The organism is Aestuariibaculum sp. YM273, assembly GCF_030908365.1.
Taxonomy (GTDB): Bacteria; Bacteroidota; Bacteroidia; order Flavobacteriales; family Flavobacteriaceae; genus Aestuariibaculum; species Aestuariibaculum marinum.
The window spans coordinates 2,086,029-2,143,699 of sequence record NZ_CP133090.1 but is presented as its reverse complement, the minus strand read 5'-3'; the positions used below and the strand labels follow the sequence as shown (position 1 = coordinate 2,143,699).

Annotated in this window: 48 protein-coding genes and 1 pseudogene (2 of these 49 cut by a window edge); 18 read left to right on the top strand and 31 right to left on the bottom strand. The window is 35.1% G+C overall.

Features of this window, described 5'->3' with window-relative positions:
• Positions 1–691, bottom strand: the beginning of a protein-coding gene (locus tag RBH94_RS09065) for a putative porin (protein ID WP_307880622.1). 1,328 nt of this gene lie to the left of the window's left edge; only the first 691 of its 2,019 coding nucleotides appear in the window; it begins with the start codon at positions 689–691; its stop codon lies off the left edge, out of view.
• 419 nt (positions 692–1,110) lie between these two features.
• Here RBH94_RS09065 and RBH94_RS09060 point away from each other — a divergent pair, with 419 nt between their 5' ends.
• The 4 genes from RBH94_RS09060 (at position 1,111) to ppk2 (ending at position 6,208) form a co-directional block, all read left to right on the top strand.
• A complete protein-coding gene (locus RBH94_RS09060) occupies positions 1,111–1,710 on the top strand; it encodes a ribonuclease HII (RefSeq protein ID WP_307880621.1) in 600 nt (199 codons plus the stop codon).
• 71 nt (positions 1,711–1,781) lie between these two features.
• Positions 1,782–4,217: a ribonuclease HII gene (locus RBH94_RS09055; protein WP_307880620.1), complete on the top strand. Its 2,436-nt coding sequence runs from the start codon at positions 1,782–1,784 to the stop codon at positions 4,215–4,217.
• An 85-nt stretch (positions 4,218–4,302) separates the two neighbouring features.
• Positions 4,303–5,352 (top strand): nucleoid-associated protein, encoded by a 1,050-nt coding sequence (locus RBH94_RS09050; RefSeq protein ID WP_307880619.1) that lies wholly within the window; start codon positions 4,303–4,305, stop codon positions 5,350–5,352.
• A 55-nt stretch (positions 5,353–5,407) separates the two neighbouring features.
• Positions 5,408–6,208 carry a polyphosphate kinase 2 gene (ppk2, locus tag RBH94_RS09045; protein ID WP_188224156.1) on the top strand — a complete coding sequence of 267 codons (801 nt, stop codon included), beginning with the start codon at positions 5,408–5,410 and terminating at the stop codon, positions 6,206–6,208.
• A 75-nt stretch (positions 6,209–6,283) separates the two neighbouring features.
• Here ppk2 and RBH94_RS09040 read toward each other — a convergent pair whose 3' ends face one another.
• A complete protein-coding gene (locus RBH94_RS09040; RefSeq protein ID WP_307880618.1) occupies positions 6,284–6,691 on the bottom strand; it encodes a hypothetical protein in 408 nt (135 codons plus the stop codon).
• A gap of 28 nt (positions 6,692–6,719) precedes the next feature.
• On the bottom strand, positions 6,720–7,487 hold the full coding sequence (locus RBH94_RS09035; RefSeq protein ID WP_307880617.1) for an OmpA family protein: 768 nt from the start codon (positions 7,485–7,487) through the stop codon (positions 6,720–6,722).
• 187 nt (positions 7,488–7,674) lie between these two features.
• Between RBH94_RS09035 and RBH94_RS09030 the strand changes: the two genes are divergently transcribed.
• Positions 7,675–8,646: a bile acid:sodium symporter family protein gene (locus RBH94_RS09030; RefSeq protein WP_307880616.1), complete on the top strand. Its 972-nt coding sequence runs from the start codon at positions 7,675–7,677 to the stop codon at positions 8,644–8,646.
• Here RBH94_RS09030 and lipB read toward each other — a convergent pair.
• Positions 8,643–9,341 (bottom strand): lipoyl(octanoyl) transferase LipB, encoded by a 699-nt coding sequence (lipB, locus tag RBH94_RS09025; protein WP_307880615.1) that lies wholly within the window; start codon positions 9,339–9,341, stop codon positions 8,643–8,645. The genes RBH94_RS09030 and lipB overlap by 4 nt on opposite strands.
• Before the next feature lie 55 nt (positions 9,342–9,396).
• Entirely contained in the window at positions 9,397–9,555 is a 159-nt protein-coding gene (locus RBH94_RS09020) for a YqaE/Pmp3 family membrane protein (protein ID WP_188224161.1), read from the bottom strand.
• A 214-nt stretch (positions 9,556–9,769) separates the two neighbouring features.
• Between RBH94_RS09020 and lysS the strand changes: the two genes are divergently transcribed.
• From lysS to RBH94_RS09000, 4 genes are all read left to right on the top strand, one after another.
• Positions 9,770–11,464 (top strand): lysine--tRNA ligase, encoded by a 1,695-nt coding sequence (gene lysS / locus RBH94_RS09015; protein ID WP_307880614.1) that lies wholly within the window; start codon positions 9,770–9,772, stop codon positions 11,462–11,464.
• 56 nt (positions 11,465–11,520) lie between these two features.
• Entirely contained in the window at positions 11,521–13,581 is a 2,061-nt protein-coding gene (locus tag RBH94_RS09010) for an ATP-binding protein (protein WP_307880613.1), read from the top strand.
• Positions 13,582–14,011: 430 nt separating this feature from the next.
• Positions 14,012–15,175 (top strand): hypothetical protein, encoded by a 1,164-nt coding sequence (locus tag RBH94_RS09005; RefSeq protein ID WP_307880612.1) that lies wholly within the window; start codon positions 14,012–14,014, stop codon positions 15,173–15,175.
• A gap of 94 nt (positions 15,176–15,269) precedes the next feature.
• On the top strand, positions 15,270–15,749 hold the full coding sequence (locus RBH94_RS09000; protein WP_307880611.1) for a hypothetical protein: 480 nt from the start codon (positions 15,270–15,272) through the stop codon (positions 15,747–15,749).
• 75 nt (positions 15,750–15,824) lie between these two features.
• On the opposite strand, the gene hemL is transcribed toward RBH94_RS09000, so the two are convergent.
• From hemL to RBH94_RS08980, 4 genes and pseudogenes are all read right to left on the bottom strand, one after another.
• A complete protein-coding gene (hemL, locus tag RBH94_RS08995; RefSeq protein WP_307880610.1) occupies positions 15,825–17,111 on the bottom strand; it encodes a glutamate-1-semialdehyde 2,1-aminomutase in 1,287 nt (428 codons plus the stop codon).
• A 16-nt stretch (positions 17,112–17,127) separates the two neighbouring features.
• Positions 17,128–17,937, bottom strand: a complete 810-nt coding sequence (locus RBH94_RS08990; protein WP_307880609.1) for a glucosaminidase domain-containing protein — start codon at positions 17,935–17,937, stop codon at positions 17,128–17,130.
• A 3-nt stretch (positions 17,938–17,940) separates the two neighbouring features.
• Positions 17,941–18,852 (bottom strand): 1-aminocyclopropane-1-carboxylate deaminase/D-cysteine desulfhydrase, encoded by a 912-nt coding sequence (locus RBH94_RS08985; protein ID WP_374047740.1) that lies wholly within the window; start codon positions 18,850–18,852, stop codon positions 17,941–17,943.
• Positions 18,803–19,182: pseudogene (locus tag RBH94_RS08980) on the bottom strand (hypothetical protein). Before RBH94_RS08980 ends, RBH94_RS08985 begins: the two are co-directional and overlap by 50 nt.
• Before the next feature lie 68 nt (positions 19,183–19,250).
• On the opposite strand from RBH94_RS08980, the gene RBH94_RS08975 reads away from it, so the two are divergent.
• From RBH94_RS08975 to RBH94_RS08965, 3 genes are all read left to right on the top strand, one after another.
• Positions 19,251–19,415, top strand: a complete 165-nt coding sequence (locus RBH94_RS08975) for a DUF5522 domain-containing protein (protein WP_307880607.1) — start codon at positions 19,251–19,253, stop codon at positions 19,413–19,415.
• Between the two features lie 141 nt (positions 19,416–19,556).
• Positions 19,557–20,126 carry a DUF4136 domain-containing protein gene (locus RBH94_RS08970; RefSeq protein ID WP_307880606.1) on the top strand — a complete coding sequence of 190 codons (570 nt, stop codon included), beginning with the start codon at positions 19,557–19,559 and terminating at the stop codon, positions 20,124–20,126.
• Positions 20,127–20,239: 113 nt separating this feature from the next.
• On the top strand, positions 20,240–22,000 hold the full coding sequence (locus RBH94_RS08965; RefSeq protein ID WP_307880605.1) for an aromatic amino acid hydroxylase: 1,761 nt from the start codon (positions 20,240–20,242) through the stop codon (positions 21,998–22,000).
• On the opposite strand, the gene RBH94_RS08960 is transcribed toward RBH94_RS08965, so the two are convergent.
• The 4 genes from RBH94_RS08960 to alaS all read right to left on the bottom strand — a co-directional run bounded on the left by RBH94_RS08960 (position 22,001) and on the right by alaS (position 27,601).
• Entirely contained in the window at positions 22,001–22,753 is a 753-nt protein-coding gene (locus tag RBH94_RS08960; protein WP_307880604.1) for an enoyl-CoA hydratase/isomerase family protein, read from the bottom strand. It lies immediately after the preceding gene.
• A gap of 35 nt (positions 22,754–22,788) precedes the next feature.
• The gene (locus RBH94_RS08955; RefSeq protein ID WP_307880603.1) at positions 22,789–23,403 is read right to left on the bottom strand and encodes a DUF4230 domain-containing protein; all 615 of its coding nucleotides are present in this window, start codon (positions 23,401–23,403) and stop codon (positions 22,789–22,791) included.
• Positions 23,404–24,001: 598 nt separating this feature from the next.
• Positions 24,002–24,949, bottom strand: coding sequence for a GSCFA domain-containing protein (locus RBH94_RS08950; RefSeq protein WP_307880602.1), 948 nt, complete (start codon positions 24,947–24,949; stop codon positions 24,002–24,004).
• 39 nt (positions 24,950–24,988) lie between these two features.
• Positions 24,989–27,601 (bottom strand): alanine--tRNA ligase, encoded by a 2,613-nt coding sequence (gene alaS, locus RBH94_RS08945; protein WP_307880601.1) that lies wholly within the window; start codon positions 27,599–27,601, stop codon positions 24,989–24,991.
• Between the two features lie 219 nt (positions 27,602–27,820).
• Between alaS and RBH94_RS08940 the strand changes: the two genes are divergently transcribed.
• From RBH94_RS08940 to RBH94_RS08920, 5 genes are all read left to right on the top strand, one after another.
• A complete protein-coding gene (locus RBH94_RS08940) occupies positions 27,821–28,792 on the top strand; it encodes a M23 family metallopeptidase (protein WP_307880600.1) in 972 nt (323 codons plus the stop codon).
• On the top strand, positions 28,792–29,121 hold the full coding sequence (locus RBH94_RS08935; RefSeq protein WP_307880599.1) for a MerR family transcriptional regulator: 330 nt from the start codon (positions 28,792–28,794) through the stop codon (positions 29,119–29,121). Before RBH94_RS08940 ends, RBH94_RS08935 begins: the two co-directional genes overlap by 1 nt.
• 86 nt (positions 29,122–29,207) lie before the next feature.
• Entirely contained in the window at positions 29,208–29,831 is a 624-nt protein-coding gene (locus RBH94_RS08930; RefSeq protein ID WP_374047657.1) for a LemA family protein, read from the top strand.
• A 7-nt stretch (positions 29,832–29,838) separates the two neighbouring features.
• Positions 29,839–30,276, top strand: coding sequence for a TPM domain-containing protein (locus RBH94_RS08925; protein WP_307880598.1), 438 nt, complete (start codon positions 29,839–29,841; stop codon positions 30,274–30,276).
• A 5-nt stretch (positions 30,277–30,281) separates the two neighbouring features.
• Positions 30,282–31,097: a YgcG family protein gene (locus tag RBH94_RS08920; RefSeq protein WP_307880597.1), complete on the top strand. Its 816-nt coding sequence runs from the start codon at positions 30,282–30,284 to the stop codon at positions 31,095–31,097.
• A 58-nt stretch (positions 31,098–31,155) separates the two neighbouring features.
• Here the strand turns inward: RBH94_RS08920 and der are convergent, their stop codons facing one another.
• Positions 31,156–32,460, bottom strand: coding sequence for a ribosome biogenesis GTPase Der (der, locus tag RBH94_RS08915; RefSeq protein ID WP_188224182.1), 1,305 nt, complete (start codon positions 32,458–32,460; stop codon positions 31,156–31,158).
• Positions 32,461–32,623: 163 nt separating this feature from the next.
• Here der and RBH94_RS08910 point away from each other — a divergent pair, with 163 nt between their 5' ends.
• The gene (locus RBH94_RS08910) at positions 32,624–33,127 is read left to right on the top strand and encodes a GTP-binding protein (RefSeq protein WP_307880596.1); all 504 of its coding nucleotides are present in this window, start codon (positions 32,624–32,626) and stop codon (positions 33,125–33,127) included.
• On the opposite strand, the gene era is transcribed toward RBH94_RS08910, so the two are convergent.
• The 17 genes from era to RBH94_RS08825 form a co-directional block, all read right to left on the bottom strand.
• On the bottom strand, positions 33,118–34,002 hold the full coding sequence (era, locus tag RBH94_RS08905; RefSeq protein WP_240575306.1) for a GTPase Era: 885 nt from the start codon (positions 34,000–34,002) through the stop codon (positions 33,118–33,120). The two genes, RBH94_RS08910 and era, sit on opposite strands and share 10 nt — an antisense overlap.
• Positions 34,003–34,143: 141 nt before the next feature.
• Positions 34,144–34,872 (bottom strand): FKBP-type peptidyl-prolyl cis-trans isomerase, encoded by a 729-nt coding sequence (locus RBH94_RS08900; protein ID WP_307880595.1) that lies wholly within the window; start codon positions 34,870–34,872, stop codon positions 34,144–34,146.
• 112 nt (positions 34,873–34,984) lie between these two features.
• Positions 34,985–36,211 (bottom strand): Nramp family divalent metal transporter, encoded by a 1,227-nt coding sequence (locus tag RBH94_RS08895; RefSeq protein ID WP_307880594.1) that lies wholly within the window; start codon positions 36,209–36,211, stop codon positions 34,985–34,987.
• A gap of 6 nt (positions 36,212–36,217) precedes the next feature.
• The gene (locus tag RBH94_RS08890; RefSeq protein ID WP_307880593.1) at positions 36,218–38,779 is read right to left on the bottom strand and encodes a M1 family aminopeptidase; all 2,562 of its coding nucleotides are present in this window, start codon (positions 38,777–38,779) and stop codon (positions 36,218–36,220) included.
• A gap of 151 nt (positions 38,780–38,930) precedes the next feature.
• Entirely contained in the window at positions 38,931–39,881 is a 951-nt protein-coding gene (gene trxB / locus RBH94_RS08885; protein WP_307880592.1) for a thioredoxin-disulfide reductase, read from the bottom strand.
• Between the two features lie 27 nt (positions 39,882–39,908).
• Positions 39,909–41,414, bottom strand: a complete 1,506-nt coding sequence (locus tag RBH94_RS08880) for an aminotransferase class V-fold PLP-dependent enzyme (protein WP_307880591.1) — start codon at positions 41,412–41,414, stop codon at positions 39,909–39,911.
• Positions 41,415–41,459: 45 nt separating this feature from the next.
• Positions 41,460–42,458 carry a redoxin family protein gene (locus RBH94_RS08875; RefSeq protein ID WP_307880590.1) on the bottom strand — a complete coding sequence of 333 codons (999 nt, stop codon included), beginning with the start codon at positions 42,456–42,458 and terminating at the stop codon, positions 41,460–41,462.
• A gap of 19 nt (positions 42,459–42,477) precedes the next feature.
• Positions 42,478–44,457 (bottom strand): cytochrome c biogenesis protein CcdA, encoded by a 1,980-nt coding sequence (locus tag RBH94_RS08870; RefSeq protein ID WP_307880589.1) that lies wholly within the window; start codon positions 44,455–44,457, stop codon positions 42,478–42,480.
• A 17-nt stretch (positions 44,458–44,474) separates the two neighbouring features.
• Positions 44,475–44,921, bottom strand: coding sequence for a protein-disulfide reductase DsbD domain-containing protein (locus tag RBH94_RS08865; RefSeq protein ID WP_307880588.1), 447 nt, complete (start codon positions 44,919–44,921; stop codon positions 44,475–44,477).
• Between the two features lie 25 nt (positions 44,922–44,946).
• Complete coding sequence (locus RBH94_RS08860) at positions 44,947–47,745, bottom strand: pitrilysin family protein (protein ID WP_307880587.1); 2,799 nt, start codon at positions 47,743–47,745, stop codon at positions 44,947–44,949.
• A 653-nt stretch (positions 47,746–48,398) separates the two neighbouring features.
• A complete protein-coding gene (locus tag RBH94_RS08855; RefSeq protein ID WP_307880586.1) occupies positions 48,399–49,904 on the bottom strand; it encodes a PKD-like family lipoprotein in 1,506 nt (501 codons plus the stop codon).
• A 16-nt stretch (positions 49,905–49,920) separates the two neighbouring features.
• Positions 49,921–50,709: a DUF4843 domain-containing protein gene (locus RBH94_RS08850; protein ID WP_307880585.1), complete on the bottom strand. Its 789-nt coding sequence runs from the start codon at positions 50,707–50,709 to the stop codon at positions 49,921–49,923.
• An 18-nt stretch (positions 50,710–50,727) separates the two neighbouring features.
• Entirely contained in the window at positions 50,728–52,170 is a 1,443-nt protein-coding gene (locus RBH94_RS08845; RefSeq protein WP_307880584.1) for a RagB/SusD family nutrient uptake outer membrane protein, read from the bottom strand.
• Positions 52,171–52,188: 18 nt separating this feature from the next.
• On the bottom strand, positions 52,189–55,452 hold the full coding sequence (locus RBH94_RS08840; RefSeq protein WP_307880583.1) for a SusC/RagA family TonB-linked outer membrane protein: 3,264 nt from the start codon (positions 55,450–55,452) through the stop codon (positions 52,189–52,191).
• 166 nt (positions 55,453–55,618) lie between these two features.
• Positions 55,619–56,752 carry a FecR family protein gene (locus RBH94_RS08835; RefSeq protein WP_307880582.1) on the bottom strand — a complete coding sequence of 378 codons (1,134 nt, stop codon included), beginning with the start codon at positions 56,750–56,752 and terminating at the stop codon, positions 55,619–55,621.
• Between the two features lie 101 nt (positions 56,753–56,853).
• A complete protein-coding gene (locus tag RBH94_RS08830) occupies positions 56,854–57,411 on the bottom strand; it encodes an RNA polymerase sigma-70 factor (RefSeq protein ID WP_307880581.1) in 558 nt (185 codons plus the stop codon).
• A gap of 103 nt (positions 57,412–57,514) precedes the next feature.
• A protein-coding gene (locus tag RBH94_RS08825; RefSeq protein WP_307880580.1) for an AhpC/TSA family protein crosses the window boundary here: on the bottom strand, positions 57,515–57,671 show its final stretch. It continues 890 nt past the right edge of the window; only the last 157 of its 1,047 coding nucleotides appear in the window; its start codon lies beyond the right edge, outside the window — the gene reads right to left on this strand; the stop codon is at positions 57,515–57,517.

The following is a 57,671-nucleotide window of genomic DNA, read 5'->3' as shown; positions in this document are numbered from 1 at the left end:
CGTAACGTCCGTTCTTTGTTTGATAATTGGTCGAAAATCTAAAATTTCCTGTACTCGCCAAAATATGCTGATATTTCCCTAACGACCGCAATCCTTTGTAAGCAATAGACACATTAAGTTGTGGTGAAGTATTAATCGAGAAAAACGAATCGGCTAACTGCCCCTGCTCGAAAGCCGTTTTAAAAAACAATTCGGTTAACGGAGTTGGTACTCGGTAATAATAAATATCTTCAACCTCCATATAATTGAAGTGCTTACCCAACGCCCCAAAACTTGGCATTAACTTCGTATTCTGAAAATTATAAGTCAAACTATTGTAGGTTTGCCCTAAATTTGAAAACGGCATAACTTCAAAATCATCCTTACGCAAATAGTTAAATTTGTACTCCTTTCTTATACTTAGAGTAGTATCCACATAAGTTGTATCGTTATCATGAGAGATGATTAAATAATCAGTGATTTTAGCTAAATCCTTTGGAGATTGTTTTGTAGAATCTTTAACCTCAGCGATTCCAAGTTCTCGACTTATCCTACTTGGCTTTTTCTGAGCGAAAACCGTCTGAAACTGGAATAACAAAAAGCAAACAGCAGCTACTTTAATTGAATATATATGTTTACGTGTTTCTATACTATAAGATGTTTTTCGCATACGCAACGCTTTTTTAACTAACGCTGTTTTTGTTATACTCATTATTTTCATTCAATTTTTCGGAACAAAAGTAATTATTTGAACGTTAAGAGCAGGTAAATATTTTAAATAAACAAAGCCAACATAAATATGCTGGCTTTTGTTTTAAAATATTAATCACCTTAACTAATATAAGATGAAATAAAAATATTTATTTGAGTTAGTCTACAGCAAACATCATAATATTATCTTAAATAAACAAACAAACCCTTTAAAAATTTTCAATTAAATTGATAAAAATCATAACTTTATTTTGATTCTTTTCAACAAACAAGACTATATCTTGCGATATTCTTAGAGCTAGCACCCATGAAAGACATATTTTTAAATCCAAAAATCTCAGTCATTTCACAAACAAATAGATTGAAAACACTCTAAATCTACCGATTATGTTTTAGCTTTGAACAGATTTTATTACCAGTATGCTATTATTAAACCATTCCGATTTTAATTTAGAATGTGGCACCGACGAGGCCGGTCGTGGCTGCCTTGCCGGGCCGGTTACGGCGGCGGCAGTTATTCTTCCTAAGCATTTTAAAAATACCATTCTTACCGATTCGAAACAGCTAAGTGAAAGTAAAAGAGACAAACTTAGACCTATAGTTGAAACCGAAGCCCTGAGCTTTGGGGTTTCTCATATTTTTCAAGAAGAAATTGACGAGATTAACATTCTTAATGCTTCTATTTTAGCTATGCATAAATCGATTGAACAACTATCTCCTTCCCCGGAATTTATAATTGTTGATGGTAATAAATTCAAACCTTTTAATGAAATTCCTTATGAAACCATTATTAAAGGTGACGGTAAGTATTTAAGCATTGCAGCTGCTTCTATCTTGGCAAAAACCTATCGCGATGAATACATGAATACCATTCATGAAGAGTACCCAATGTATAACTGGAAAAAAAACAAAGGCTATCCTACAAAAGAACATCGTGAAGCCATAAAGAAATACGGTATAACAAAGTACCATCGAAAATCGTTTAAATTGTTACCCGATCAATTAAAATTAGATCTTTAACACATTATAATACACCCTTTTTACGCCCTATAAAATGAAAAATATGTAGGTTTGTATAAATTAATTCATCTATGAGATTTTTTTGTTTTTCCCTTCTACTGTTACTTACTTTTAGCTGTACAAACACCAAAACAAATCGCTTTCAGCCTATTGATTACATCCCCGAAAACACATCGGTTGTTTTAAAAACTTCCAATCTGGAAAGTTTAAAAAGCAGCATCAACAACAGTGATTTGCTTAAAAAATTCTCAAAAACAAAACCTTATACCAAGTTAGAAAGTCAACTAGAACCTATTACGCTTTTAAAACCGAAAGGCGATCTACTGATATGTTTCTCTAAACCAGAAACTGACAGTCTGAAATATACTGTAATCACAAAATATGATAAACAACTGGTAAAAACCGATTCGCTACCAAACTACCATGAAGAACAAGTAGCGAATAGCAAACAAAGCATTACAAAATCGACCTATAATAAAAGTACATTTTATAGTACAGTTATTGACAGTATGTTTATAGCTTCTTCATCTTTAAACATTATTGAAGGGGCTTTCAATAATAACATTACACAAAATGAAGAATTAGAAAAAATATACAACACCACCAGTAACGACCGTACGCTATCTGCATTATTAAAAGCTGAGAACCCAGTTTTAAAGTCCTTTTTTATAGAAGATACTTTAGCTCTGAGTTCTTTTACCAATTATCTAGCGGTTGATATAGATGTAAGCCAGAATGAAATCTATATTAATGGTATCACCAAAGCCAATGATTCTACTGAAAGTTTAATCAATATTTTTAAAAATACCGTTGCACAGGAAAATCAAATTCAGAATATCACGCCTTCCAATACCGACGGTTTTTTAAGTTTTACTTTTAGAAATTTCGAAAACCTAAAAACCAATTTAAAGGCTTATAAGAAACAAGATTCTATCCCCACAAACACAGAGCTATTTAACAATACAGTTGAAGTTGGTGTGATTTATCAAGATAACGACCGTGCCATTGTTTTAAATTCTATCGATGTTATCGCTACTGAAGATGCCTTAATTAGTGAACAAAATATTATAGACACCTTTAGAGAAACTGAAATCTACAGTTTTTCCAAATCAGATATGTTCAGTAATACATTTTCACCGTTAATTACATTTAACAACGCTACAAAATATTGCATTCTGGATAACTTTTTTGTGTTTGCCGATAATATGGATTTCATACAGAGTATTATTACTAATTATCAGAACAAAACCACTTTAAACGAAAAAGATGTTTTTATACAGGCGAAGGAACAACTCGTTGATGCCTCGTCATTAATGTTGGTTGTAAACCCAACTACTTTAAAACAAGTGGTTTCTAAAAATTTCAATGAAGACCTAAATATAAATGTAGACGACTATAACATTTCGGCGCTTCAATTTATTTACGACAATAACTTTTCGCATGTAAATGGTATCATTAAAAAAGGAAAAGCACGCGCAGAAGAAAATGCAGTATCAGAAGAATTAAATATTAAGTTGGATAACGACATTTTAAACAGTCCGCAGTTCGTTAAAAATCATATTACCGGAGAAAAAGAAATTGTTGTTCAAGACATTAAAAATAACTTATACCTAATTTCAAATAAGGGAAAAATCCATTGGAAAAAACAACTTCAAGGTGCCGTTTTAGGGCATATTGAACAAATAGACATTTATAAAAACGGGAGACTTCAATTAACGTTTGCCACACCAAATCGTGTTTACATTATCGACCGAAATGGAAAAGATGTAAGTCCGTTCCCAATGAAATTCAATGATAAAATCACCCAGCCATTAGCTGTTTTCGATTACGACAACAACAAAAACTACAGGCTACTGGTTACGCAAGGGAAACATGTTTTAATGTATAATGATGATGCCAAACTGGTTAAAGGGTTCACATTTAAGTCGGCGGACGATGCCATTATTACGACTCCAAAACATTTTAGAATAGGCACTAAAGATTATATCGTTCTAAAAACAACCGACAAACTATATATTCTGGATCGTACAGGTAAAACCAGAGTAAAACCTAAAACAAGTTATGCCTACTCTACCGAACCGGTGTTTGTTTACAATAACACGTTTACAACTACCGGCGTTAATGGCCATTTAATTTCGGTAGACACCAAAGGCAATGTAGCTTCCAGAAATTTAAACTTATCAGAAAAGCACACGTTAACCACATCGACCAAATCTTTAGTGGCGCAAAGTGAAAATAAGCTAACCATTAAAAGCAAAACCATAGAGTTAGATTACGGTAATTATACTGCTCCAGGGTTCTTTTATTTAAATGATAAAATCTACATTTCTATAACCGATTTACAAACACATAAAATTTACCTTTTCGATAGTCAGGCGAAGTTATTACCTAACTTCCCGGTTTACGGAAATTCACCAATTGAGTTAGACAATATTAATAAAGACAGAAATTTAGAATTTGTAACCAAAGGTGAAAGCAACTCTATACTACTGTATCAATTAAATTAAGTTCTTTGCCAACAAAAAATTCAGCAAAAAACTATTTTCAAGTTAGGGAAGTTTCAATAGTATTGCACCATTAATTCACAGCATCATGATTACAAGAAAAAACGCTTCAATATCTAAATTCATTATTCATAAAGTTGGAAATAAATTCAACAGCACAAAAAATGCTTTTTCAGAAAAATTAGTTGAATTTGATGAAGCCAGCTATGAATTAATGCTCCCGTTTTTGTTAAGACCTTTCGGAAGCGTGGTTCAAAGTTATCGTTTTAATCATCATGCTAATATTAGTCTTAATGAGATTAATTCATATTCAGCACAAATATTCAGTGATGAAGACAACTTTATCGAAGTATCAAAACACATTGTCACCCATTTATTTGAGCAATCAACTTCAGCAAATATTAAAACCGGAGACGTTTTGGTAGCCATGTTCGAGGGTATTGAATATAACGACATGACTACAAATGCGATTGGTATTTTTAAAATAGAAAGCAAAGTAAATTTCTTCCAGACGTATTTAGAAAATAATAGTTATGATGTGTTGGTTCAAAAAGGAATAAGCAGTAAAAAGGTTGATAAAGGTTGTTTGATCTTAAACCAAGGCGATGCCGAAGGCAATATTATATTAACGGTAGACAACAACAACTACGATGCGCAATACTGGATTAATCAGTTTTTAAATATAAAATATGCTGATGATGCCAACAACCACACCCAACAGTATATCGATTTATGTAAAGACTTCTCTGAGGAGATTTTAAAATCGACTTATGGAGCCCAGGAAAAAAACAACTTTTTAGCAAAAACAATCGACTTCTTTAAAGAAAATGAAGTGGTGAACGTTGAGCGTTTTAAAGATGAACTTTTTGAAGAAGACAAACACAAAAGTATGTTCGACGATTATAAAAAGACCTTTGAAACCGAACAAAACCTGGTACTTAGAAACCAGTTTGATATTGCCGAACGCGTAGTTACCAAGGAAAAGAAAAAAATTAAAACCGATATTAAACTCGATACCCACTTTTCTATTAAAGTAGATATTGATGCGCCTGATGCTTCTGAAGATTTTTTAGAACGCGGTTACGACGAAGAGAAAAAAATGCATTTTTACAAAGTGTTTTTTAACGAAGAGAGTTAATACAAAGTACTTTAAGAATTTTAAAATGCTTTCATTTTTTTATTAACTTGGAAGAATGAAAGATTCCGATAAGCAAAACGCCAAAAAAAAGAAATTTAATTACGAGCTAGAGCTCGCTAAACTCCACACCGAGCTGGTACACCTTCAGGAATGGGTAAAAAAACAAGGCTTAAAAGTCGTTATTGTTTTTGAAGGTCGTGATGCTTCGGGAAAAGGTGGTACCATTAAACGCTTTACCGAGCCTTTAAATCCGCGTGTTTGTAAAGTCGTTGCCTTAGGTGTTCCTACCGAAAAAGAAAAAACGCAGTGGTATTTTCAGCGTTATGTACAATATCTCCCTGCTGCAGGTGAAATTGTACTCTTCGATAGAAGTTGGTATAATCGTGCCGGAGTAGAAAAAGTTATGGGATTTTGTACCGAAGACGAATACAACGAATTTTTACGATCCTGTCCTGAATTTGAACGTATGCTGGTGCGCAGCGGAATCATACTTTTAAAATACTGGTTTTCGGTGAGCGATGCCGAACAAGAACGCCGTTTTAAAAACCGAATTTCAAACCCTTTAAAACACTGGAAATTTAGCCCGATGGATTTAGAATCCCGGTCGCGCTGGTTAGAATATTCAAAAGCTAAAGATGTTATGTTTGCCCATACCGATACCAAACAAGTGCCTTGGTTTGTGGTTAATTCAGATAACAAAAAGAAAGCGCGACTTAATTGCATTAGTCATGTGTTAAGCCAGATTCCTTATAAACGTATGGAAATAGATCCTATCGAGTTACCTGAATTACCAGATTATAAAAGTTATGTTCGCCCACCAATGGATTATCAAACCTTTATTCCGGAGAAATACTAATATATGTGATACAAAATTCAATAAAAAAAGCACCCAATAGACACTGAGTGCTTTATATTATGTATCAAAACTGTTTTAAACGCCTCCTTTTAAAACATCTTGCCATTTTTTAAGTTCGTCCCACTCGCCTAGATCGGCTAATTTTGCTTGTGCAGGCCAAGTACCTGTCATTCCTCGATGAGTTGTAAATGCAGGACCTGCCTCTACCAACATATCTTCAAGAAAGCTTTTAGAAGTGCCAGATAATTGTCTGTAACTAATAATTCCTTTTTTATTCAATAAACCTTCAATTTTGGGACCAATACCCTCTACTTTAGTTAAATCCTGTTTTACATCAGATTCTGATGATGTACCTCCAAAAATTTGTTTGAGAAGCCAACCTATAATTAAACCTAAAACAAAGGCCGCTAGTAGCCATAAAAACCAAGACCAAAACACATCTGATCCATCACAAGCTGTAGTATTTATTTGTAATAATTTCATGATTCGTTATAATTGTTATGTTATTTTTCTATTCTGTTATATGTATTGCTACCCTTCTATTCATTTGTTTATTTTCGGGCGTATCATTAGGACGAAGTGGTTCTGTTTCTCCCTTACTTTCAACGGTAATTTTACTTTCGTCTACTCCTAGACTGATTAAATGTGCTTTGTATTCATTAGCTCTTTTAAGTCCTAAATCTTCATTATACAATGAAGGTCCATCGCTATCGGTATGACCAATAATTAATATATTATCTCCCGATTCCTTCAAGAAAGAAGACAACTCATCAAAATACGCTAAAACAGTTTCATTAGTAACCTCTTTATCTGAATCATACTTGTAAAACACAAATGTTTTATCAAAATGCTCAATAATATCGTCGTTACGTATTACCCATTTATATTTTAACTCGTGCAACATATTAACTTTTGTTGCTTCACAATCACCTGCAAACCGCGCGTCGGTAATGACATTTTCATCAGACAATTCGGAAAAAAACAGTTTTACTTTCTCGGCTCTATTAACGCCTTCCTGTTCGGTTTCTGAATTAAAATAAGGGCCAACCAATAACAGTCTCTTGCCTTCGGCTCCCTTAGTTAAAATTTCCTGTTTTTTCTCAGGCCATAAATCATTTGTGATGACCTCACCCGAGTTACAATCAAAGATTAAAGGGCCGTAACTAATTTCAGGTACAGGCTCCGGACAACATACTACAGTATCTTTATACCATCCCCAACTAAACAAAGCCAAAAGAAGGAAAAGAATAAAGAGTATGAACACTAATAGTTTTTTCATACTTATTAAGATTTAAATACCTCAATGTATGAAAAAAAATCATAAAAATCTGATTTTCAAAAAGGTAAATTCTTAATAAAATATAAGATTTAACACTCACATTACATTTCTATAATAACTAAATATCGCTTTTATATTATTACTTTTAACTTTTAAAACTGAATAATAAAAACGAAGATTTATTTAAATGAAAATTGACCGTTTTGTTCTGGCTATTATAGCAACTATAATCTTAGCCTATTTTTTTCCAGAATTAGGAAGTAAAGACAGTAACATTCCCTTAGATTTAATTGGGAGTATTGGAATTGCTTTCATTTTCTTTTTCTACGGATTAAAGCTAAGCCCTGAAAAAATAAAACACGGACTTAAAAACTGGAAACTACATGTTCTTATTCAACTAACCACTTTTTTACTTTTCCCTGTTTTAATTATTTTATTTAAAGGGTTTATTGAAGGCGAAGAAGGACAAATGCTTTGGTTATCGTTTTTGTTTTTGGCAGCTTTACCATCTACCGTATCGTCATCAGTCGTTATGGTTTCTATGGCAAAGGGTAATATTCCCGCAGCTATTTTCAATGCAAGTATTTCAGGTTTAATTGGTATTGTAATTACCCCATTATGGATGGGATTATTCTCAAAATTTGCAACAACAGATTTTAATCTAGGTGAGATTTACATCAAACTTTTACTTGAAATTTTAGCGCCGGTTATCTTAGGAATTGTGCTTCAGAAATATGGTAAACGTTTTGTTCAAAAATACCAACACCAACTCCCGTTGTTTGACAAATCTGTTATCTTACTAATTATTTACAAAAGCTACGCACATTCTTTTGAAGACGGCGTTTTCAATTCACTTAATCTTTTAGATTTGACGATGGTGTTTACCGCAATACTTATTCTGTTTTTTGCAGTTTATTTTATAACCGGGTTTCTATCTGAAAAATTAGGCTTTAATAACGAAGATAAAATTACAGCGCAATTTTGTGGTACTAAAAAATCGTTGGTACACGGTACGGTATTTTCTAAAATATTATTCCCCAGCACTATGCCATTAGGATTAATACTATTACCTCTAATGCTATTTCATGCCTTACAGATATTTATCATTAGCATCATTGCTTCAAAATTAAGCAGACGCGTAACCACTGTTACAACTTAGATAAATTCCGCTTCAAAAAGCGATTTAAAATGTTTCAGAAGTTTTTCTTTTACTTCAGATTCATCAACATGATTAACTCCTAGTTCTACATTTAATGAGGTCACGGCTTTTCCGCGAATCCCACAAGGAATGATGTTATCGAAATACCCTAAATCGGCATTTACATTTAGGGCAAATCCGTGCATGGTTACCCAGCGACTGGCACGCACCCCCATAGCACATATTTTTCGCGCAAATGGTGTTCCTACATCCAACCATACACCGGTTTCTCCTTCGCTTCGTTCGGCTTTTAAACCATACTCCTGCAGCGTTAGAATAATCATTTCTTCAAGAAACCGAAGGTATTTATGAATATCGGTAAAAAAGTTGTCTAAATCCAGAATGGGATACCCAACAATTTGTCCCGGGCCATGATAGGTAATATCGCCACCTCGGTTAATTTTATAAAATGTAGCGCCTCTTTTAGATAATTCATCTTCACCTAACAACAGATTTGAAAAATCACCACTTTTCCCCAAGGTATAAACATGAGGATGCTCTACAAACAGAAAATAGTTATTGGTATCTTCATCGGTCTCCTCTCGTCTGTTCTTGATTTTGGAATCTACAATATCTTTAAATAATTCCTCCTGGTAATCCCAGGTTTCTTTATAATCTTTTAATCCTAAATCCTGAAGTTGTATGCGCTTATTCATAGACTACAAAATTAAGACAAATCGAAGAACAAAAACACTTTATTATATGGTTTAACTAGTTTTTAGGATTATTCAAAATCACCAGGGCAGCAATAACTCCGGGAACCCACCCAAAAAAAGTTAGAATCAGGACAATTAAAATAGATCCGCAGCCTTTATCTAAAACAGCTAAAGGCGGACAAATGATAGACAGTAGTACTCTCCAGAAACTCATAGTTTTGATTTTTTGTTTTTGATTGATGACTCTTATTTGACACAAAAATATACCATTTGTTACAGACCTCATTGACTATTACTATAAACTCGCTTGTAACATGAAAAATACACACCTTTGAGAACACCAAAAATTCACATATTATTACGTATGCTACCTTAATGATTATGTTTATCTTTGTGCCTTTAAAAAATTATACTCAGCATTTTAGAATATGTCGCAATTATCAGAGCAAGAACTTGTACGTAGAGAAAAATTAGTAAAATTACGCGAATTAGGCGTTAATCCGTACCCAGCAGATTTATATCCTGTAACGCATACATCGAAACAGATTAAAGACCATTTTGAAGCTGACAAAAAGGTGGTTATTGCAGGTCGTTTAATGATGATTAAGGTACAAGGAAAAGCCAGTTTTGCAGAATTACAAGATGCCGAAGGTAAAATACAAGTGTATTTTAACCGTGACGAAATTTGCCCGGGAGAAGACAAAGAAAAATACAACGAGCTATTTAAAAAACTTATCGACTTTGGAGACTTTGTAGGTATTGAAGGTGAATTATTCACAACCAAAGTAGGAGAAAAAACGGTTAAAGTAAAAGACTTCACCTTATTAAGTAAGGCCTTAAAACCACTACCATTACCAAAAGAAAAAGACGGTAAAGTATACGATGCCTTTACAGACCCTGAGCAACGTTACAGACAACGTTACGCCGATTTAGTGGTTAACCCACAGGTAAAAGACATCTTTATTAAGCGTACCAAATTATTTAATGCCATGCGTTCGTTCTTTAACGACGCAGGTTACTTTGAAGTAGAAACACCCGTTTTACAGTCTATCCCTGGTGGAGCTGCAGCAAGACCTTTTGTGACGCATCACAACGCTTTAGACATTCCGTTATATATGCGTATCGCCAACGAGCTCTACTTAAAGCGTTTAATTGTTGGTGGTTTTGATGGCGTATATGAGTTCTCGAAAAACTTCCGTAATGAAGGTATGGACAGAACACACAATCCTGAATTTACAGCCATGGAAATCTATGTGTCTTACAAAGATTACAACTGGATGATGGATTTCTGTGAGCGTTTATTAGAGCACTGTGCTATGGCAGTAAACGGTTCTACAAAAGCTACTTTTGGAGAACACGAAATCGACTTTAAAGCACCATATGCCAGAGTCACTATGGCAGATTCTATCAAACATTTTACAGGCTTTGATATTACCGGAAAAACAGAAGCTGAAATTAGAGCAGCTGCTGAAGGTATGGGGATCGAAGTTGATGACACGATGGGTAAAGGAAAACTAATTGATGAAATCTTTGGTGAAAAATGTGAAGGTAACTACATTCAACCAACCTTTATTACAGATTACCCAAAAGAAATGAGTCCGTTATGTAAAGAACACCGCGACAATCCGGATTTAACCGAGCGTTTCGAATTAATGGTTTGTGGAAAAGAAATTGCAAATGCATATTCAGAATTAAACGACCCTATCGATCAGCGTGAGCGTTTTGAGCACCAAATGGAATTAGCAAAGAAAGGTGACGATGAAGCCAACGGTGTTATTGACCACGACTTTTTACGTGCTTTAGAATATGGTATGCCTCCTACATCGGGTATGGGTATTGGTATGGACCGTTTGATCATGTTCTTAACCAACAACCAATCTATTCAGGAAGTGTTATTCTTCCCGCAAATGCGACCAGAGAAAAAGACAGTGGCATTAAGTGATAATGAGAAAGCTATTTTCGAGGTATTAAAAGCTAAAAAGAGCCTCCCTTTAAATGTACTAAAATCTGAAAGCGGTTTAAGTAACAAAGCCTGGGATAAAGGCATTAAAGCCTTAACTAAGCATAAGTTAGCCAATGTCATTAAAACCGACAGCGACTTAATTGTCGAGCTCATTTCTTAAAACTTTTTTATATTAGAGCCTAATTAAAAACGAAATATAAAATCTGGTAACAGCTTATGATTAAAAAAATAAAAGTTGATTTAATTATAGCCGTTACCATTTTTTTTGTTCTTTCTTTAGCCAAGCTCTACATTTACAAAGTATCTAAAGATGAATACGCTTCAGTTATTGATGAAGATATTCAGGATACCGGAGAACTCATCTCAAAAGAGTTTGAAAACATCATTCGCTCGGATATTGCCCGTTTAGAAAATTTAAAAAGTCGCCTGGAATTTACCAATGGTGAATATTTTAAGAACTGGGAACACGATGCCAATTTACTCCTTGAACAAAATGCCTCTTTCAAATTTATTGAGTGGATTGATAGCACGATGGTGATCAGGAAGATTTTTCCTTCGGAAGAAAACAGAAAAGCACTTAATCTTGATATCTCCACACTTGATTACCGCAGAGATGAATGGCTAAAACACACCAAAAGCGGACTTACAAACATTACCCATTGGTTAGACCTTAAACAATCAGGAAAGGCATTTTTAGTAGATATTCCTGTTTATTTCGATAACAAGTTTCAAGGAACGATTACAGCGGGTATGGATTTTAAATCTAATTTCGACCGGTTAGCCAATCACCTGGAAGACCAATATGTCATTGAGTTTTATGATAACAAAGGGTTTCCTTTTTACCTACTAAACAACTCAATAAAACTGAACAGTAAAGCCAATCCTGTTTATTCAAAACAATTAACAATCGATTCGGTAGACAACCAGAACTGGCAACTTAATATATACCCGTCTAAAAACCTTTTACTTGCAGAAGGGAATACGATAATAGATGTTGCGTTTGTAGTTGGTATCTTTTTAGCCTTTATAGTATCGTCTTTAATCTTCTTCTATTTACAAGCTAAAAAAAGTAGTCGATTAGCACTTCAATCCAATGAAACGCTAACAAAGCTTAATCATACTTTAGAACAGGAAAAAAACAGAGCAAAAAAAGCATCGCAAGCAAAAACCGAATTCCTTTCGAATATGAGTCATGAAATTCGAACCCCATTGCATGCCATTATCGGTTTTATAGAATTACTTAAAAGCGACAGCTTAACACCAACTCACAAAGAGTATGTCGATTTAATGGATAAATCATCCAGCAACCTACTAAGCTTAGTTAACGATATTTTAGATTTTGATAAAATTGAATCTGGAAATACCGGACTGGAAGAACACGCATTTACACCCATAAATAAAATTAAAAAGCTTGTCGATGTAAATCAATTTCTATTTGTAAAGAAGAATCTATACTTAAACACCAATTTTAATAATATTGCCGGCGTTACGGTTATTGGCGACATGAACAAATTACTTCAAGTTGTTAACAACCTCCTTAAAAATGCTTTAAAATTCACAAAAACAGGCGGAGTAACGATTAACTATTCTGAAACGGTTATTAAAGAGCAACTAAAGCTCGTTATTAGTATTGAAGATACGGGCATTGGTATTCCAAAAGATAAACTTAACACCATTTTTAATCGATTTACTCAAATTGAAAACAGCATTAAAAAAGAACACGAAGGCAGTGGTCTTGGTTTGGCCATCTGCAAGAATCTTGTAGAAATGATGGGTGGTGATATTAGCGTTGAAAGCGAACACGATAAAGGCACAAAATTCACAGTATCCTTTATGTTTAACATCACTAAAGATATTGTACCCAAAAACACATTAGACATAAAGAAAAGTATTAATACAGCCGATTTAAATGTGTTAATTGTTGATGACAACAACCTTAACATAATTGTCCTGAAAAAATTCCTTCAGGATTTGGGTATCCATGCCGATACAGCTAATAACGGTAAGATAGCTCTGGATTGTTTTAATGCTAAAAAATACCAGTTGATATTTATGGATATTCACATGCCGGAAATGGATGGCTGGGAAGCTACAAATTACATTCGTGAAGTTGATAAAGATGTGATTATTTTCGGCCTCTCTGCTAATGTAACTACCGAAGCCATTAACAAAGCCATTGAAAGCGGCATGAACAATTATTTAACTAAACCGTTTAAAAAGGAACGTTTATACAAACTACTACAGTTTCACTTTAATAACGAAACCCAATCTGTGTAGTAGAAAAGTTTATACCATAAAAAAGCCCAGCAATTTTGAATTACTGGGCTTTCACAAACTAACCAACTAAACTTAATTTATTAACTAACTAATAACTTCAATATTAAAAAGTATGAATTTTTAATTTATGAGCATTACTTGTTTCAAATAAACTACTCTGCAAATATTCGGCTTTTTTCCGATGTACTAAAGATATTTAGAAATGTTTAACACCAAAAAGTTCAATTTTATGGCTTCTTTAAGACAAAAATCCTGAACTGTTAAAATTTTTAAGAAAAAAAGTGTCTTATCTACACTAAAAATTAATTTACAGGCAACATAAACTTAATATTAAAAGATAGATTCTTTTCTATATTTTTATAATATGCCAACAAAAACCGTTTTATATTTTACATTTTTCATATTCACTCATTCATGGGCACAACAAAATATGAATATCCTAAAAAACGGCATTGACAAACCAAATACATTAAGCACTCATCATTTCGGTATTTTTAGTTCGAGAATTAGCCGAAATTTTAAAACTCACGTTCCTAAATCACCATCAATTAGCTTTAACGCTTCAAGTGGAAATGTATTTCATCCCTTTGTTGAAACCTACCTACCAAAAAACCCTGAAGTTAGAAAAGCACAAAGCGAAGTGAAATGGCATGACCGTACCTTTTTCTTCTTAGATGAAGAAACCACGCCTGCCGATTATATAAACATAAAAGTCGATGCGGTAATTAAAGAATTCCGGTTTAATATCGACATCCCATTAGCCGAACGTCATGAATTAGACCTTTCATTAAGGTCACATCTTATATCTAACGGAAAATATCCGCTTTCCGTTTTAACAAGTGATGAATTTATAGAATGGACTCACAGTAATATTATAGGAAAAGAAGATCCTTACGGCCGTCGCTACTACGGATTAAATCAAGCTAACATTGAATATTTAGACCGTAATGAAAATATCTTAGAGCTGCATAACGGCGATTTTATTTTTAATGGTATAGAATTCAATCATTATTATTACCCTAATTTTAAATTCAACAAGACTAAAAACATTTTCATCAATTTTGGGAGTCATTTAGGATGGAATACATCTAAATATAATAACGCTATAGATATTGGTGCTTCAGTAAATGGCATAAAAACATTTACTTTAAAAAACAGTTACCGACTTAACTTGGGACTTGGGTTTAATATTTTACGTAAAAATATTATCAATTTTAAAGATCCCATAGACTTTGGTAACAATCGTTTCTTAGGAACAGGAGAAGCCGACATAGAATTAACAAAATTCACCAAAAACCAGCATTATCATGCCTTTGGAGTTAACTACCAACTGCAAAGCCGATATAATAAAAAAGAAGAGGCTTCATACTATCAACTCATTGGAAAATGGCAAGAGATTCGAGGCGGCTGGCATCATGGTATATCCACTTTATACAAGACATTAACATATTGGACTTTTACCTATACCTACGCCTGGAAAACTGCTAAGCTTTCGGTTTACCTTAAAGAAGATTTTCTCGTAAATAACGCCGCAGATTTGCAAACAGGTATTAATTTTACCTTCCCGCTATCCCTTCACAACACCCCTAATTAAAACAGAATCAACTGTTAATAATCGTTAAAATTAAAATAGACATTAAACCTTTTTAATTTTTATTGGTCATACATGCAAATAAAACTATTAAACGATGAAAAAAATTATAGCTATCGTAATTGCTTTGATATCATTACAAGGTATTGCTCAAGAGAGAAGACAATTTGCAGATCGTATGGAGAGACCTCATAGAATGAACGACCTAACTCCAGAACAAGCCGCAACGCTTAGAACAAAAAAAATGACCTTGCATTATGATTTAACAAAATCTCAACAAGATGATATATACAAGTTAAACTTAGAAAATGCCAAGGCCAGAAAAGACATGATGGAGTCTATGAAAGCGAAAAAAGCCAGTGGCGATTGGCAAAAACCCACAAGTGAGGAGCGCTACAAAATGATGAATGACCGTTTGGACCATCAAATAGCTGTTAAATCTAAAATGAAAAGTATCTTAAATCAAGAGCAATTTTCTAAATGGGAAGACACTCAGGCTAAAATGAAACAAAGAGGTCAGAAAATGAAAAAAAACATGTCTCAAAGATCATTTGAAGGCAAAAGAAATAGAAAATAATATAGTTTAGTTAGTTTTTGACTATAGTTTGGTTGGTTAAAAGCGCGTTTCGTTTAGAAACGCGCTTTTTTGTTTCTATAAAGTCTTAGCGACTTTATTTATAGCATTAATTGTGAAATCTAAATCTTCGTAGGATAAAGCATCGGTTATAAACCAGGTTTCAAAAGCACTTGGAGCAATGTAAACCCCTTCGTTTAATAACCCGTGGAAAAACTTCTTAAAGGTATCATTATTTCCGTTAGCTGCCGTTGCAAAATCAACTACCTCAGCCTCATCAAAATGCACTGAAATCATAGATCCTACACGATTTATAGTATGTGTGATCTCATGATCAGTTAACACTTTAGCAATACCTTTATGTAAATATTCGGTTTTCTCTGCCAATCGGTTAAAAATTTCAGGCTCTGCATTTAGAGCTGTTAACATCGCTAAACCTGCCGCCATAGCCAATGGATTTCCACTTAATGTTCCCGCTTGATAAACCGGACCAAGCGGTGCCAAATGGTCCATAATTTCATTTCTGGCCGCAAAAGCCCCAACTGGTAGACCACCACCAATGACTTTACCAAAACAAACAATATCAGCTTTAATTCCGAATAATTCCTGTGCGCCACCTTTTGCCAAACGGAAACCAGTCATCACCTCATCGAAAATCAATAAAATATTGTTTTCATCACAAACCGTTCGTAGCTTTTGAAGGAAATCGTTTTGCGGTGGTACACACCCCATATTTCCGGCTACCGGCTCAATTATAATACAAGCAATCTCGTTTGAATTGGCAGCTATTAATTCTTTTACATTATCGATATCATTATAATTTGCTAATAAGGTATCTTTTGCTGTGCCTTGCGTTACGCCGGGACTATTTGGTGTCCCAAAGGTACTGGCACCACTACCCGCCTGAATTAAAAACGAATCGCTATGCCCGTGGTAACAACCGGCAAATTTTATGATCTTATTCTTTCCTGTAAATCCGCGCGCCAGTCTAACAGCACTCATACAGGCTTCGGTACCTGAATTTACAAATCGTATTTTATCAATATTAGGCACCATAGAAACAGCTAATTCGGCAATTTCAGTTTCTATTTCGGTGGGCATTCCAAAAGAAGTTCCTTTTTTAGCTTTTTCAACAACGGCATCAACAACCGGTTGGTAAGCATGACCTAAAATCATAGGCCCCCAGGAGTTTATATAGTCAATAAGTTTATTACCATCTTCATCAAACAAATACGCACCCTTAGCCTCTTTTACAAAAATAGGAGTTCCTCCAACGCCTTTAAAAGCTCTTACTGGCGAATTAACACCTCCAGGAATTACCTTTTCTGCTTCAGCAAATAATGCGCTACTGCGTTTATAAATCATATCTCTTTTTATTATTTTAATTTGTTGAAATGATTAAATCCTGACCAATACTAATATTAGTACCGTTTAATCCATTTAATCTTTGAATATTTTGTACCGTAGTATTGTAGCGCTTAGAAATAGAATACAAAGTATCGCCTTTAATTACGGTATGTATGGTATTATTATTTTGTTCTTCTTTTGAATAATCGATACGTTCATAAGCTGTTCCTAAAACTTCTTCATCGTATCTATGTAAATCGTATCGTTCTATTAAACTGATTAGTTTATCCGGGTACTTTCTATCGGTAGCATAACCCGCCGCTTTAAGTCCACGAGCCCATGCCTTATAATCTCCAGGCTTTTGTTTAAATAAATTGGCATAACGCTTTCTTTCCGTTAAAAACAACGAATGATCTCTAAACGAATATTTAGCATCCACATATTTTCTAAAACATTCCTGATCTCTATCATCATCATGATAAATTCTGGCTCCCGTCCATTCGTGACATTTAATCCCAAAATGATTATTTGCTTCTACTGATAATCGTCCGTTACCTGAACCTGACTCTAAAATACCCTGAGCTAAAGTAATACTCGCCGGAATATTATAGAGTTGCATTTCTGTTTTTGCAATATCTTTATAAGTATCGATGTATTTTTCTGTGGCGCTGGCATAAACCTTTGTTTCCGCGGGCTTAGTTTCAACAGGTCTTGTAGTCGTTTCACGCTCTCTTACCACAACACGCTCGGTAGATGGTTTTGTTCGTTTTGTTGTGGTTACTTTTTTGGTTTTACAACTTGTTAGAATAGCTAATAATCCTAATACAACCCAAAATTTATTCATTCTTTATATGTCTATTAATGGTAACTGTTTCTTTTTTAATACGGCATTCATCCCAGGAATACCCTGTAATCCTCCGGTATGAATCGCTAATATTTTTGCTCCTTCAGGAAAACACCCCTGCACTATTAAATCGTTAATACCAAACAACATCTTACCAGTATAAACAGGATCTAAAGGCACTTCATTTTGATTATAAAACCTGTTTATAAACTCTACTAATTCACGATTAACCTTGGCATAACCTCCAAAATGATAATCAGTTATTAACTTCCAATTCGTTTTCGATACAAATTTACTAATATCTTGTTGTAAAAAATCACCTTTTAAAGCAGGAAATCCTAAAACTTGTTGACCGGGTTTTGAACAATTTATTAACCCAGAAATGGTTCCACCAGTACCTACCGCACAACAGATATAATCAAACATCTCATCTCCGTCTGTTAAAATTTCTTGACAGCCTTTTACAGCCTGAACATTAGTTCCACCTTCAGGTACTAGATAAAAATCACCAAACGTTTCTTTTAACCTGTTAATAAATGCTTCCGAAGTTTTCTTCCGATAATCTTCACGACTCACAAACTCAAACTGCATACCACAAGATTTGGCAAATTGTAATGTAGGATTACTTTCAATTTTAGATTTTAATTCTTCACCACGAATTATTCCAATAGTTTTAAATTTGCAAACTTTCCCTACCGAAGCCACAGCCGCAATATGATTTGAAAACGCACCACCAAATGTCAACAGCGTTTTAAATCCTAACTTATCGGCTTCAAGAATATTGTATTTAAGCTTTCGATATTTATTACCAGAAACAAAGTCATGAATACGGTCTTCGCGTTTTATATACACTTCTATTCCATATTCATTGGAAAGATTTACTTTCTGATTTACACTTTGATCTAATTGAAACATCATGACTGCGAAGATACTTTAAAAAACTCCAAAACCGGCGATGCGTTAAATAATCTAAATCAAATTCGTTTGTAAAAGCTTCACGTTCAAATGAAATATTCCTGTAAGCCAAATGCCAACTTTTATATTGAAATAATCTGATTACGAATTCAACTCCATAAAAAAAAAAAAAAACACTACTAGCAACTCAAGCTGTTGCTTTAGATGAATTTGCTCATGATTAATAAAAACACGATTTGTTTTGAGTTGTTCATCATTTAAAATCACAAACGGGAACAAAGTAATTCCCGAATACCCCTTTGGAACCATATATTTTGAAATGATAATCATATTAACACCCAAGCATGAACTTTATCAAAAGTATTATAAATCTCATAAAATACACTAATTTTGCCCATATGAAAAAGAGAATCCCCATTGAAGAAGGCGACTACTACTTAACCCCCGAAGGCTATCGTTGTTTCACAGAGCAATACCATTTAAAACGTGGGTATTGTTGTGAAAGTGGGTGCAGACATTGCCCTTATGGTTACAATACCAAAACCAACAAACAAGAGCGCTAAACTACAGCTCGTCAATTGGTACGATTATTGATACTTTTTATAAAACTTAACTGACATCAAAGGTTGTGTTAAAACCTTTATTTGTTTAAATTATTCACGTTTAGTTTATTAAATTTACTATAACCATAAAAAAATTGCATCATGAAACAAGTACTTAAAATTGTTCCGTTTTTGGCTCTACTCATAATTATAACCTCCTGTAGCTCGATTAAAGTTGCTACCGATTACGATAAGCAGGCCAATTTTACAAACTATAAAACCTTTGCTTTTTATAAAACCGGTATTGATAAAGCCGAAATTAACGATTTAGATAAACGTCGTATTTTGCGAGCTATTGAAGCCGAACTTCTGGATAAAGGTTTTACTAAATCTGAAAATCCTGATCTATTAGTTAGCCTGTTTACCAAATCCAGCCAACGTGTAGATGTTTACAATAATGCCTGGGGCTATGGAGCCTGGGGTTGGGGCGGCTGGGGTCCTTATAGTGCAGGTTTCGGTCCAGGTTGGGGCTGGGGTTGGAATCAGCCATCTGTTTCCACTTCTACAGAAGGCGTTTTATACATCGACTTAATAGATGCCTCTAAAAAAGAACTGGTTTGGCAAGGCATGGGAACCGGTTACCTTACGCAAAATATGGAAAAGAAAGAGGCCTTGATAAAAGAATTTGTAGCCGAAATTTTAGCCGAATATCCTCCGGGACAAAAAAAATAATCCATTTCAAAAAGCAACTTATTTAAGTTGCTTTTTTTGTTTTATTTAACACCCTACCTCCCATCATGTTTTTCATAATTTGTATCTTGTAATTAACAACTAAAACTAAAAACATGACACCAAACAACATTGAATCTAACCCAATTTTAGATCGCTTACCCAGGCACCTCTTACAATATATAAAACCGCAAAATTACGAACACTACTCTTCCATCGATCAGGCGGTGTGGCGTTATGTAATGCGAAAAAATGTAGACTTTTTAAGTGCTGTAGCTCACAACTCATATCTTGAAGGTTTAAAACAAACAGGTATTTCTATTGATAGTATTCCCAACATGTATGGGATGAATCGCATTTTAAAGAATATTGGCTGGGCTGCCGTTGCGGTAGATGGTTTTATTCCTCCCAATGCTTTTATGGAATTTCAGGCCTATAATGTACTGGTTATCGCCAGCGACATCAGACAATTAGAACATATTGAATACACTCCTGCGCCCGATATTATTCATGAAGGTGCTGGGCATGCCCCTATTATCGCCAACCCTGAATATGCGGAGTATTTACGTCGGTTTGGAGAAATAGGTTGTAAAGCCATTTCATCTGCTAAAGACTATGAATTGTATGAGGCTGTTAGACATTTGTCCATTATAAAAGAAGCTCCTAATTCTTCAAAAGAAGTGATCGATCAAGCTGAAAAAAAAGTAGAAGACTTGCAGCAAAATATGGGCGAGCCCAGCGAAATGGCTTTGATTAGAAACCTTCATTGGTGGACCGTTGAATACGGCTTAATAGGAAGTATTGAAAACCCCAAAATATATGGTGCGGGCTTATTATCGTCCATTGGAGAAAGCGCCTGGTGCATGACCGATGCCGTAAAAAAACTACCGTACACCATTGACGCTACGTATCAGAATTTTGATATTACCAAACCGCAACCGCAACTATACGTAACACCTAATTTTGCACATTTAAGTCTGGTATTAGAAACTTTTGCCAATACGATGGCTTTACGAAAAGGCGGACTGATGGGGATTAATAAATTAATAACATCAAAGGCTTTAGGAACCCTAGAATTGAGCACCGGCATACAAATTTCAGGTGTATTTAGTGAGGTCATTGAAGACCAAGGTTTACCTATTTATGTACAAACCACCGGTCCATCGGCATTATCATACAGAGAAAAGGAATTGGTTGGCCATGGCACATTAACACATAACAAGGGCTTCGGTTCTCCTATTGGTAAACTAAAGGGTATAAACCTGGCTATTGAAGATATGAGTCCGCGAGATTTAAGGGCTTACAATATTTTTGAAGAAGAAGCTGTAACACTTGAGTTTGAAGGCGACATTATAGTTTCGGGAGAAATCATTACCGGAAAACGTAATCTTCAAGGAAAAATAATAATGATAAGTTTTAAAAACTGTACAGTCACACATCACAGCAAAGTATTATTTAAACCCGAATGGGGTATTTATGATATGGCCGTGGGGAAATCAGTGGTTTCAGCATTTTCCGGTCCTGCCGATTTAAACAGCTTCAATTTAATCACTCACAAGCCAACATCCGAAACTATTCATATTAAAAAATCAAAGGAGCTATTGCAATTAGAAGCGCTTTATCAACAAGTAAGAGATTATAGAGACGGCAAAAACAAAACCATATCACGCACCAAAGTTCTTGATGAACTTATTGAGCATTTCCCAACCGATTGGTTGCTGCCAGTTGAACTTTACGAATTGGCATTTAACGGTAACGAGACGGTGTTGTGCAAACGCATATTGAATCATTTAGAACACATCAAACAGGATAAACCACAAGTAGGCAAACTGATTGATGACGGTCTGAAAATTATTAATTCTAAAGTAAAAGTCTAATTATTTGAATCGTTGTAAGGTGTCTTTGGTGAACTTACTCAACACAAGGTTTCCGCTAATTTTAGCGCGTTCTTTAAGCAAAACATCCCAGTTTTCGGTCTGTTCCCAAAACACTTTCTTCATTTGGCTTAAAGCTTCCGGATTATAAGCCGCTAGTTTTTTAGCTAAGGTATCAACAGCTTCATCTAAAGCTGATATACCTTCAAACACTTCCGCGAATAGCCCGTTAGTTTTACCCCATTCTGAAGTAAAAAAAGTTTCTGCATTTAAAGTCATTTGCGACATCGCATTTAACCCAATTCGACGAGTTACTGCAGGCTCGATAACAAATGGCCCAATACCAATACTTAACTCACTCAACTTTACCGAAGCAAACTTGGTAGCAAAACAATAATCGGTTGCTGCTGCTAAGCCAACACCACCTCCAACAGCTTTACCTTGCACCCGTCCAATAATTAGTTTAGGTGATTTTCTCATCGCATTAATGACTTTAGCAAATCCCGAAAAAAACTGTTCTCCGGTTTCAGGATCTTCAATACTAATTAATTCATTAAAACTGGCACCGGCACAAAAGGTTCGGTCGCCTCCGCTTTTTAAAACCAATACTGAAATAGAATCATCATTTCCCGCATTGATAATGGTTTGCTCTAATTGAGACAACACATCACTTGGCATAGCATTATGTTGCGGATGATAAAATTCGATATACCCTACCTGATCTTTAACCTCTATGGTTACGTAAGCTTGACTCATGTGTTTTTCTTTGCGGGATGAAGATACGTAAAAAACTAAAGTTTTAAATTTTTAAGCGCATCACTTTTAAGAATCGGAGTATTATCGTATTGCAAAGTCCACCCCAAAGAATTAGTCAACATATAGAGCTTAGACAACTCACTTACCAATCGATTCTTTGCATTGGCTTTAATTTCAGAAGCTTCAATTTTTTTCTGTAACGATGTATTTACAATTTCCTTAATAGCATTATAGTCTTTAGCTTCAAAGGGATTAAAAAAACCAAACTGCACATCGTAATATTCGATATCGGGATATATTTTTATTTCTTCCTCAGGAATATTTAAAATAATAAGTGTTTTATGTTTCTCATCAATTTTAAACTCCAGTTTACTTAAATCGTAGGCCACCGTAACATCGGCATTCACAACAACCAGGGCCTTTTTTTCTGAAGTAAAATAATCGCCAAATATTTCTTTAGAATTTTTATAATTGTAAACTTCGCTAAAGCGGCCTTCGGTAACCACTAGTTTACCTACATTTTTTATTTCCTTTTCAATAATGGCACTATGCTCCTTAAGCGTAATTTCCTCCTGACGCTTATCTTCACAATATTTAACAACTAATAAAACGAATAGAGTAATAAAAACTCCTAATAATATTTTTCGCATCCCCTAAAATTAAATATTATTTTAGAAATTAAAAGTGATGGATTACGAAATATTTGGACAAAAAAAAACACTAGTTGCTCCGACATATAGAGCCTAACTAATGTAATTTTGATTAATAGCAACACAAAGATAGAAATGTAATTTAGAAATTAGATTAACTAAATATTATGCTTATTTTAATTTAAAATGAACTTCGCTTGGTTTGCTAGAAAACTAATAAAATTAAGTTTAATAACATTTGTTTCCCTTCGACATAAAAAGCCTAACAAATGCTAAACTCAACTAATTCTAAACGGTTGTAAAATTATAAAGGTTACAGCTTACTGTTATTACCCATAGGTTATAAAAAAGTTATTCATTTATAAACATAAAAAAACATCAACCGCATAATCGAGTTTTCGAGCCCCGCAATTGATGTTTCTAATATGAATTGATTAATAGCCTAATAAAATTAACTCATTTTGATTAACAGATAGGAACTTTTCGATTAAGTGTTATAAAAAAAGATAATCCGCAGAACTTCGCAAACAACTGTATTTCAGATAACTACAATTAAAGTTTCATCCTACAGACACCGTAGGTTTATTACTATTAAACTTTAAAATTTTATATGATTAAACCTACTCTGAACCATTTCTTTTTTTTCATCTAGACGTTTCAAAAAGGTTTTATGTGCTTCGGAATCTGGATTAAAAGGTTTATGTTGCATGCCTTTTTGTATATCTCTCACCATTTCCATGGTTTCCTGAGCTTTGTTCGAAATCCAAACACTAGAAAATTTCTCCCAGACATAATTAACAGCCAGCGCACTTGGGTGCAGCATATCATCGTTATAAAAGCGATAATCACGAAGTTCGTCCATCATAATCTCATAAGATGGAAAATAAAACACATCGTTATCGTTTACCAATTGATGGATTGCCGATATTAAATGCGATTTACTTCGTGTATTCTCCACATATCCATCCTTGATATGGCGAACCGGAGAAACGGTAAATATGATATTTACTTTCGGGTTTGCCGCCTGAACCATTGTCTTAATAGATATCAACGACTCCTTCACCTCATCAGTCGTCAAGAGTACTTTATCAAATTGTTTTTGAGGCACCTTATGGCAATTCGCCACAAAAGCTTCAGTCTCTTTAAAACGATATACCCAAGCAGTTCCTAAAGTAACTATAATATGCGTTGCCTGATGCATTCGCTCTTGTGTTCGATGGAGTGCTTCATTCAGGTTATCTAATAAATTCTCTTTTGAAGTATCACTCAATTTGGAATGCGCATCGAAACAATGCCATTGTTCATTATAAAATATTAAATCTGATTCTGTGTATTTTTTATTTTGAACTGCTCTACTGATTAAAGTTTCAATAGCCTTAGGATTAAATAAAATTCCAAATGGATTTTGAAGACTTTTAAATTTAAAGTAGTTAAACTTCTCTCCTATGTTTTCAACAAAACAGGACCCTAGCAACAACAGATTAGAATGATAATCAATAAGATTATCGGTTTGTTGCTTTAATGGTATTTCGGTATGAAACTTCATATAAAAAAAGAATCCCGCTTGCGCGGGAATATCTATTTATTAAGCAATAAAATCTTTAGATTTTTCTAAGGCTTCTTGTATTCCTGATGGATTTTTACCTCCTGCAGTAGCAAAGAACGGCTGGCCTCCGCCTCCACCTTGAATGTACTTGCCTAACTCTCTAACCACTTGACCAGCATTTAAACCTTTATCGGCTACCAAGTTTTTAGAAATATAACAAGATAATAATGCTTTACCATCGTTTTCGGCTGCTAGTAACAAGAATAAACTATCAACTTCCCCACCTAGCTCAAACGCAACATCTTTAATACCTGCTGCATCCAGATCTAACTGCTTTGCTAAAAACTGAACACCGTTAATTTCGGTTAATTCACTTTTAAGTTCACCTTTAACATTCTTAGCTTTGTCTTTTAACAAGGCTTCAATTTGCTTTTTAAGACCTGCATTTTCATCCTGTAAATTCTGTAAAGCTTTAACTGGTTCTTTAGCATTATTCAGTAGGGCTTTCATTTCGAAATACGCTTGGTTATTATCGAAATAAAACTCTTTAGCAGCATCGTGAGTTATCGCCTCTATACGACGAATACCAGCGGCTACAGCGCCTTCTGAAACAATCTTAAAATGCCAGATATCTGAAGTATTCTTAACGTGTGTTCCCCCACAAAGCTCTATCGATTGTCCAAAACGAATCGCTCGAACCGTATCGCCATATTTCTCTCCGAATAAACTCATAGCGCCTTCGGCAATCGCTTCTTCTTTTGGAATATTTCGTTTTTCTTCTAATGCCAATTTACCTTCAATACGTGCATTAACGAAATTTTCAACATCACGTAATTCTTCATCGGTTAATTTCGCAAAATGAGAAAAATCGAAACGTAACGATTTACTTTGCACTGCACTACCTTTTTGCTCGACGTGAGTTCCTAAAATTTCACGTAATGCCTGATGTAATAAGTGCGTTGCCGAGTGATTGGCTTCTGTACGAGCGCGTTCTTCTTCATCTACAATCGCTTTAAACGCTCCATTTACATCCTCAGGAAGTTCTTTTGCAAAGTGAATGATGACGTTATTTTCTTTCTTTGTGTCTAAAATATAAGTCACGTTACCGTTGGCTGCTTCAATATACCCTTTATCTCCAACTTGTCCACCTCCTTCTGGGTAAAATGGAGTTAAATTGAACACCAACTGGTACATTTCACCATCCTTTTTTGAGACTACTTTTCTATATCGTGTAATTTTTACATTGGCCGTTAAGGTATCATACCCCACAAATTCTTCAACAGCATCATCATGCAAAATAGTCCAGTCGTCTGTGCTCATTTCACTTGCCGCACGCGAACGGTTCTTTTGTTTTTCAAGCTGTGCTTTAAACCCAGCTTCGTCTAACTTTAAACCTTTTTCATTTAAAATAAGCGCCGTTAAATCGATTGGAAAACCATAAGTATCGTATAATTCAAAGGCTTTTTCACCTGAAACAGTATCGCCTTTGGTTTCATCAACAATACGATTTAACAACACCAACCCTTGTTCTAAAGTTCTTAAAAATGAATTTTCTTCCTCCTTAATAACGTTTTCAACAATTTGTTTTTGCGTTTTAATCTCAGGAAAAGCATGCCCCATTTTTTGAGATAACACTTCTACCAAACGGTAAATAAATGGTTCCTTTTTATCTAAGAACGTGAATCCGTAACGTACCGCACGACGTAAAATTCTACGGATAACATAACCTGCTCCTGTATTACTTGGTAACTGTCCATCGGCAATGGCAAAGGCAACAGCACGAACGTGATCTGAAATTACGCGAATAGCGATATCGGTTTTCTCGTCTTTACCATATTCTTTGTGTGTAATCGCTTCAATCTCTCTAATAATTGGCGTAAACACATCAGTATCGTAGTTAGATTGTTTACCTTGAAGCACCATACATAAACGCTCAAATCCCATACCGGTATCGATATGCTTATCCGGAAGACTTTCTAAACTTCCATTCGCTTTACGGTTATATTGCATGAATACCAGATTCCAGATTTCAACCACCTGAGGGTGATCCATATTTACTAAGTCTTTACCAGCTATCTTTGCCTTTTCTTCGGCCGAACGAATATCGACGTGAATCTCACTACATGGCCCACATGGCCCCTGATCTCCCATTTCCCAGAAGTTGTCCTTCTTATTCCCCATAAGAATACGATCTTCAGGAACAAACTGTTTCCATAAATCGTAGGCTTCGGTATCCATACCAAGGCCATCTTCCTTATCACCTTCAAAAACGGTTACGTATAAAATATCTTTATCTATACCGAATACTTCAGTTAGTAACTCCCAAGACCAAGCGATAGCTTCTTCCTTAAAGTAATCACCAAAACTCCAGTTTCCTAACATCTCAAACAACGTATGGTGATAGGTATCGTACCCTACTTCCTCTAAATCGTTATGTTTCCCTGAAACACGTAAACATTTTTGAGAATCGACTAAACGATTACTCTTAGGCACAGCATTTCCTAAAAAATACTCTTTAAAAGGCGCCATACCCGCATTAATAAACATTAGGGTTGGATCGTCTTTTAACACCATAGGTGCCGATGGTACAATTGTGTGCTTTTTATCTTCAAAAAAACTTAAAAACTTAGCTCGAATATCTTGTGACTTCATTTATATAAAATGGTTACTATGTTTATTAAATTACATTAATTACAAAACAAATTTTTATCTTTACTTCCTTGTTAAAATCAAACTTATAAAATCTACTTTACATTTGCTATTATTGGCTTTTACTTCTAATAATATTTCAAATGTTTAGTCGTTTGCTTTAAGAAAAAACAAATTTGAATTGCTTTTAATATAAAGTGCAAAAATAGAATAAATTAAGAAATGAGTAAGGTAAAATATTATTACGATTCAGAATCGTTATCTTATAAGAAAATAGAACGCAAAAAAAGGACGACTTTTAAGTACGCTTTTGTGTTTTTATTAGGCTCTGCTCTTTTTGGTTTTCTTTTTGTTTTTATCGCGAGTCAGTATATTCAATCGCCTAAAGAGCGTGCTTTAAAGCGTGAATTGCAAAATTCCCAATTACAATTTGAATTATTAAACAAAAAAATGGCCGAAGCCGAAGCCGTTTTATCAGATATCGCTGAGCGTGACAACAACATTTATCGTGTATATTTTGAAGCTAACCCCATTCCTGAAGAACAACGCAAAGCTGGATTTGGAGGGATTAACCGCTATAAAAACTTAGAAGGTTTCGATAATTCTAAACTGATTATAGAAAGTAACAAGCGTTTAGACATCTTACAAAAACAGATTGTTGTGCAGTCGAAATCCCTTGATGAAATTACTAAACTTGCTGAAGAAAAAGAAAAATTACTAGCGGCTATTCCGGCGATTCAACCCGTAAGTAATAAAGACTTAACTCGTATGGCTTCTGGTTTTGGTATGCGTTCAGACCCGTTTACCAAGGTCAGAAAAATGCATTGGGGCATGGATTTCACTGCGCCACGAGGCACTCCAATTTATGCCACTGGCGATGGTGTCGTGACGCGCGCCGATAACCGTTCCAGTGGATACGGAAATCACATAAGAATAGACCACGGCTATGGTTATGTTAGCTTGTATGCCCATTTGTACAAATACAATGTAAAGAGAAATCAAAAAGTGAAACGTGGTGACCTTATTGGTTTTGTTGGAAGCACCGGGCGCTCGCAAGCACCGCACTGTCACTATGAAATATTTAAAGACGGACAACGTATAAACCCTATTAATTTCTATTACGGAAGTTTAACTGCCGAAGAGTTTAACGAATTACTAGAACACGCCTCATTAGAAAACCAATCATTAGACTAATGCATATAGAACTACCCGAAAAACGTTATTACAGTATTGGCGAAGTTGCTAAAGCATTTAATGTAAACACCTCGTTAATTCGCTTTTGGGAAAAGGAATTTGATGCGCTAAAGCCTAAGAAAAATGCTAAAGGCAATCGAAAGTTCACGCCCGAAGACATAAAGAACTTAAAGTTCATTTACCATTTGGTAAAAGAACGTGGGTTTACACTTGAAGGTGCTAAAACACATTTAAAAGAAGGCAAAAAGGATACCCTTTCAAATTTTGAAATTATAAGCAAACTAGAGGATGTTAAAAATCAACTTTTAAAGATTAAAGAGCATCTTTAATAATTCTTTTCCTTAAATAAAGTAACATTCTTTTAAAAGTTGCGTCTAACAATCGTTAATTAAAAACACCTAAAACTAATATAATTATGAAAAAAGGAGTATTTGCAGGTCTTGGATGCGGAGCAATTGCCGTAATTGTCATAATTGCTTTTGGAGCAATAGCCTTCTTCTACGGAATGAATTTCAATAATAAGGCTGTTGGTCTTGAAGAAAATGTTGGCGAAGCCTGGGGTAATGTACAAACCTCTTACCAACGCCGAAATGACCTCATTGGAAACTTAGTGAACACCGTTAAAGGTGCTGCCGATTTTGAACGCAAAACCCTTACTGATGTTATTGAAGCCCGTGCAAAAGCGACATCTATAAGTATTGACCCGAATAACATCACTCCTGAGCAATTAGCTCAATACAATCAGGTGCAAGGTGGCTTAAGTGGTGCGTTAAAAAGTTTATTAGTAACCGTAGAGCGTTACCCGGAACTGAAAGCCAATCAGAATTTCTTAAAGCTTCAGGACGAATTAACAAGCACTGAAAACACGATTCAAACCGCAAGAACACGTTATAACGAAGCTATTAAACCGTATAATGTGCATATCAAAACCTTCCCGAATTCGTTATTAGCAGGTATATTGAACTTCGATAGCAAACCGTATTTTGATGCTGAAGTTGGTGCAGAACAACCTGTAGATGTAGAATTCGATTTTAATTAAAAACGTCATGTCTAAAGTAGAAGATTTCCTTACTGCAAGCGAAGAACAGGAAGTCGTAGATGCCATACGCAAAGCCGAACTAAAAACCTCTGGTGAAATTCGTGTACACCTCGAAAAGACATCAAAAGGCGATACTTATAAACGCGCTTTAGAAGTCTTTCATTTTTTAAAAATGGATAACACCAAAGAACAAAACGGCGTTTTAATTTATGTTGCTGTTGAAGATAAAGCGTTTGTGATTTGTGGTGATAAAGGTATTAACGAAGTGGTCCCTAAAGATTTTTGGAATAGCACCAAGGATATTATTCAAACACATTTTAAAACTGGAAACTTTAAACAAGGTTTGGTTGACGGTATTTTAAAAGCAGGGAAAGAATTAGAAACACATTTCCCATGGCAACATGACGACGTAAACGAACTGTCGAACGACATTTCAAAAGGCTAAATAACATGCAATTTTTATCATCTTTAAACCAATTGAAAACGTCTTTCCTAACACTGGTATTGACCCTTTTTGTGTTTGGTATTGGTTTTGCCCAATTCGATATACCCAAAACACCTAAAGAGCAAACAAGTGTTTACGATTATGTTAATTTACTTTCTAACAGCGAAAAATCGAACTTAGAGCGTAAGCTTATTAAATACTCTGATACTACTTCAACCCAAATTGTAGTCGCTATTATTGCTTCTACAAATGGTGAAAATATTGGTTTATTAACACCACGTTGGGCTCATAAATGGGGTATTGGTCAAGCCAAGGAAGATAATGGTGTATTTATTTTATTAGCCCGGGACGACCGTAAAATATGGATTTCTCCTGGCTACGGTGTTGAAGACAGACTTACGGCTGGTATTGTTGGCGAAATAGTTAGAAACGTTATTATTCCTGAATTCAAATTAGGCGATTATTACCAAGGATTAAATAAAGGTACCGACGCTATTTTTGAAGTGCTTACCGGAGCTTACCAAGGTACGCGACAATCTACATCAAAAAAGGACAGTTCCTCAAAGTTCTTTTTCATTATAATCATCGTTATTTTTGTCATTATTGCGCTTTCTAAAAACAAACGTGGTGGTGGACGAAATGGACGTGGGGGCAACAGACACGGCGGTTTCGATATCTGGGACGCCATTATTCTAAGCAATATGGGACGTGGCGGATTTGGCGGAGGCAGCTCTGGTGGTGGATTTTCAGGAGGCGGAGGCTTCGGTGGTAGCTTTGGCGGCGGAGGCTTCTCTGGAGGAGGCGCTGGCGGAAGCTGGTAAAATAACATAAAAAAAGCGCTGAATCTTAATTCAGCGCTTTTTTTATGTTATTCATCTATTACTTCTTACGCATATACACGCTTACCGGAACCCCTGAAAAATCGAAGTGTTCGCGAAGTTTGTTTTCTAAGAAACGCTTGTAAGGGTCTTTAACATATTGTGGCAGATTACAGAAAAATGCAAACTGTGGTTGCGGCGTTGGTAACTGCATAACGTATTTAATCTTAACGAATTTACCCTTATATGCCGGTGGCGGATAATTTTCAATAAGCGGCAAAAATATTTCGTTAAGCGTACTGGTTTTAATCTTTTTACTTCTGTTTTGGTAAACCTCAACAGCGGTTTCAATCGCTTTATAGATACGCTGTTTGGTCATTGCTGAAATGAATACAATGGGCACATCGGTAAAAGGCTCAATTTGTTTTCTAATGGCCTTCTCGTATTCTTTAGTCGACTTGTGATCCTTTTCTACCAAATCCCACTTATTCACTAAAATCACAATTCCCTTGCGGTTGCGTTCGGCTAACCAGAAAATGTTTTGTACTTGCCCGTCAAACCCACGAGTGGCATCTAACACTACCAAACAAACATCGGCATGTTCTATAGCACGTACACTTCGCATTACGGAATAAAATTCTAAATCTTCCTTTACCTTAGACTTACGACGGATTCCTGCCGTATCGACTAAGTTAAATTCAAATCCGAATCGGTTATATTTTGTATCAATAGAATCGCGCGTTGTTCCTGCAATATCGGTAACGATATAACGATCTTCACCTATTAAAGCATTGATGAATGATGATTTCCCTGCATTTGGTCGACCTACAACTGCAAAACGTGGCAATTCGCTCTCAACAACTTCTTCTTTTTCTGGTAGAGCTGCAACAACAGCATCTAATAAATCACCGGTTCCACTACCGTTAATACCGGCAACCGTATAATAATCTCCCAAGCCTAAAGCATAAAACTCAACAGCATCTTCAGCGCGTTTAGCATTATCTACTTTATTAACTACTAAAAACACAGGTTTTTTAACTCGGCGAAGAATATTAGCTACATCTTCATCCATACCGGTTACCCCCGACTCTACATCTACCATAAAGATAATCGCATCGGCTTCATCGATAGCTAATTCTACCTGTTTATCAATTTCAGCTTCAAAAATATCATCACTACCAACAACATATCCACCAGTATCAATAAGAGAAAACTCTTTGCCGTTCCAGTCGGTTTTTCCGTAATGTCTATCTCTTGTCACACCACTTACGGCATCAACAATAGCTTCTCTACGTTGAATTAAGCGATTAAAAAACGTTGATTTACCAACATTCGGACGACCTACTATAGCTACAATATTGCTCATATTCTCTTATGATAACGCAGTTTCACAACTGACTTGATTACTATTTAAATTTTTTGCAAAAATAGGAAATATACATTAGCTAATCTTCTTTTTTAGAAAAGATTAAAAATGTTTTCATTTTAAGTAAATATCGCTAATTTATACGAATAAAAACAGACAAACCATGTCTTCTGCCAACGACATTATTTTACGGCCCAGATTTAAATTTGAAATGCCTGAAAACCATCAGGTGCTACTAAAATTATTTCAGGTGGTCAAAACCAAGCAATCTGAGTTTATAATTTCAAACATAGACCATCATGTATTTATAAAATACCCCAAACACAAACAGCATTTTTGGTCGCCGCAACTGCATTTGGAAATCCATGAATTAACCGAAAAAACCTCTGAAATTAAAGGCTTGTTTGGACCTAATCCTACTGTTTGGACCTTTTTTATGTTTGTTCATTTCTTTTTGGCCGGTGCTTTTATCGCTTTAGGCATCTGGGCCTACAGTAATTGGGTAATAAAAACAAGCATTTTCCCCCAATTAAGTGGCATAGCAATTATTCTGACAATCTGGGTGGGACTTTATATTGCAGGAACCTTTGGAAAAATGGCAAGCAAAGATGATATGATTGCGCTTAAAAATTTTATGGATAATACCCTAAACCAAAACTATTTTTGATTGTACCCGAAACGTCTTAACTGATTTTGATTACTACGCCAGTTTTTATTCACCTTCACATAAGTTTCTAAGTGAATTTGTTTTCCGAAGAAGGCTTCCAGATCCTTTCTGGCTTCTACTCCAACACGTTTTAAAGCACTTCCTTTATGCCCGATAATGATTCCTTTTTGGGTATCGCGCTCTACCATGATTACGGCACGTACACGAATAATATCGTCTTCTTCTAAAAACTCTTCAGTTTCGATTTCTACAGCATAAGGAATTTCCTTTTTATAATGCAGAAGAATCTTTTCGCGAATGGTTTCGTTAATAAAGAAGCGCTCAGGCTTGTCAGTTAGCTGGTCTTTAGGATAAAATGCTGGAGATTCCGGTAATAATTCAATAATACGGTTGAACACTTCCTGAACATTGAATCCTTCTAATGCTGAAATTGGGAAAATTTCGGCATTGGGTACTTTTTCAGCCCAAAGCTGTACTTGTTCTTCCAACTGCTCCTGATTAGAAGTATCAATTTTATTTAAAAGTAATAATACCGGGGTTTTAGAATTGGTAATTTTATTAAAGAAAGCTTCATCTTTTAATTCCTTCTCCCCGATTTCAACCATATACAATAGCACATCGGCGTCTTCGAAAGCAGATTTCACGAAATCCATCATGGATTCCTGTAACTCATAAGCTGGTTTAATAATACCCGGCGTATCTGATAATACCACCTGAAAATCATCACCATTAACAATTCCTAAAATTCTGTGACGTGTGGTTTGGGCTTTCGAGGTGATAATCGATAATTTTTCACCTACAAACGCATTCATTAATGTAGACTTGCCCACATTAGGATTTCCTATAATATTTACAAAACCGGCTTTATGACTCATAACTACTCTTCATTTTCTTGCTGCAAATTTACAACCTTGATTTGTTAATTGTACTATTTACTAACAAATAAACTTCTATAAACGAAAAAAGCAGAAAATTAAATTTTCTGCTTTTTAATATCGTGATTGATCACTTTTAAATTACTTAACAATCTCTATTAATTCTACTTCGAAAATTAATGTAGAGAAAGGTTTGATTTTTGGTCCTTGTTGTCTGAAACCATAAGCTAAATCTTGTGGGATATAGAATTTGTATTTAGAACCTACAGACATTAACTGTAAACCTTCTGTCCATCCAGGAATTACCTGACCAACTCCAAACTGAGTAGGCTCTCCTCTATCTACAGAACTATCGAAAACGGTTCCGTCGATTAAGGTACCGTGGTAGTGAACTTTTACTCTTGATGTTGGCGTTGGTTTTTCACCAGTTCCTTCTTCTAAAACTTCGTATTGTAAACCGCTATCGGTTACTTTTACACCATCTTTAGCTTTATTTTCTTCTAAGAATTTTTCACCTTCAGTTTTGTTTTCAGCGAATTTCTCCTCAGCTTGCTTTTTCATTTCCTCTTCTTGCTTCTTTCTGGCATCGGCCTGCTTCTTTTGGAAATATTGACTTAAAACCATTTGCACTTGGTCTTCTGATATTAGTACATCTGAAGAATCAGATACATTCATAAACCCTTGCATAAAAATTTCTCTATCAATTTCTGAAGCATTAGAATTAATGTTACGGGCTACATCCATACCTATCGCGTAACTTACAGAATCCACTTCTGTCTTTAACGCTTTATTAGGTACTCCACCATTTTGATTACAAGAAACCATTGCTAAACCAGCTGCCGCAACGCCTAAACATTTAATTAATTTCATTATATTATTTTTTATTAGTTTAAAAATTCGAAGGCTAAAGTAACAAATTTAATATCAGATACAGGATAGATTTTTACGATTTTTTAACGCTACAAGTGTTAAACATCCCTTTTTAAAAAACTTCAAACACTTTTAAAATACTTTTCAACCCTAAAAAAACAGTAATCGCCAAAATAGCCAACCCTAAAATGTTTTGTCTTGAATTGTTTTTATAAGCCCCTAACACCGAAGTTCTGTTCATTACCCAGATTAAAAACCCTGCAACTACAGGTAAAAGAATACCATTTGCCACCTGAGCAAATTTTATAATTTCAATAGATTTAATACCTAATGAAGATGAAACAATACCGAAAACTAAAATAAACATCCAGATACTCCTAAATCGGGTTGATTTCAAATGACTTGTCCACCCTAAACACCCGCAGGCCACATAAGCAGCCGCCAAAGGTGCTGTAATAGCACTGGTTATTCCTGCAGCAAAAAGCCCCATAGCTAAAAAGTATTTTGAAAATGCTCCAAATAAAGGCTCTAAACCTTTTGCTAAATCGGCTGCGTTATTAATATCTTGTGTTTGAATCGCTGCTGACGACACAATCACACTCATAGACACCAGTCCTCCTAAAATTACAGCCACTACAGTATCTTTTCTTGCATATTTTAAATCGCTTTTATCATGCCATTTCTCTTTAACCAATGAGGCATGTAAAAACAGATTATAAGGCACCACCGTGGTTCCTATTAATCCTATAATCGTAAAAATACTTTCCTGCGGATACGTCGGTACAAAAGCACCTTTTAAAACCTCCAAAAAATTAGGTTTGGTTAAAATAGCCGTAATAAAAAACGCTAAACTCATTAAAATAACCAAAGCTACCAACACGCGTTCAATGACTTTGTAGTTTCCGATATACAGCAATATAAAAGCTAATAACCCGATAAGCACACTGAATATATTAAAAGAAAACAATCCCACATCGATGGTTTGTTTCCCAAAAACGGCTTCAAGGCCTAAGACTCCTCCACTAATATTCCCAGCTTCATAAGCAGTATTACCAACCACGATAGCCGATAATATTAAAAATACAGCTAGACCTTTTATGACTGGCGATTTGATTTCTGCTCGTATGGTTTGTGCCAATCCTTTTTGAGTAATAATCCCCAATCTGGATGACATTTCCTGAAGTACAATTGTCGCAATTACCGATAAAGACATGGCCCATAAAAGGGCATACCCGAATTGAACACCTGCTAAAGTACACATGGTTACCGTACCGGGACCTATGAAAGCAGCCGCCACCAAGGGTCCAGGCCCAATATTTTTTAGCCAGTTTTTAATCATACCTCCTTAGTTTTTCCATAGGTTTTGAACACGATATAATGGATCGGTAGCCTGCAATAACTTATTTTTAAGAACCGGACTATAATTCGGGTTTTCAGCTAAAAATTCTTGTAAAACCTTGTAAGCTTCCGGCGAGGTGTATTCTCCAATAGTTCCACTTAACCATGCTTTTGGAAAGAAAATATCTCCTGTTAACTGAATTTCTTCCAATAGATCCAAACATAACCTTAAATGCTTTTGTCCGGATTGCTGACGCAACGGATGATGAATACAATCTAATGCATCTAATACCCAAGATTCTTTTTCTCGATTTTCCGGTTTTGCCAAAGATTTCATAAAGGCATCTCTTACGTTTTCATCATTAGATAATGCAGGAAGTATGAATTCGAAATTCTTTTTTCTATCGGCATTTGTAATTTGCTTATGCGCTGTTTTCAAAATGTCATCAGCTTGCTCATGCTTAAAAATAGCCAAAGCCGAAGCGATACCCGTGTAATCATTCTCGTTTAAATATACATTATCCAACTGAATAGATCTATTCCAGACCTGATATAAGAAGTCTTTTCCGGTTTCAGAATATGCAACACTCTTATACAAATTGAAAACCGTTTTCTTAATACTTGGATCTAGGTTTTCTTTTAAACGTTCTTGCAAAAAGCTTTCTAAAGACTCAAGCATTAAATCGCGCTCATCGGCAGTAAAATACTTCCAGAAAATACTTTTGATTTCTCCTGAAATTAAATTTATAATTAAATCTTCCTTTTCAACTTTAAGCCCATCTAACATCTCATTGAACGCCGACATAGCAGCCACATTACCGCTTAACATATTCTCATATAAATTGATATATGCAAAACCACGAGCCACGTCATCTTTAATATTGTAAATATGATGGTTTGAAAAATCTGTTGGAAAAACACCGTACCCTAAACCGTTATAATTATAAACTACAGCTTCAGGCTTTGGCATTCCTACCAAAGTCGTTAAAGAAATTTGCTTTGCATCTAAATTAACAGTCTTTAAATGTACAGAGTCTTTATACACCAAACCGATATTGAAAGCTTGTGTCCAAATGTTTTCTGTTCCATCTTCAGCATGCTGCATGACTTCGAAACGCTCTATTTTACCGTTGGCATCATAAACAATACTATCTGAAATCACAGGTCTTCCCGATTTATTGACCCAAACTTCACTCCACTGTTTTAAATCTATAGGTGTTTCATTATCCAATAATTCCACCAAATCATTCCAAGTAGCGTTGCCATTAGCGTATGTTTTTATATAATTACGCATACCTTTTCGGAACGGCTCCTCTCCCATGATTACTTCCAATTGTCGCATCATAATCGGAGCTTTATGGTAGATGATATTTCCGTAAAGGGTTCCTGCGTTTTTTAAATTCCTAAGGTTTTGACGAATAGGTGTCGCGCCTTGCGTGCGGTCTTCGCTATAGGCTCTTGGATAATGCGAGGTTAAAAACTTTAAGTCGTGGTTGATATTTGGGAAAGACCCATTAACAGTTTTATCGGCCATGAAATTAGCAAACACTTCTTTTAACCATACATCGTCGAACCATTTCATGGTTACCAAATCGCCAAACCACATATGTGCTGTTTCATGAGCAATTAGTCGGGCGCGATTTAATAAACGCTCTTGAGTGGTTGTTCCATCTAAAAATAACGATGATTCTTTATACTGAATAGCCCCGACATGCTCCATACCTCCATACTGAAATCCGGGAATCGTTGCGTAATCCATCTTTTGAAACGGAAACGGGTATTGCGTATATTCTTCTAAAAAGTCCACTGCTTTTTGATGATGTTCAAAAATGGCATCTACACTGGCTGCTATTTTAGCCGAATCGTTTTCACGATAGAGTAAAGTCATTTCCATGTCCGCTGGTTTTTGAGATGTTTCATTAAACCCCCCTGCTACAAATGAAAATAAATAAGTGCTCATTTTATCGGTCAACCCGTAAACGTGTTTGGTATAATTATTAACCGTTTCTTCAAACTCTAACGGGCCACCACATAACACCTTCCAGGTTGAAGGTGCCGTAATTTCTAATTTGTAATTTGCTTTTAAATCCGGTTGATCGAAACATGGAAACAAGGTACTCGCACGATCTGGAACCAAAAGCGTGTATAAATAATCGTCGTTACGATTTAGTGACACTTCACCTGCATCAAAAGCAACAGACACTTGATTATGTCCTTTCTTTAAATAATCCTGCGGAATAATTAAATGCTCTCTTTGATGATTGATTTTAATATTTTCTCCATTAACAGCAACCGATTTTAAATGCGATTTGTCTTCATTAAAATCTAAATACAAAGGATGTTCTAAATCGTTAACCTGAAGACTCAAATTAAGGTTCGAAGCAATGGCTTTCTCACGTTCTAAAGGAATATTAAAAGTAAGATTATAAACAATATCGGAAACCTGCTTTTTTCTGTAGGTTGCAAGTTCGGATGAAATACCTTCGACTAATAATTGATTCTCTTCACTAGGTTTTGTATTACACGATACAACACAAACCAACATTAAAACAAGAAATAGGTTCCTCATGGATTTAATTTAGAATGATATATTTACAAAACAACCCCGTGGTTTTATCACGAGGTTGCTCTTTATTTATTAAAAATTACCTCAATATCAATAATTGGCTTTATAACCATTACTCTTGACTATCGAGTAAAAATAACTTTTTTAGACCTAATTAAGCCTCTTTAGCAGCTAAATAACGTTCTGCATCTAAGGCTGCCATACAACCCGTTCCGGCTGCTGTAATCGCCTGACGGTATACATGATCGGCAGCATCGCCACTTACAAACACACCTGGCACATTGGTTTTTGCCGTTCCTGGTGTATTAATCACATAGCCTGTTTCGTCTAAGTCTACATAACCTTTAAAGATATCGGTGTTTGGTTTATGTCCAATAGCCACGAAGAATCCTGTTGCTGGAATCTCTTGTTTCTCGTTCGTCTTATTGTTATAAACTCGAACTGCAGTTACTACCTGACCGTCGCCAATAACTTCATCGGTTTCTGTATTGAATAAAATCTCGATATTTTCGGTATTAGCCACACGTTCTGCCATGATTTTAGACGCTCTAAACTCATCACGTCTTACCAACATGGTTACTTTTTTACAAAGTTTAGATAAGTAGTGTGCTTCTTCACAAGCCGAATCTCCAGCACCTACAATTACCACTTCCTGGTTTCTGTAGAAGAAGCCGTCACATACCGCACATGCCGATACACCTCCACCTAACTTCAAATATTTTTGTTCAGATTCTAATCCTAAATATTTTGCTGAAGCTCCTGTTGAAATAATAACCGTATCACAGTGAATTTCCTTTTCATCGTTTATCCATACTTTATGAACATCTCCTGAGAAATCAACTTTTGTTACCCAGCCGTCACGAATATCGGCTTCAAAACGTTGCGCCTGTGCCTGTAATTCCATCATCATCTCTGGTCCTGTGATTCCTTGTGGATACCCTGGGAAGTTCTCCACTTCGTTCGTGGTTGTTAACTGACCGCCTGGTTGTGTTCCCTGGTACAATACCGGACTCATATTAGCACGTGCTGCATAGATTGCCGCAGTGTAACCTGCTGGCCCCGATCCTATAATTAAGCACTTTACTCTTTCTATTGTATCTGACATAATATCTTTTCTAATTTGATAATTTAATTAAAACCAACCTTGTGTAATCTCTGCTTCAACTTCTTTGTTTCCGTTATGTACGAATTCGTTTTTAGCAGCGTTGTATGTATAATCGTTTTCCCAGGTTGCAAAGTTTTTTGCTACTTCTTCAATAGCATCACAAATGAATTCTACCTCGGCGTTTGTCATTGTTGGATGAACCGACATACGCACCCATCCCGGACGCTCAATCATACAACCTTCAAGAATTTTCTTCTCAATAGATTTAGATGTTGGCTGGTCTACATTTAATAAATAGTGACCATAGGTTCCTGCACAAGAACACCCCCCTCTGGTTTGCACACCAAAACGATCGTTCAATAATTTCACTACTAAATTGTAGTGTGCATGCTCGATATAGAATGAAATCACCCCTAAACGGTCGGTGTGATTTGGTGCCAAAATAGTTAGATTTTTAATGGCTGATAATCTTTTAAAGATAATATCGTTCAATTCATGCTCACGATCTAAGATGTTTTTCACACCCATTTTTTCTTTCAACTGAATAGATAATGCTATCCTAATGGCTTGCAAGAAACCAGGCGTACCTCCATCTTCACGAGTTTCAATATCATCTACATAATCGTGATCTCCCCAAGGATTTGTATAACTTACCGTTCCACCTCCCGGGTTATCAGGTACTAAATTTTTATATAATTTTTTATTGAAAATTAACACCCCAGAGGTACCAGGTCCTCCTAAGAATTTATGTGGAGAGAAGGTAATAGCATCTAAATATTCTTCCTCATCTTCTGGATGCATATTAATATCTACATATGGTGCTGAACACGCAAAATCAACAAAACACAATCCGTTATTTTGGTGCATGATTTTAGCCACTTTATGGTACGGTGTTCTGATACCTGTTACGTTAGAACAACCTGTAATAGCTGCAATTTTAATAGGTGTTTCACTATATTCCTGAACTAATTTTTCTAACGAGTTTAAACACGGTAAACCGTTTTCATCAGCTGGAATAACAACCACATTTGCGATAGTTTCTAACCATGAGGTTTGGTTTGAATGGTGCTCCATATGCGACACAAAAATGATTGGTCGCTTTTCATCAGGAATGGTAGTATGATCTTTTAAGTTCTCGTTTACTTTAATTCCTAAAATACGCTGAAACTTATTAATAGCTCCGGTCATACCAGAACCTTCAGTAATTAACACATCATCTTTCGATGCGTTAACGTGTTTTTTTATTATTTCTCTGGCATCGTGATAAGCGTGTGTCATCACACTACCTGTAATGGAAGTCTCTGTATGGGTGTTAGCCACATAAGGTCCCATTTCATTTAACACCTTTTCTTCAATAGGCCTGTATAGTCGTCCGCTGGCAGTCCAGTCGGCGTAAATGATTTTTTTCTTACCGTAAGGAGAAACAAAGTACTGATCTACCCCAACAACATTATTTCGAAATTGTTCGAAATATTTCTCTAATTCTGTTTCGGTATTAGGTTGTGATTTAAAAAATCTTTTTAGTGCATTCATGCGTAAAAATTTTATAAGAGAAGCCTCCTTAAAGAAGGCTTTCACTTATATATCTAAAGTTTTAAATAAGTCAATTAATTTACTGCTTGATGGTCTTGGTGCATCGGCATCAACCACATTTCCGGCAGGATCGATAAGAATAAAACGAGGAATACCAGATACCACATAAGCTTTGGCAAAATCGTTATCCTCTTTAGCGAATAACTGAATTCCGGAAAGTTCCTTTTCTTTAACCATACGTTTCCAGGTGTCGTAAGCACTATTTCTATCCAGAGAAATACTAACAAAAGCAATATTCTTGTTATGGTATTCTTCTTCAACAGCTTTTAAATAAGGTATTTCCTGTTTACATGGTCCGCACCAGGTTGCCCAAAGGTCGATATAAACATATTCCCCCTTTAAATCATCAAGAGACATGTTTCCGCCGGCATAGTTTTCGTAATCTACAAATTTTGGAGACTCTTGCCCTTTTAAAGATGACACCGCCAGATTTTCCTGATACATACAGTTTAGGTCTTGTTTAATTCTATCAATCTCTGTTTCCTGACCGTTAACAAAGGTAGAATCTAGATGTTCAACCGTTTTCAATAAATCTTTAAAGGCTTTATCGTTGGCTTCAAGTTTTGCATTAAAAGCAGTTTTGTCTAAACTAAAAAGTTCATTATAATCGATTAATTCTTCTTTTAACAATCCTTTTTTAGCTAAGAAATTATTTGCTTCTGCTCCTTCTCCTTCATAAGCTATTGTCTCATCAAACGATTTGGTATTGACTTTAATGTTTAAGTCGTATCCGTTTTGTAAATAAACAATAGCACGCTCCTTACCATCGTACAGCAAATAGCTGCCATTTTCAACTTTTAAAGTATCTGAAAAGGTTCCATCGGCATTAACTTTAATCGTTTTAATAATGCTTCGCTGGGCAACACATAACGAATCGGAATTTGGATTCGTTATTGTTCCTGAAAGCGTTACATAATCTTTCGGTTCCTTTTTACAAGCTACCAGAGCCAAAGCAAAAGTTAAGATATAGATTACTTTTTTCATGCTTGGTGTTTTTGATTATCTAGTTACCAAATTTTGAAATTCCTTCGTTTAACCAAGCTTTATACTCAGTTACATCAGGAGTATATCCAACAGGGTCGATTAAGGTTTTTTCTTCATGATCCATGATAACATAGAACGGTTGAGAATTTGCCTTATATCTGCTTGCTTGTAAATCACTCCATCTATCACCATAGTCTTTCATAAACTTTCCTGGTCTTGAAGCGTATTCCACTTTTAATTTTTCAGGAAGTTCCTTTTTATCGTCTACGTAAAGTGATATTAAAACGACATCGTTCTTTAAAATATCTAAGATTTCTGGTTTTACCCAAACATTGTTTTCCATTTTTCTACAGTTTACACAGGTGTATCCTGTAAAATCAATCATTACCGGTTTACCAACTTTTTTAGCATACGCTAACCCTGTATCGTAATCGTGAAATGCCATAATATTATGAGGCGCCATTAAGTGTGCCCCTTCCGGAAGGGCTTCATGACTATCTGCTGAAGCTACACCGCCACCTGCATTTTTGTAACCTACACCATATGGCGATTCGCTATAGTTTGGTGGTGGTGGGAATGCGCTGATTAAATTTAAAGGTGCACCCCAAAGTCCAGGAATCATATAGATTGTAAAGGTTAAAGTAATAAGACCTAAACCTAAACGCCCAACCGAAATATGTGATAACGGTGAATCGTGTGGCAACTGAATTTTTCCGAACAAGTAAAATGCTAAAGCTCCGAAAACAGCAATCCAGATTGCGATGAATACTTCACGCTCTAAAATATGCCATTGCATAATATAATCGGCGTTAGATAAGAATTTAAACGCTAAAGCTAATTCTAAGAATCCTAAAACTACTTTTACTGTATTTAACCATCCACCAGATTTTGGTAAAGAATTCAACCATCCTGGGAAGGCTGCAAATAAAGCAAACGGTAAAGCAATAGCTAACGAGAAGCCTAACATTCCAACGATTGGTGCAATACCTCCTTTTGAAGCTGCTTCAACTAATAACGTTCCAACAATTGGTCCTGTACAAGAAAATGATACAATCGCCAATGCTAATGCCATAAAGAAGATCCCAACTAAACCACCACGGTCTGCCTGAGAATCTACTTTGTTAGCCCAAGAGTTAGGTAACATGATTTCGAAAGCACCTAAGAACGACACAGCGAATACCACTAATAATACGAAGAATATAATGTTAAACCAAGGGTTTGCAGCTAAGGCATTCAATGCATCTGCACCAAAAATACCAGTTACTGCTGTACCTAATAGTACATAAATAACAATAATACAAATACCATAAATAATGGCATTCTTAATCCCTACCGCTTTATTTTTACTTTGCTTGGTAAAGAAACTTACCGTCATAGGAATCATTGGGAATACACAAGGCGTTAATAACGCCGCGAACCCTGATAAGAAGGCAAGAATAAAAATAGAAAGTAATCCTTTTTTTGACTCCGATTTCTCCGTATCTACGCCTTTTTCAGGAGCTACTGATTCGTGAGTTGCTTCAGTTTCAACAGGACTTACAGCAGCTGAACTCTGAATATTAAAAGTAAGTTCTACTTCTGTAGGTGGTAAACATCTTGTATCATCGCAAACCATAAACTCAACAAACGCCAAAACAGAATTCACTTCCCCTTCGGTTTGTATACGTTGTTTAAAGGTTGCTTTCTTTTCAAAATATTTAATTTCCATTTCGAACACAGGATCTTGAATCGTGTGTCCTTCTTCTTCGGTGGTGTTACCTACAATAGTAAAGTTCCCTTCGCTATCGTCGTAGATAAATGATGTTGCTATCGGCCCATCGGCAGGTACATCTTGCGAATATAAGTGCCAACCTTTATCTATCGTTGCCGTAGCTACTAAATCGTATTCTGTATCTGATACTTTTTCGACGGCTGTTGACCATTTTACTGGTTCTAATATTTGCGCAAACGCAGCTGTAGATAACACTAGAGCTGCGCATACTAATAGAAATTTCTTCATCTTAGATTTTCAAAAAATTATTTTACGTTGAATACTAGGTCTACTTCTGTAGGAGGTAAACATCTGCTATCATCACAAACCATGAATTCTACAGTACCTTTAACTTCAAACGGTGTTCTACCTTTTACGCGAATACGTTGTTTAAAATCTGCTTTCTTCTCAAAATACGTAATTTCCATTTCGAAGATAGGATCTTGAATAGTGTGCCCTTCACCTTCTGCAGTATTTCCTTTTTTCAGGTAATTTGTATTTCCTTCGAAAGCGAAACTTGTTGGTATTGGCCCGTCTTCCGGAACATTTTGAGAGTATAAGTGCCATCCTGCATCTATAGTAGCTGTAGCTACTAATTCGTATTCTGTAGCTGATATTTTATTTACTGAAGTGCTCCATTTTACTGGCTCTAATATTTGTGCCTGACCAACAAATGCTGCTAATAGAGCGAAAAATAAAAATACTTTTTTCATGTGTATTACTTGTTAAGAATTAGTTTTATTGTTTTGGTTTAAATATGATTTCGTAAGATTTATTCCCCTTAAGGATTTTCTTAGCTATTTTTTGAATATCTTTTGCTGTCATGTTTTTAACAATGTCAACAAAATTCTTTGGATCGTTAATATTTTCATCATATCTGAAATATCTTGTAAGCATAGCCATATCGTAACCATTGTTGTCTTTTGACTGCTCGTTTTCTTTCAGATAGTTTGTTCTTGTTTTGTTTAAATCATCTTCATTAATCGTGCCATCTGCAATTTTTTGCAATTCTTCTTTCACGATTTCTACCAAACGATCTGCCATATCCGGGTTGCAATCGAAGCTAAAAGACACGTAAGCTCCTGACTTTGGCTCTCTTGTAAAGCTAGCTCCTGCTCTCGGGCTGTATGCCCCACCTTCAGATTCTCTTACCGTTTCAGTTACACGTAATTGTAACATATCTCCTAATACGTTTGTGTAAACCGCATTTTTCTTAACATAAGGCATTTCCTTTTTGTAAACCACATTTACACTTGCTTTTGGGTCTTCCATGGCAATGTAAATGTCTTTATCAATCGCATCGGAAATCCATTCTACCGAATTGTCTTTGTAAGATTCTTTCGTATTTTGTGTTGGTAAACTTGCGATATATTTTTCTAAAAGAGGTTTTAACTGCTCTTCTTTAACATCTCCTACGATAAAGAACTCAAAATCTGATGCATCTGCAAATCTATCAGCGTAAATAGCTTTAATTTTGTCGAACGACACATCATCAATATATTCCTGGTCAAAAATACGCTTTTTTGGATTATTTTTACCGTAAAGCGCGTAGGTAAGACTATCTTTCATTTTCTCTCCAACATCTTTACCTCTTCTTATTAAATAATTATCTAAATTATTAACTAACACCTTATAAGCATTCTCATCAAAACGTGGTTTTACGAAATATACGTGTACCAATTGCAACATGGTTTCTACATCTTTGGTATTCGAACTTCCAGAAACCGTTTCACTAATACCACCAAGTCCTACTTTAGCACTTGCGGTTTTACCGGCAAGCACCTTTCTTAAATCGGTTGCTGAGAAATCGCCTAAACCAGACATCCCCATTAAACTTGTTACAAATCCTGCAGATGCTAAATCTTCATCAGCCAATAAAGACTCACCACCATAACTAACAGCATTTAATGCTACTCTATCTTTTTGTTTATCGACAAACTTGTAATGTACTTTTACGCCATTACTTAAAACAAACGTTGTTGCTCCAATTTCATCTTCGTGAGATACCTGAGCTATAGACCCTGGAACAATATTTAAATCTGACACTAAGGTTTTACCATCTAAAGCTTCTGTATAAGGCTCAATCGCATTATCATTTTCCACAGAAGTTATAATTTGTCTTACTTCGGCTTCTGTTATATTATCCTGACCTTCAACACCTGTTACGTTAACAAAACGATTATGTTTTGCGTATAAACGTTTTATAGTGTTATGAACATCTTCTGGTGTGATTTTACTGAATAACTGCTTTGCTATCTCATATTCCTTTTCAATATCAGACATGGTAGCGTTAGACAAGTAATTGTTTTGGATTGTACTTTCGATGCTTTTATGACCTCTATCGTCTTTCTTAGCAATTTGATTTTGATAAGAATTATCGAAAATAGTAATGGCACGATCAATCTCAGATTGTGTATAACCAAACTTCACAGCTCTAACAACTTCAGTTAATACTTCAGTTAAAGCTTCCTTCTGCTGATTTGGTTTTGGGTAAATCCCCATACTAAAAACTTTAGAGGTTCTTGATAAACCACCGTAACCTACTCTACCAGATAAAAAGGTTGCTTCCGGCTTTTGTGATACCTCTCTAATTCTTGAAGAAAGTGCACTTATCGCCATACTCTCTAATAACGATTGTTTTAAATCGCCAACAGTTTCATCGGCTAAAGATTTTTTATGACGAATTCCGAATGAAATAGACGCTGACGATACTTCAGGGTCCATACCAAAGCTAAACATCATATCTTCATTATCTGGTATATCTACTGTATAACGCTCTTTAGGATTTTCTACTGCAGGAATTTCTGAAAACCTGTCGATAATTTTTTGCTCTATTTCAGCAACATCTACATCTCCAATAACCGCAATCGCCTGTAAGTCGGTTCTATACCAATCATGGTAAAAATCGCGTAAGGCATTATACTCAAAACCTTCTACAACAGACATTAGCCCTATTGGCATTCTATCTGCATATTTGGCATGGTTATAAGTAATAGGCATAGACACCTCAAATAAACGCATTTGTCCGTTTTGACGCGTACGCCATTCTTCTTTAATTACACCACGCTCATTATCAATTTCCTCATCGGTAAGCAACAAGTAATTAGACCAATCTTGTAAAACAGTTAAAGACGTATCTATTAAACCATCTTTAATTGGAATATTGCTTAGGTTATAAACCGTTTCATCAAAAGATGTGTAAGCATTAATATCTTTTCCAAAAACAGCTCCATGCTTTTGTAATGTGTTTAAAATTCCTTTTCCTGGGAAATGTTCGGTTCCGTTAAACGCCATATGCTCTAAGAAGTGAGCCAACCCGCGTTGATTTTCTTTTTCTAAAATTGAACCTACATTTTGAATGATATAGTAACTCGCTGCGTCTTTAACAACATCGGTACTTTTAATGTAATAAGTCATACCATTTGGCAGGACTCCTTTTTTTATGCTTTGATCTACTGGTAAGGGCTGACTTAAATCTTGTGCACTAACACAAAAAACAGATGCCACTATTAGAACATACGATAAAACTGTCTTCATTTAATTTTGCGTTTATAATTGGTTAATTATTATTTGTTTAATAAAAGTTCAATATTTGTTTTATTTTTATTAATAACACCCATCCTATATTATTAATAGAAATTAATAATCAATATTTCCCTTACAATTTTAAACCAGCCAAAACTAAAGCTTTGAATAGAAACTAAGATTAGTTTTAAGAAACTTTTAATAAAAGAGGGCCGTTTAAAACAGCCCTCTTTACCTTTCTTTCAATCTGTTTAAACGACTAACTCAAACAAAATTAAATATGAAAAACAAATGCCGTCTTAGTTAACATCTACATTAATAAAGACGCAGAAATTTGCAAGGGCGTTGTTAATCTTTTGTTAATTTTAAAAAACTATTCTCCAACAACTTAGCTTTTATTAGACTAAACAGCACTAAACTAAAGCTATATCAGCATCTATTAAGCTTTTAATCTTAACGACTAACACTTGTATGACGCATTTTTTTAATGTTACCCTTATTAAGAATATGTTAAATTTTATATTTTTTAATTTATCGAGGACTTTTTTAAAGATTCTTCAACAAGAACAGACCATTTATAGACTTAAACCTTAAACCGCCTGAAACATTAAAAAAGGGCAACTCTGAAACGAGCTACCCTGTCTTAAAAGAGTGACTAACAAAACTTATCGTTCTCGATAAGCTATACTTTTAATTTTTCCAAAACCAGTATAGGTTTCTTCTAATTCTATCTGTTTATTTACCTCTGGCACATAATATAATCGCATGGCTCCATTTGAACCATCTTCTCCAGAAGGGTTGTAACTACACACAATTAATTTTTTATCCATACCTGAATAAGCTGGATTAAACCAATTTAAGAAGGGTTCAAATTTTATTAATGTTATTTCTTCACTTCCTAAATCTTCCATCAGTTTAGTTTGTTTAGTGAAAATATCATATTGATACAGCTTCGTACCTACAGCGTAGAACAAATACCCGTAATTTGGACTAATGGCATATGTCGTTGCCTTGTCAAAATCTGTAGCCTCAATTTCACTGTAATGCTTTTGTTGACCACTCCAACTTATAAACTGTGCGACATAAGACTTACTAGTTCCGGGGTCTTTTAGGATAGCAAATATGTTGCTATAATAAAAATCGCCGCCAAATGTATTATTTACCATATACAGTAAATCTTTCCCCGTTGTATAATCGAATAATCTATACTCTGGAGCAGGGTTTGGCATTACCGATGACACACCAAATTGTGAATTTCTCACAAAACGTTTATTGGTGTTGTCGTAGAACATAGCATAACCTCCATACGTTAATTCCATACACGAAACAGGAGAGGCTTCAAATGGCTCATTATCTATATAATTTACTTTTACACCAAAAAATTTACCGAGCGGATTATAATAGTGATAAAGATCTCCTCCAACATTTGCATACCCCCAATTAAATAATGTCCCCATAACTTTATCTGCTCTTAAATCTGTTGGTTGAGAGGTAACAAACTCAGTTGATAAATTGTAAATAGATTTCCACTCAAAGGTGTCCGGTTCTAATTTAACAGTACCATTTCCAGAAGTTGATACATAAATCCCGTAAAAATTTGGTTTATATGGATAGGTATAAACAAAATCGGCAGTACCTGATAGTTCTATTCCAGATCCTTCTAAAACATTATAAATAGGATTAAATTCTCCAGCTACTTTTGAAATCATATCTAACCTCGGCCCATTGTTTGTATCACTTAACAACAACCATCCTTCTGAAAAACCGGTGACTACCTTTAATTTAAATTTTTCATGAACCTCTAAATCGGTTGTCAAATCCTTTACCGTATAAAAAAGTTCGTATTCACCTGGTGCTAATGTTACACGCTCCAGTAAATCTCTTTCGGTAGACAACTCATAAACCTGATCTCCGCCAATAACATTTATCCCCTGTATAGCTTCCCATTTATAAGAATATTTTCCTTGTTGATTCTCATCTAAAGTAAAACTAAGTTCCGGTACAATGTTAAAATAATCAAGTTGGAGCACTTCGTAAGTATCTGGCAGACCATCAATACTCACCTCATTTATCTCTGTATAATCATAGTTTCCTTCGTCTTCCATACAAGCCGAAAACATTAAAACTATCACTAAAAAAACAGTATTTCTAAATTTTATATAATTTGACATATTCTTTAATTTTTAGTTATAAATAAGCAGCATAAGGACCTAAAGTCATAGGGTTACCATCATCTTCAAGCACTGGTGTACCACGTAATTCCTGTATTGTTAAATACTGCTTAAAAACAGATACAGCTGCAGAAAAAGTTCGATCAAATGTAGGGTCCTCTGAATTCCAATCTGGAACCGGCACTTCTAACACTTCGGCCCACAGATAGAGCTTTTTCTCTGAATAATCACCTAAATAATTCGTTGGCCAGTACTGAGGTTGCGTTAAAATATCAGAAACTGTTATTTGAAACTCTGTGTAACTTACAAAGCGTTCGCCATTATTAGTTTTTCTGGTTTCAAGTAAATTATTATTAAAGTTTTCATTCTCCTCCAGTTTAACTACTACTAATAGTTCTTTTTCTTTCATATCCTCTGTTCTCAGTAAGGTCACTGGTAAATAACCGTTAATACTATCTGCCATTATGACCACCTTATCTGGTAATGTAAAATGAACGCCTTCTTGAGCAGTAGAACTACTCGATACAGAGACACTTACCTCTCTTTCAAAATATCTGGTTGATCCTTGTACTTTTATTGGAATTTCATAAACCACCTGTTGTACTTCTGGTAATTCGTAAGCAAAAGCAACAGAAGCACTATCTATATAATTAGGGTTTAAAAGAAGGGGATCTATACTTTCTACGGCCCATTTGTAGTAAATTACATCTTTACCTTCAAAACTCATGATTTCATCATTTCCACATGAAAGAAATGTAAGCACTACAGATAATGACACTGTAATTATTTTTATAATATTTTTCATACTCTGAAGTTTTTTTAATTAGCGATAATCGGTTTCTGACAATGGTAAAGGCACAACATATTGCGCTGCCGTCATACCTATTTCCGACGAAGTTGTTCCACTTTGAATTGAAGATATATTCTTTCTTTTATAGTAAAAGAACAGCTGACCTTCTCCTATAAATTCCTTTCTATATTCTTTGAATATCTCATTTTGCAAATCGACTCCCGGAATTAATTGGGTGCCATCTCCTAAGCCTCGCTCTTCTCTAACCGTATTTAAGTAATCTAAAGCGGTTTGCTCATCTTCCGCGGTTTCAGCGGCGATATAGTACATTTCACTCATACGAATTAAGGGCTGCATAAATCTGGACGTCTTGTCTTTATCTTCTATATCGGCAAACTTGAAAAAGGTTTCATAATCTTTGGATCCTTCATTAGAAATAAACCACGAATATGGAAAACGATAATCTTGATTATACCCTTCAAAAACCTCACCTAAACGATCTCTTAAAGGCGCTAAAATATTATCATACTCAAGACTCGCCTCAAAATATCTACTTTGACGATTATAAAGCTCTGTGTTATCTAAAGCGAAAAGCACTTCAGTAGAAAAGATACGATCAATATTAGCCCCACCTGAAACAACTTCTTCATCAATAACCCAAGGAAAAAATACTGACGCCTCATCGATTACTGCATTTGCCGCTAAAAAAGCCGCTTCATTATTACCGGCATATAAATTAACCCTTGCCTGCAATGCTTTAACTGCAAAATAATTTAAACGCAAATTTCTAAACCTAAAAAAGTTAACACTATAATCCTCTCCAACACTTTTTAAAGGCCCATCAACTCTTACCGGGTCGTTCTCTAACAATGTTTCAGCTGACTCTAAATCGGCTAAAATCTTTGATATAACCTGCTCTGCTGTTAACATTTCTGCCATTTGAGCTTTAGATTCTGTATAATAAGGAATAGCATCATCCTGAGCATTTGTACTGTAAATTGGCCCAAATAATCGCAGTAAATCAAAATGTAACATGGCTCTTAATGCATAGGCTTCTCCTGCTATAATATTTTCTTTATCTGCACTTAATACTTCTGGATATAATTCCAGACCTAACAATAAATTATTTACATTTAAAATACTGGTATACATGTTAGTCCAAATATTATCAAACTTCGCTTGTACCGCTCCATCAGTATAACTGTAAGTGGCATATGGGAATTTTGAATGTTGGAAATCTATGTTATATTGTTGCGCCATGATTTCAATAGTACTCATGGTTAAATCACCGCCATAACCATTTTCTGCAACTATTTTCGCATATACTCCGTTTAGCGCTGTATAAAACCCTTCTTCGTTACTAAACAGTTGCTCTTCTAAGAACTTATCTTCTGGTTGCACATCTAAGTAATCGTCGCAAGACAAAACCCCGACACAAATTAAAAGACATAAAATATGTTTTATATATGTTTTCATTTTCTTCTTTATTTTTTGTTAGAATCTTGCATTTAAACTAAACGATACATTTTGAGCAAAAGGATAATCTATACCGCGTTCAACCTTTACTGAAGACAGACGGAATGTATCATTCATATAAGCATTAAGTCGCAATTGACTTAAACCTAAACTTTTCACAAACCCTGTGTTACTAAAGTCGTAGCCCAAATTAATAGACTCACCAATAAGCACATTTTCTCTTTGAATGAATCGCGATGAAATAGGCGTATTATCAAAATTGGAAATACTTTTAAACATAGCTTCGTCTCCAGGTTGCTTCCATCGTTCGGTTAAGGCTCTCACATCCTGGTTACTGTAATCGTACTTACGAATGTTTTCTACCTTATTAAACAGAGCTGAATTAAGAACGTCGCCTCCCACGCGATAACGGAAATTTACACCTATCGATAAATTTTTAAAACGCAGATTACTACTTACAACACCTTCTACCGTAGGCCTTGAATTCCCCATAACTTTTACATCACCTGAATTGTAAACATAGGTTGGATCTCCATCTAAAGACTGAAACACCTCTCTACCTGTACCTGGGTCGATACCTAACGATTCAACCGCCCACATATCATCCGGGCTATAACCGTCTCTGAAACGAATTAAACTTTCATTTTGACGCTCTTGATCGTTTAATGATTCTAAAATATTATTAAACCCTCCGTATTCATTTTTAAGTGCACTAGCTGTTAAACCAAGTGTCCAGATAAAATTCTCTTTCGGGTTGTAAATGGGAGACACTCTTAAAATTGCCTCGACACCTTTAGTATCCATATAACCAGCATTAATAGGATAAGAATACACTCCTGTTGATGATGACAAGTCTATTTTAACTACTAAAGGATCGGTCTTTTTGGTATAAGCATTAAATGTAGCATTGACTCTATTTCCCAACATGGTCATATCAATCCCCACACTGGTAGTTAAAGTATTCTGCCATTCGATGTCTGGGTTTGCCAAGGTATTTACGGTAACTGCCTGACCAAAAACATTTACATATTGCTCAAAACCATAAATTGTAACCGATGACAGATTTCCGAAACCTTGGTTACCCACAGACCCTATATTTCCTCTTAATCTTAATTGAGACATTACATCAGGATTAATATTGAATGCCTTGTGTAAATTAACACCGGCACCAGCAGACCAGAATGGCGAATATTTTTCATTAGACCCAAAAGAAGTAGATCCGTCAAGACGGTAGGTTGCATCTAAAAAGTATGTATTATCAAAAGCATAGTTAGCACTTCCTAAAACATTTACTCTTCTGTATTTACTTTGTGCAGTTGATGGTTTTGAATTGGGCTGATAGCTAAACGCATAACCCGGGTTACCATTTGTTCCCAGAGGAAAACCAACAGCCCTAACGGATAAACGATCAAAACTTGTTTCTTCAACTTCACCACGAATATTTGTAGTAACACGATGCTTTTCATTAAATACCTGAGCATAAGTAGCCATGGCATTTAATCTGAAATTAAAATTATCTGTTCTGGTATTCGTATAACTACCACGCTCTTTATAATTAGACCCTTTAAAATTGGTGTGCTCAGGAGGTAAAAACACCTCGGTAGTAGTAATACCTTTACTTAACTGAAGACCTGACTGTAATCTAAACTTACTATTAAACGTATAAATAGCCTGTAGGTTATTAGTTAATAATAAATTATCGGTATTATTGGTGCCATTTAAAGTTCCATTATACAGCGGGTTGTTATAACTCGTACCAAACAAACCACCGATATCTAAAAACTTTGTAATATTACCGTCATCATCGGTTTTTCTAAAATAAGGACTCGCTTTTGCAAAATTTGAGAAAGAGCCATAAGGCGATTCGTTTGAATCGTACCCATTAACCCGTAATCTATTGGTTATATTTAATTTATCTTTTCGATAGGTTAAATCGATGTTAGCTCCCCAAGTTTCACGATTAGAGCCTATCATTACACCTTTTAAGTTTCTATAATTTACACCTACGCCATAGGTAAACACATCATCTCCACCATCGGCATAAATTGAATGTCCCTGAGTTACTCCCACCTGTAAAGGTTCATTTAACCAATAGGTATTAACCCCTCGTCTTACTTCTGCTAGTACTGTATTATACCTTCTGTCAAATATTTTTTGATCTGTTGCGTCCGGAGAGTAATATAAACCAGATAATTTTTCAAATTCCAGCTTTTGCTCGGCATCCATTAAATTATAATCGGTTAAATCAGGCATCTCTAATCTTAAATCGGCATTATACAACACTCTTAGTTTCCCTGATTTTGGTTTTACTGTTTCAACAACAATAACACCATTAGCTGCTTTAGCTCCATATAAAGCTGTAGACGAAGCATCTTTAAGTATAGTTATTGATGCCACGCGACTCATATCTAAATCTATAATTGTACGAAGCGTGGTTTCAAATCCATCTAATATGAATAACGGTTGATTTGGATTGTTTCCAAATTCATCCCTAAGATTATCTGTAGACACACTTGTTTTACCACGAACTTCTATATCTGGAATTCTGTTAGGGTTAGATCCTAAATTGTTATTTTCAACGATAACGAACGAAGGATCTAAAGTTTTTAAACTTTCTATAATATTTAAATTACCGATAGCTTTTAAGTCCTCACCTGAAACCGTTGTAACTGCTCCTGTAAAACTTTCTCTCCTTCTTTCAACAATACCGGTAACTACAACCTCTTCTAACTCACTTAAATCAGGCTCCATGACTACATCTATTTTACTCTGTTCGTCAACAACAACTTCCATAGTTTTATATCCTATATAACTAAACACCAATACGGTTTCCTGATTAGCATAAACAGCATATTGACCGTCAAAATCTGTTGTCGTTCCCTTATTAGTCCCTTTAATAACGATGGTAACTCCAGGCAAAGGCATGCCGCTTTGGTCTTTTACAACACCCTTAATAGTTTTCTGTACCAGGCTAGGCTTTTTTATAATAATGGTATTGTGTTCTGAAATCGAAAACTTTAATCGATTAGAAATAACACATTCCTTTAATAAATCGGCGACCTTTATTTTTCCCTTTTTAAGATGTACCAGAGTTGAGTTTTGAAACAAATCATCAGAATAAATAAAATTATAATCTGTTTGATGACTGATCATGCTAAAAACTTGGTCTATAGTCACCGCTTTATCTTCATCTACCATTATTTTGGTATTCTGAGATAAAGTATTCGAGGGCGCCAGACTAAAGACTGTAAAACACCAGGAAAAAATCAGAGTTCGCATCATAATTTTTAAACACCGTTTCCCCAACAGGGCACGGAGGTTAATTAAGTTAATTTTCATAAATTTGCATGAATTAGTTAGTTAAACCTTTTTTTAATTGATTAATTTTAATGTATAAGGAGGGAGAAATATTCACGGTCCAAGGTTTATATTCTTTCCCTCTTTTTTTTTATTTCAAAATGATTGTTTTTCCTTTTATTTCATAAGACTCTAGTTTTTCTGTGGTCTTTATTAATTCTAAAATGACTTCCAAATTTTGCTTTCGACTTAATTGCCCATTAAATTTTTGATGTTTAATAGATTCGCCTTCTAAGACAAAATCGACATCATACCACCTTGACAGTACCTTTATAATGTCTATTAATGGCTTTTTGTTAAACATAAAATCACCATGTATCCATGCCAATTCTGCATCTACATCAGCCATTGTTTTATTAATTTCTTTAGTTTTCTTGTTAAGCATCGTTTGTTCTCCTGGTGCTAACACATATTTAGATACTCCATTTTCAACTTGCACCTGTCCTTCTGCTAAAGTGGTATAGATTAGAGATTCATCTTTATAAGCTTTAATATTAAATTTAGTTCCAAGAACCTCTGTACTTTGATTATCATTTAAGACGACAAACTTACTTCCACCATTTTCACTACTTGAAGACACCTCGAAATAAGCCTCACCAAAAACAAGTTCCACTTGCCTGGTACGTCCTTTTATAAAATTTACCGGATATTTTATCCGGGTTTCAGAATTTAATCGCACCTTAGTACCATCTGAGAGTTCCATAGAAAACTCTCCGCCCCTTGGAATATTTAAAGTATTATAAACAACAGCATTGTTTTTCTTACTTTGAGCTTTGTAAATAATTTTCTCTCCGTCACTTTCAACATTTTCCTTTTCATAATTCGCTCCGTTTTCAAGAGCTACCTGCGTACCATCTTCTAACGTTAAAATGGCTTTATCTACACCCGGAAAAATATTAGTAGTTACAAATTCCTGAGATGGTGTTGTACTTTTTAAGAACTTCATATACAACGGAACACTTAGCATAACAACAACTATCGCTGCCACAGCATACTTCCATAGTGATGAAGATTGTTTCGAAATCCCTTTTATGTTCTCCTCAAGTATTTTCCAAGCGGCTTCTTTATCAATATCAATATCTTCTATTGATTCTGAATAATGATTCTTTACACGCTCAAAATAATCTCGATGCTTTTGAGATTCCTGATACCAAGACTCAAAGAGGACATGTTCCTCTTCGGTCAAGGTATTGTTCAGTTTTTTAATTATTAATTTGAATTCCATTTGTTTGGTTTAATGTCATCTTTTAACACTGAGACAACATAACCTTAACAATGGGTGACAAATTTTTATAATTTTTTAACAAAAATGTTAAAATGATTCATTTATCGCTTTAAATCCAATAAAACTAAAACAACCGCAATCATTTCTGTAATTTTCAATTTTGCTCGTTTAAGTTGTGTTTTAACAGTGTTAACAGAAACACCCAACTCTTCAGCAATTTCCAGGTAAGTATAATTTTGAATAAATTTTAAACGCACTATTTCTTGCATTTTTTCAGGAAGTGCATCAATAATCTTTAAGATTTGATGATAAACAATCTTTTTATCATCCTCTGAAGCCGTATCAACAACGTGCTCGGCTAATAAATCGGCACTAAATTCGAGTAGTTTGTAATTATCGGTAACCTTTATAGATTTTAAATAATTAAAGCAACGATTTCTAACCATTGCATAGACATAACTTTTTAAAGATGTAACCACATTTAGTTTTGAAGCATTTTCCCAAATGTAAATAAACACCTCCTGAACCAGATCTTCACTCGCCTCTTTATCAAACAAGAAGCCGTTAGCATAAGTTACCAAGCCATTATAATGACTATCGAAAAAGGTTTTAAAAACCTGTTCATTTTTATTTCTTATGCCTTCAAGAATAAGGTTCATTAACTTGATTTAGAGCGAGTTTAATTACGAATTTAACAAAACTTTAGTTTTAAACAAAAGGGCAATTCAAATGAATTGCCCTTTTCTAGTTTAAACATGTATTTTAGGATTTTACAACGTCTAACAATTTATGAATTGCCTCCTTATTTGAAGGCCTAGGCGCATCAAAATCTACTATATTTCCTTGCGGATCGATTAATATAAATCTTGGAATAGAATTAATATTATAAGCCAGAGCAAACTCAGATTTTGTAGCGTTT

What these genes read in the sequence shown, in the direction of transcription:
- RBH94_RS09060 (WP_307880621.1), top strand. Translation starts at nt 1,111, where the DNA reads ATGCTATTATTAAACCATTCCGATTTTAATTTAGAATGTGGCACCGAC.
- RBH94_RS09055 (WP_307880620.1), top strand. Translation starts at nt 1,782, where the DNA reads ATGAGATTTTTTTGTTTTTCCCTTCTACTGTTACTTACTTTTAGCTGT.
- RBH94_RS09050 (WP_307880619.1), top strand. Translation starts at nt 4,303, where the DNA reads ATGATTACAAGAAAAAACGCTTCAATATCTAAATTCATTATTCATAAA.
- ppk2 (WP_188224156.1), top strand. Translation starts at nt 5,408, where the DNA reads ATGAAAGATTCCGATAAGCAAAACGCCAAAAAAAAGAAATTTAATTAC.
- RBH94_RS09040 (WP_307880618.1), bottom strand. Translation starts at nt 6,691, where the DNA reads ATGAAATTATTACAAATAAATACTACAGCTTGTGATGGATCAGATGTG.
- RBH94_RS09035 (WP_307880617.1), bottom strand. Translation starts at nt 7,487, where the DNA reads ATGAAAAAACTATTAGTGTTCATACTCTTTATTCTTTTCCTTCTTTTG.
- RBH94_RS09030 (WP_307880616.1), top strand. Translation starts at nt 7,675, where the DNA reads ATGAAAATTGACCGTTTTGTTCTGGCTATTATAGCAACTATAATCTTA.
- lipB (WP_307880615.1), bottom strand. Translation starts at nt 9,341, where the DNA reads ATGAATAAGCGCATACAACTTCAGGATTTAGGATTAAAAGATTATAAA.
- RBH94_RS09020 (WP_188224161.1), bottom strand. Translation starts at nt 9,555, where the DNA reads ATGAGTTTCTGGAGAGTACTACTGTCTATCATTTGTCCGCCTTTAGCT.
- lysS (WP_307880614.1), top strand. Translation starts at nt 9,770, where the DNA reads ATGTCGCAATTATCAGAGCAAGAACTTGTACGTAGAGAAAAATTAGTA.
- RBH94_RS09010 (WP_307880613.1), top strand. Translation starts at nt 11,521, where the DNA reads ATGATTAAAAAAATAAAAGTTGATTTAATTATAGCCGTTACCATTTTT.
- RBH94_RS09005 (WP_307880612.1), top strand. Translation starts at nt 14,012, where the DNA reads ATGAATATCCTAAAAAACGGCATTGACAAACCAAATACATTAAGCACT.
- RBH94_RS09000 (WP_307880611.1), top strand. Translation starts at nt 15,270, where the DNA reads ATGAAAAAAATTATAGCTATCGTAATTGCTTTGATATCATTACAAGGT.
- hemL (WP_307880610.1), bottom strand. Translation starts at nt 17,111, where the DNA reads ATGATTTATAAACGCAGTAGCGCATTATTTGCTGAAGCAGAAAAGGTA.
- RBH94_RS08990 (WP_307880609.1), bottom strand. Translation starts at nt 17,937, where the DNA reads ATGAATAAATTTTGGGTTGTATTAGGATTATTAGCTATTCTAACAAGT.
- RBH94_RS08985 (WP_374047740.1), bottom strand. Translation starts at nt 18,852, where the DNA reads ATGTTTCAATTAGATCAAAGTGTAAATCAGAAAGTAAATCTTTCCAAT.
- RBH94_RS08975 (WP_307880607.1), top strand. Translation starts at nt 19,251, where the DNA reads ATGAAAAAGAGAATCCCCATTGAAGAAGGCGACTACTACTTAACCCCC.
- RBH94_RS08970 (WP_307880606.1), top strand. Translation starts at nt 19,557, where the DNA reads ATGAAACAAGTACTTAAAATTGTTCCGTTTTTGGCTCTACTCATAATT.
- RBH94_RS08965 (WP_307880605.1), top strand. Translation starts at nt 20,240, where the DNA reads ATGACACCAAACAACATTGAATCTAACCCAATTTTAGATCGCTTACCC.
- RBH94_RS08960 (WP_307880604.1), bottom strand. Translation starts at nt 22,753, where the DNA reads ATGAGTCAAGCTTACGTAACCATAGAGGTTAAAGATCAGGTAGGGTAT.
- RBH94_RS08955 (WP_307880603.1), bottom strand. Translation starts at nt 23,403, where the DNA reads ATGCGAAAAATATTATTAGGAGTTTTTATTACTCTATTCGTTTTATTA.
- RBH94_RS08950 (WP_307880602.1), bottom strand. Translation starts at nt 24,949, where the DNA reads ATGAAGTTTCATACCGAAATACCATTAAAGCAACAAACCGATAATCTT.
- alaS (WP_307880601.1), bottom strand. Translation starts at nt 27,601, where the DNA reads ATGAAGTCACAAGATATTCGAGCTAAGTTTTTAAGTTTTTTTGAAGAT.
- RBH94_RS08940 (WP_307880600.1), top strand. Translation starts at nt 27,821, where the DNA reads ATGAGTAAGGTAAAATATTATTACGATTCAGAATCGTTATCTTATAAG.
- RBH94_RS08935 (WP_307880599.1), top strand. Translation starts at nt 28,792, where the DNA reads ATGCATATAGAACTACCCGAAAAACGTTATTACAGTATTGGCGAAGTT.
- RBH94_RS08930 (WP_374047657.1), top strand. Translation starts at nt 29,208, where the DNA reads ATGAAAAAAGGAGTATTTGCAGGTCTTGGATGCGGAGCAATTGCCGTA.
- RBH94_RS08925 (WP_307880598.1), top strand. Translation starts at nt 29,839, where the DNA reads ATGTCTAAAGTAGAAGATTTCCTTACTGCAAGCGAAGAACAGGAAGTC.
- RBH94_RS08920 (WP_307880597.1), top strand. Translation starts at nt 30,282, where the DNA reads ATGCAATTTTTATCATCTTTAAACCAATTGAAAACGTCTTTCCTAACA.
- der (WP_188224182.1), bottom strand. Translation starts at nt 32,460, where the DNA reads ATGAGCAATATTGTAGCTATAGTAGGTCGTCCGAATGTTGGTAAATCA.
- RBH94_RS08910 (WP_307880596.1), top strand. Translation starts at nt 32,624, where the DNA reads ATGTCTTCTGCCAACGACATTATTTTACGGCCCAGATTTAAATTTGAA.
- era (WP_240575306.1), bottom strand. Translation starts at nt 34,002, where the DNA reads ATGAGTCATAAAGCCGGTTTTGTAAATATTATAGGAAATCCTAATGTG.
- RBH94_RS08900 (WP_307880595.1), bottom strand. Translation starts at nt 34,872, where the DNA reads ATGAAATTAATTAAATGTTTAGGCGTTGCGGCAGCTGGTTTAGCAATG.
- RBH94_RS08895 (WP_307880594.1), bottom strand. Translation starts at nt 36,211, where the DNA reads ATGATTAAAAACTGGCTAAAAAATATTGGGCCTGGACCCTTGGTGGCG.
- RBH94_RS08890 (WP_307880593.1), bottom strand. Translation starts at nt 38,779, where the DNA reads ATGAGGAACCTATTTCTTGTTTTAATGTTGGTTTGTGTTGTATCGTGT.
- trxB (WP_307880592.1), bottom strand. Translation starts at nt 39,881, where the DNA reads ATGTCAGATACAATAGAAAGAGTAAAGTGCTTAATTATAGGATCGGGG.
- RBH94_RS08880 (WP_307880591.1), bottom strand. Translation starts at nt 41,414, where the DNA reads ATGAATGCACTAAAAAGATTTTTTAAATCACAACCTAATACCGAAACA.
- RBH94_RS08875 (WP_307880590.1), bottom strand. Translation starts at nt 42,458, where the DNA reads ATGAAAAAAGTAATCTATATCTTAACTTTTGCTTTGGCTCTGGTAGCT.
- RBH94_RS08870 (WP_307880589.1), bottom strand. Translation starts at nt 44,457, where the DNA reads ATGAAGAAATTTCTATTAGTATGCGCAGCTCTAGTGTTATCTACAGCT.
- RBH94_RS08865 (WP_307880588.1), bottom strand. Translation starts at nt 44,921, where the DNA reads ATGAAAAAAGTATTTTTATTTTTCGCTCTATTAGCAGCATTTGTTGGT.
- RBH94_RS08860 (WP_307880587.1), bottom strand. Translation starts at nt 47,745, where the DNA reads ATGAAGACAGTTTTATCGTATGTTCTAATAGTGGCATCTGTTTTTTGT.
- RBH94_RS08855 (WP_307880586.1), bottom strand. Translation starts at nt 49,904, where the DNA reads ATGTCAAATTATATAAAATTTAGAAATACTGTTTTTTTAGTGATAGTT.
- RBH94_RS08850 (WP_307880585.1), bottom strand. Translation starts at nt 50,709, where the DNA reads ATGAAAAATATTATAAAAATAATTACAGTGTCATTATCTGTAGTGCTT.
- RBH94_RS08845 (WP_307880584.1), bottom strand. Translation starts at nt 52,170, where the DNA reads ATGAAAACATATATAAAACATATTTTATGTCTTTTAATTTGTGTCGGG.
- RBH94_RS08840 (WP_307880583.1), bottom strand. Translation starts at nt 55,452, where the DNA reads ATGATGCGAACTCTGATTTTTTCCTGGTGTTTTACAGTCTTTAGTCTG.
- RBH94_RS08835 (WP_307880582.1), bottom strand. Translation starts at nt 56,752, where the DNA reads ATGGAATTCAAATTAATAATTAAAAAACTGAACAATACCTTGACCGAA.
- RBH94_RS08830 (WP_307880581.1), bottom strand. Translation starts at nt 57,411, where the DNA reads ATGAACCTTATTCTTGAAGGCATAAGAAATAAAAATGAACAGGTTTTT.